Annotated in this window: 58 protein-coding genes and 1 tRNA gene (2 of these 59 cut by a window edge); 30 read left to right on the forward strand and 29 right to left on the reverse strand. The window is 60.8% G+C overall.

Annotated features, from left to right (window positions below):
• The 6 genes from metC to HF257_RS18800 all read right to left on the reverse strand — a co-directional run.
• Window positions 1–826, reverse strand: the 5' portion of a protein-coding gene (gene metC, locus HF257_RS18775) for a cystathionine beta-lyase (RefSeq protein ID WP_185705883.1). It extends 377 nt beyond the left edge of the window; the window shows 826 of its 1,203 coding nt (coding positions 1–826); the start codon lies at window positions 824–826; the stop codon falls past the left edge of the window.
• Window positions 823–1,494 (reverse strand): amino acid ABC transporter permease, encoded by a 672-nt coding sequence (locus HF257_RS18780; RefSeq protein ID WP_185705885.1) that lies wholly within the window; start codon window positions 1,492–1,494, stop codon window positions 823–825. The genes metC and HF257_RS18780 overlap by 4 nt, the downstream gene beginning before the upstream one ends.
• On the reverse strand, window positions 1,484–2,221 hold the full coding sequence (locus HF257_RS18785) for an amino acid ABC transporter permease (protein ID WP_185705887.1): 738 nt from the start codon (window positions 2,219–2,221) through the stop codon (window positions 1,484–1,486). The genes HF257_RS18780 and HF257_RS18785 overlap by 11 nt, the downstream gene beginning before the upstream one ends.
• Window positions 2,214–2,936 (reverse strand): transporter substrate-binding domain-containing protein, encoded by a 723-nt coding sequence (locus HF257_RS18790; protein ID WP_185705889.1) that lies wholly within the window; start codon window positions 2,934–2,936, stop codon window positions 2,214–2,216. The genes HF257_RS18785 and HF257_RS18790 overlap by 8 nt, the downstream gene beginning before the upstream one ends.
• A gap of 617 nt (window positions 2,937–3,553) precedes the next feature.
• Window positions 3,554–4,213: a class II aldolase/adducin family protein gene (locus HF257_RS18795; RefSeq protein ID WP_185705891.1), complete on the reverse strand. Its 660-nt coding sequence runs from the start codon at window positions 4,211–4,213 to the stop codon at window positions 3,554–3,556.
• A 9-nt stretch (window positions 4,214–4,222) separates the two neighbouring features.
• Window positions 4,223–6,916, reverse strand: coding sequence for a TonB-dependent receptor (locus tag HF257_RS18800; protein WP_185705893.1), 2,694 nt, complete (start codon window positions 6,914–6,916; stop codon window positions 4,223–4,225).
• A 400-nt stretch (window positions 6,917–7,316) separates the two neighbouring features.
• Here HF257_RS18800 and HF257_RS18805 point away from each other — a divergent pair, with 400 nt between their 5' ends.
• The 6 genes from HF257_RS18805 (at window position 7,317) to HF257_RS18830 (ending at window position 13,449) form a co-directional block, all read left to right on the forward strand.
• A complete protein-coding gene (locus HF257_RS18805) occupies window positions 7,317–8,327 on the forward strand; it encodes a ScbA/BarX family gamma-butyrolactone biosynthesis protein (protein WP_185705895.1) in 1,011 nt (336 codons plus the stop codon).
• Window positions 8,324–9,001, forward strand: a complete 678-nt coding sequence (locus HF257_RS18810) for an HAD family hydrolase (RefSeq protein ID WP_185705897.1) — start codon at window positions 8,324–8,326, stop codon at window positions 8,999–9,001. The genes HF257_RS18805 and HF257_RS18810 overlap by 4 nt, the downstream gene beginning before the upstream one ends.
• Window positions 9,001–10,218: a cytochrome P450 gene (locus HF257_RS18815; RefSeq protein ID WP_185705899.1), complete on the forward strand. Its 1,218-nt coding sequence runs from the start codon at window positions 9,001–9,003 to the stop codon at window positions 10,216–10,218. The genes HF257_RS18810 and HF257_RS18815 overlap by 1 nt, the downstream gene beginning before the upstream one ends.
• Window positions 10,219–10,232: 14 nt before the next feature.
• A complete protein-coding gene (locus HF257_RS18820; protein WP_185705901.1) occupies window positions 10,233–11,780 on the forward strand; it encodes an MFS transporter in 1,548 nt (515 codons plus the stop codon).
• 227 nt (window positions 11,781–12,007) lie between these two features.
• Window positions 12,008–12,517 (forward strand): sigma-70 family RNA polymerase sigma factor, encoded by a 510-nt coding sequence (locus HF257_RS18825; protein ID WP_105696888.1) that lies wholly within the window; start codon window positions 12,008–12,010, stop codon window positions 12,515–12,517.
• Window positions 12,514–13,449 carry a FecR family protein gene (locus HF257_RS18830; RefSeq protein ID WP_185705903.1) on the forward strand — a complete coding sequence of 312 codons (936 nt, stop codon included), beginning with the start codon at window positions 12,514–12,516 and terminating at the stop codon, window positions 13,447–13,449. Before HF257_RS18825 ends, HF257_RS18830 begins: the two co-directional genes overlap by 4 nt.
• A gap of 162 nt (window positions 13,450–13,611) precedes the next feature.
• On the opposite strand, the gene ppk2 is transcribed toward HF257_RS18830, so the two are convergent.
• Window positions 13,612–14,529, reverse strand: coding sequence for a polyphosphate kinase 2 (gene ppk2 / locus HF257_RS18835; RefSeq protein WP_185705905.1), 918 nt, complete (start codon window positions 14,527–14,529; stop codon window positions 13,612–13,614).
• Window positions 14,530–14,714: 185 nt separating this feature from the next.
• Between ppk2 and pstS the strand changes: the two genes are divergently transcribed.
• From pstS to HF257_RS18870, 7 genes are all read left to right on the forward strand, one after another.
• Complete coding sequence (pstS, locus tag HF257_RS18840) at window positions 14,715–15,743, forward strand: phosphate ABC transporter substrate-binding protein PstS (RefSeq protein WP_185705908.1); 1,029 nt, start codon at window positions 14,715–14,717, stop codon at window positions 15,741–15,743.
• A gap of 74 nt (window positions 15,744–15,817) precedes the next feature.
• Window positions 15,818–16,783: a phosphate ABC transporter permease subunit PstC gene (gene pstC, locus HF257_RS18845; protein ID WP_185705910.1), complete on the forward strand. Its 966-nt coding sequence runs from the start codon at window positions 15,818–15,820 to the stop codon at window positions 16,781–16,783.
• Complete coding sequence (gene pstA, locus HF257_RS18850) at window positions 16,783–17,676, forward strand: phosphate ABC transporter permease PstA (RefSeq protein ID WP_185705912.1); 894 nt, start codon at window positions 16,783–16,785, stop codon at window positions 17,674–17,676. Before pstC ends, pstA begins: the two co-directional genes overlap by 1 nt.
• Window positions 17,677–17,752: 76 nt before the next feature.
• Window positions 17,753–18,514, forward strand: a complete 762-nt coding sequence (gene pstB, locus HF257_RS18855) for a phosphate ABC transporter ATP-binding protein PstB (protein WP_218187290.1) — start codon at window positions 17,753–17,755, stop codon at window positions 18,512–18,514.
• A gap of 31 nt (window positions 18,515–18,545) precedes the next feature.
• A complete protein-coding gene (locus HF257_RS18860; protein WP_185705916.1) occupies window positions 18,546–19,244 on the forward strand; it encodes a hypothetical protein in 699 nt (232 codons plus the stop codon).
• Window positions 19,244–19,837, forward strand: a complete 594-nt coding sequence (locus HF257_RS18865; protein ID WP_185705918.1) for a hypothetical protein — start codon at window positions 19,244–19,246, stop codon at window positions 19,835–19,837. Before HF257_RS18860 ends, HF257_RS18865 begins: the two co-directional genes overlap by 1 nt.
• A 128-nt stretch (window positions 19,838–19,965) precedes the next feature.
• Window positions 19,966–20,358, forward strand: a complete 393-nt coding sequence (locus tag HF257_RS18870) for a tautomerase family protein (RefSeq protein WP_185705920.1) — start codon at window positions 19,966–19,968, stop codon at window positions 20,356–20,358.
• 44 nt (window positions 20,359–20,402) lie between these two features.
• On the opposite strand, the gene HF257_RS18875 is transcribed toward HF257_RS18870, so the two are convergent.
• Entirely contained in the window at window positions 20,403–21,008 is a 606-nt protein-coding gene (locus HF257_RS18875; RefSeq protein ID WP_185705922.1) for a cysteine hydrolase, read from the reverse strand.
• Window positions 21,009–21,197: 189 nt separating this feature from the next.
• On the opposite strand from HF257_RS18875, the gene HF257_RS18880 reads away from it, so the two are divergent.
• A complete protein-coding gene (locus HF257_RS18880) occupies window positions 21,198–21,632 on the forward strand; it encodes a hypothetical protein (RefSeq protein WP_185705924.1) in 435 nt (144 codons plus the stop codon).
• A gap of 67 nt (window positions 21,633–21,699) precedes the next feature.
• Window positions 21,700–22,218, forward strand: coding sequence for a GNAT family N-acetyltransferase (locus HF257_RS18885; protein ID WP_185705926.1), 519 nt, complete (start codon window positions 21,700–21,702; stop codon window positions 22,216–22,218).
• A gap of 89 nt (window positions 22,219–22,307) precedes the next feature.
• Here the strand turns inward: HF257_RS18885 and HF257_RS18890 are convergent, their stop codons facing one another.
• Together HF257_RS18890 and HF257_RS18895 are read right to left on the reverse strand one after the other, a co-directional pair.
• A complete protein-coding gene (locus HF257_RS18890; RefSeq protein ID WP_185705928.1) occupies window positions 22,308–22,718 on the reverse strand; it encodes a VOC family protein in 411 nt (136 codons plus the stop codon).
• Window positions 22,719–22,887: 169 nt separating this feature from the next.
• Window positions 22,888–22,974 (reverse strand) — tRNA-Leu (locus tag HF257_RS18895).
• 348 nt (window positions 22,975–23,322) lie between these two features.
• On the opposite strand from HF257_RS18895, the gene HF257_RS18900 reads away from it, so the two are divergent.
• Entirely contained in the window at window positions 23,323–23,664 is a 342-nt protein-coding gene (locus HF257_RS18900) for a hypothetical protein (protein WP_233100295.1), read from the forward strand.
• Between the two features lie 37 nt (window positions 23,665–23,701).
• Here the strand turns inward: HF257_RS18900 and deoC are convergent, their stop codons facing one another.
• Complete coding sequence (gene deoC / locus HF257_RS18905) at window positions 23,702–24,382, reverse strand: deoxyribose-phosphate aldolase (protein ID WP_185705931.1); 681 nt, start codon at window positions 24,380–24,382, stop codon at window positions 23,702–23,704.
• A gap of 142 nt (window positions 24,383–24,524) precedes the next feature.
• Here deoC and deoR point away from each other — a divergent pair, with 142 nt between their 5' ends.
• The 8 genes from deoR to HF257_RS18945 all read left to right on the forward strand — a co-directional run bounded on the left by deoR (window position 24,525) and on the right by HF257_RS18945 (window position 33,266).
• Window positions 24,525–25,283, forward strand: coding sequence for a DNA-binding transcriptional repressor DeoR (gene deoR, locus HF257_RS18910; RefSeq protein ID WP_185705933.1), 759 nt, complete (start codon window positions 24,525–24,527; stop codon window positions 25,281–25,283).
• A gap of 154 nt (window positions 25,284–25,437) precedes the next feature.
• Entirely contained in the window at window positions 25,438–26,412 is a 975-nt protein-coding gene (locus HF257_RS18915; RefSeq protein ID WP_185705935.1) for a substrate-binding domain-containing protein, read from the forward strand.
• Window positions 26,413–26,457: 45 nt separating this feature from the next.
• Complete coding sequence (locus tag HF257_RS18920) at window positions 26,458–27,474, forward strand: galactitol-1-phosphate 5-dehydrogenase (RefSeq protein ID WP_312494539.1); 1,017 nt, start codon at window positions 26,458–26,460, stop codon at window positions 27,472–27,474.
• Between the two features lie 100 nt (window positions 27,475–27,574).
• The gene (locus HF257_RS18925; protein WP_185705937.1) at window positions 27,575–29,095 is read left to right on the forward strand and encodes an FGGY-family carbohydrate kinase; all 1,521 of its coding nucleotides are present in this window, start codon (window positions 27,575–27,577) and stop codon (window positions 29,093–29,095) included.
• Complete coding sequence (locus HF257_RS18930) at window positions 29,092–30,066, forward strand: sugar-binding transcriptional regulator (protein WP_185705940.1); 975 nt, start codon at window positions 29,092–29,094, stop codon at window positions 30,064–30,066. Before HF257_RS18925 ends, HF257_RS18930 begins: the two co-directional genes overlap by 4 nt.
• On the forward strand, window positions 30,059–31,546 hold the full coding sequence (locus HF257_RS18935) for a sugar ABC transporter ATP-binding protein (RefSeq protein ID WP_185705942.1): 1,488 nt from the start codon (window positions 30,059–30,061) through the stop codon (window positions 31,544–31,546). Before HF257_RS18930 ends, HF257_RS18935 begins: the two co-directional genes overlap by 8 nt.
• A gap of 4 nt (window positions 31,547–31,550) precedes the next feature.
• Window positions 31,551–32,579: an ABC transporter permease gene (locus HF257_RS18940; protein ID WP_185705944.1), complete on the forward strand. Its 1,029-nt coding sequence runs from the start codon at window positions 31,551–31,553 to the stop codon at window positions 32,577–32,579.
• Between the two features lie 12 nt (window positions 32,580–32,591).
• Entirely contained in the window at window positions 32,592–33,266 is a 675-nt protein-coding gene (locus tag HF257_RS18945; protein WP_185705946.1) for an HAD-IA family hydrolase, read from the forward strand.
• Between the two features lie 137 nt (window positions 33,267–33,403).
• Here the strand turns inward: HF257_RS18945 and HF257_RS18950 are convergent, their stop codons facing one another.
• Together HF257_RS18950 and HF257_RS18955 are read right to left on the reverse strand one after the other, a co-directional pair.
• The gene (locus HF257_RS18950; RefSeq protein WP_185705948.1) at window positions 33,404–33,685 is read right to left on the reverse strand and encodes a hypothetical protein; all 282 of its coding nucleotides are present in this window, start codon (window positions 33,683–33,685) and stop codon (window positions 33,404–33,406) included.
• Window positions 33,686–33,795: 110 nt separating this feature from the next.
• Entirely contained in the window at window positions 33,796–34,323 is a 528-nt protein-coding gene (locus HF257_RS18955) for a DinB family protein (protein WP_185706332.1), read from the reverse strand.
• Between the two features lie 124 nt (window positions 34,324–34,447).
• Between HF257_RS18955 and HF257_RS18960 the strand changes: the two genes are divergently transcribed.
• On the forward strand, window positions 34,448–35,134 hold the full coding sequence (locus HF257_RS18960; protein WP_185705950.1) for a tellurite resistance TerB family protein: 687 nt from the start codon (window positions 34,448–34,450) through the stop codon (window positions 35,132–35,134).
• Here HF257_RS18960 and HF257_RS18965 read toward each other — a convergent pair.
• The 7 genes from HF257_RS18965 to HF257_RS18995 form a co-directional block, all read right to left on the reverse strand.
• Complete coding sequence (locus HF257_RS18965) at window positions 35,131–35,952, reverse strand: hypothetical protein (protein WP_185705952.1); 822 nt, start codon at window positions 35,950–35,952, stop codon at window positions 35,131–35,133. The genes HF257_RS18960 and HF257_RS18965 overlap by 4 nt on opposite strands.
• A gap of 18 nt (window positions 35,953–35,970) precedes the next feature.
• Complete coding sequence (locus HF257_RS18970) at window positions 35,971–36,318, reverse strand: DUF2493 domain-containing protein (RefSeq protein ID WP_185705954.1); 348 nt, start codon at window positions 36,316–36,318, stop codon at window positions 35,971–35,973.
• Between the two features lie 63 nt (window positions 36,319–36,381).
• Window positions 36,382–39,099 (reverse strand): magnesium-translocating P-type ATPase, encoded by a 2,718-nt coding sequence (mgtA, locus tag HF257_RS18975; RefSeq protein ID WP_185705956.1) that lies wholly within the window; start codon window positions 39,097–39,099, stop codon window positions 36,382–36,384.
• A gap of 223 nt (window positions 39,100–39,322) precedes the next feature.
• Window positions 39,323–39,616: a hypothetical protein gene (locus HF257_RS18980; protein ID WP_185705958.1), complete on the reverse strand. Its 294-nt coding sequence runs from the start codon at window positions 39,614–39,616 to the stop codon at window positions 39,323–39,325.
• A gap of 318 nt (window positions 39,617–39,934) precedes the next feature.
• A complete protein-coding gene (locus HF257_RS18985) occupies window positions 39,935–40,546 on the reverse strand; it encodes a LysE family transporter (protein ID WP_185705960.1) in 612 nt (203 codons plus the stop codon).
• Window positions 40,547–40,620: 74 nt separating this feature from the next.
• Window positions 40,621–41,412 carry a helix-turn-helix transcriptional regulator gene (locus HF257_RS18990; protein ID WP_185705962.1) on the reverse strand — a complete coding sequence of 264 codons (792 nt, stop codon included), beginning with the start codon at window positions 41,410–41,412 and terminating at the stop codon, window positions 40,621–40,623.
• A 37-nt stretch (window positions 41,413–41,449) separates the two neighbouring features.
• On the reverse strand, window positions 41,450–42,733 hold the full coding sequence (locus HF257_RS18995) for an arsenic transporter (RefSeq protein ID WP_185705964.1): 1,284 nt from the start codon (window positions 42,731–42,733) through the stop codon (window positions 41,450–41,452).
• 139 nt (window positions 42,734–42,872) lie between these two features.
• On the opposite strand from HF257_RS18995, the gene HF257_RS19000 reads away from it, so the two are divergent.
• The 4 genes from HF257_RS19000 to HF257_RS19015 all read left to right on the forward strand — a co-directional run bounded on the left by HF257_RS19000 (window position 42,873) and on the right by HF257_RS19015 (window position 46,570).
• On the forward strand, window positions 42,873–43,088 hold the full coding sequence (locus HF257_RS19000) for a hypothetical protein (protein WP_135290409.1): 216 nt from the start codon (window positions 42,873–42,875) through the stop codon (window positions 43,086–43,088).
• A gap of 123 nt (window positions 43,089–43,211) precedes the next feature.
• Complete coding sequence (locus HF257_RS19005) at window positions 43,212–45,473, forward strand: dermonecrotic toxin domain-containing protein (RefSeq protein ID WP_185705966.1); 2,262 nt, start codon at window positions 43,212–43,214, stop codon at window positions 45,471–45,473.
• Window positions 45,474–45,563: 90 nt separating this feature from the next.
• Window positions 45,564–46,259, forward strand: coding sequence for an AzlC family ABC transporter permease (locus tag HF257_RS19010; protein ID WP_185705968.1), 696 nt, complete (start codon window positions 45,564–45,566; stop codon window positions 46,257–46,259).
• Window positions 46,256–46,570 (forward strand): AzlD domain-containing protein, encoded by a 315-nt coding sequence (locus HF257_RS19015; protein ID WP_185705970.1) that lies wholly within the window; start codon window positions 46,256–46,258, stop codon window positions 46,568–46,570. Before HF257_RS19010 ends, HF257_RS19015 begins: the two co-directional genes overlap by 4 nt.
• A gap of 157 nt (window positions 46,571–46,727) precedes the next feature.
• Here HF257_RS19015 and HF257_RS19020 read toward each other — a convergent pair whose 3' ends face one another.
• Window positions 46,728–46,943, reverse strand: coding sequence for a hypothetical protein (locus HF257_RS19020; protein WP_105697316.1), 216 nt, complete (start codon window positions 46,941–46,943; stop codon window positions 46,728–46,730).
• A gap of 164 nt (window positions 46,944–47,107) precedes the next feature.
• On the opposite strand from HF257_RS19020, the gene HF257_RS19025 reads away from it, so the two are divergent.
• On the forward strand, window positions 47,108–47,461 hold the full coding sequence (locus tag HF257_RS19025; RefSeq protein WP_185705972.1) for a hypothetical protein: 354 nt from the start codon (window positions 47,108–47,110) through the stop codon (window positions 47,459–47,461).
• A gap of 144 nt (window positions 47,462–47,605) precedes the next feature.
• Here the strand turns inward: HF257_RS19025 and HF257_RS19030 are convergent, their stop codons facing one another.
• From HF257_RS19030 to HF257_RS19065, 8 genes are all read right to left on the reverse strand, one after another.
• Window positions 47,606–48,310, reverse strand: a complete 705-nt coding sequence (locus tag HF257_RS19030; protein WP_185705974.1) for a YoaK family protein — start codon at window positions 48,308–48,310, stop codon at window positions 47,606–47,608.
• A 69-nt stretch (window positions 48,311–48,379) separates the two neighbouring features.
• Complete coding sequence (locus tag HF257_RS19035) at window positions 48,380–50,002, reverse strand: ABC-F family ATP-binding cassette domain-containing protein (protein WP_185705975.1); 1,623 nt, start codon at window positions 50,000–50,002, stop codon at window positions 48,380–48,382.
• A gap of 124 nt (window positions 50,003–50,126) precedes the next feature.
• Window positions 50,127–51,164, reverse strand: coding sequence for a DNA topoisomerase IB (locus tag HF257_RS19040; RefSeq protein ID WP_185705977.1), 1,038 nt, complete (start codon window positions 51,162–51,164; stop codon window positions 50,127–50,129).
• A 62-nt stretch (window positions 51,165–51,226) separates the two neighbouring features.
• Complete coding sequence (modC, locus tag HF257_RS19045; protein ID WP_185705979.1) at window positions 51,227–52,306, reverse strand: molybdenum ABC transporter ATP-binding protein; 1,080 nt, start codon at window positions 52,304–52,306, stop codon at window positions 51,227–51,229.
• Between the two features lie 5 nt (window positions 52,307–52,311).
• Window positions 52,312–52,992 carry a molybdate ABC transporter permease subunit gene (gene modB, locus HF257_RS19050; protein ID WP_017734225.1) on the reverse strand — a complete coding sequence of 227 codons (681 nt, stop codon included), beginning with the start codon at window positions 52,990–52,992 and terminating at the stop codon, window positions 52,312–52,314.
• The gene (gene modA, locus HF257_RS19055) at window positions 52,993–53,745 is read right to left on the reverse strand and encodes a molybdate ABC transporter substrate-binding protein (RefSeq protein ID WP_185705981.1); all 753 of its coding nucleotides are present in this window, start codon (window positions 53,743–53,745) and stop codon (window positions 52,993–52,995) included.
• Between the two features lie 113 nt (window positions 53,746–53,858).
• Window positions 53,859–54,923: an NAD(P)H-dependent flavin oxidoreductase gene (locus HF257_RS19060; RefSeq protein ID WP_185705983.1), complete on the reverse strand. Its 1,065-nt coding sequence runs from the start codon at window positions 54,921–54,923 to the stop codon at window positions 53,859–53,861.
• Between the two features lie 108 nt (window positions 54,924–55,031).
• Window positions 55,032–55,784 carry the 3' portion of an alpha/beta fold hydrolase gene (locus tag HF257_RS19065; RefSeq protein WP_185705985.1) on the reverse strand. The gene runs 126 nt beyond the window's last position, so only the last 753 of its 879 coding nucleotides appear in the window; the start codon falls outside the window, past its right edge; the stop codon is at window positions 55,032–55,034.

A 55,784-nucleotide genomic window follows, 5' to 3' on the forward strand; every position in this document is an offset into this window, starting at 1 on the left:
CGGTCAACGCGCTGCTTTCGTGCTGACGCAAACGCACGCCGAGGGTGCGCAGGCCGCGCAAGCCGAGATAGGCGTCATCGGCACTGGCGATGTAGCCCAATTGGCGCACGGTTTCGCGCACACCGGCGTACAACGGCTCAGTGGTCACGATCACGCCAAGCATGGCGTCGCTGTGGCCCACCAGGTACTTGGTGGCGGCGTGGATCGAGATGTCCACGCCGTGTGCGAACGCCTTGAAAAACAGCGGCGTGGCCCAGGTGTTGTCCAGCATCAGCAGCGCACCGTGGGCGTGGGCAGCACGGGCGAGGGCGGGAATGTCCTGCACTTCAAACGTGCTGGAACCGGGGGCTTCGGCATACACCAGGCGGGTATTGGGTTGGATCAATCCGGCGATGTCCTCGCCCAGCATCGGCGCAAAATACGTGGCCTGGATGCCGTAGCGCGGCAGGATCTGGTCGAACACCTGGCGCGCATGCCAGTAGCAATTGTCGGTCACCAGGATGTGGTCGCCGGCCCGTGCCACCGCCAACACCGCGCCGACAATCGCCGCCAGCCCGCTGGGCATGATCAGCCCACGAAAACCTCCCTCCAACTGCGCCACCGCGTCTTCGAACGCGGCGGTGGTGGGGTTGCCGTTGCGCCCGTAGATATGGCCGCGGTAATGCGGGTCATCGGCGTTGTGCAGGTGGTTTGGCAAAGTGCTGGTGTCGGGCCAGATGAAGGTGGAACTGCGATACACCGGCGTGTTCACGCTGCCTTCGTGGCTGGCGGGATCGCGTCCCAGGTGGGTCAGAAGAGTGTCGTCACGCATGCGTTGGGTGCTCATGAGCGCTCCAGCCGTTTGGCCAGGCGGGAGAGGGGGTAGATGTAAAGAAAGAACGCGATGAAGACCAAACCGTAGGCAGGCAACAGCAGGTCGCTGCGCAGTTGGGTGGAGAGGTGCGATTGCACGGTGGTCATCAGCTCTTCCACCCCGAGCAGATTGGCCAGGGAAGTGGACATGGTCACCGCGCAATACAGGTTCACCCACGGCGCGACCAGGTTCGGCAGGGTCTGCGGGATGATCACGTAGCGCAGCGCCTGGCCGTGGCTCAACCCCAAGGCGTGGGCGGCTTCCCACTGGCCTGTGGGCACTGCACGCACAGCGCCGCGCACGATCTCCGAGACATAGCCGATGGCGGGCAACGCCAGTCCCAGGGCGACCTTGAGCCAGTCCGGCAACTGCCACCAACGCCCGGCCCAATGCACTTCATAGGGCAACAAGTAGGCCACGTAGAACATCACCACCAGCCACGGCAGGTTGCGCAGTAGACGGCTCAGGTAGCCGGCGCTGCGGCGCAGGTTTGGCTGGGCGCTGACCTGCAAGCTGCCGAGCAACACACCGGCCAGCGTCGCCACCAGCATCGCCGTGACGCCCATCAAGATATTCAGGCCAAAGCCTTGCAACAGCGCCGGCGCCCACTGCCACAGCAACAGCAACGGTTCAGGCAGCATCGGGCAACTCCTGGCCGGGCAAGCGCAGGTGCGCTTCCAGGCGGCGCAGCAACCAACTGCTGACGCCGATCAACACCAGCCAGACCACCAGCAGCACCTGCATCATCTCGGCGACGTTGAAGTTGTCGGACCAGATCCGGTTGCTCGCATAGAGCAGTTCCGGTACCGCAATCGCGTAGGCAATCGAGGTGGACTTGATGGTCTGCACCACCGTATTGCCCATCGCCGGCAGGCTGTTGCGCAGGGCCAGCGGCAGCACGATATGCACTAACACCGTACGGCCCTGCAGCCCGAGGGCGGCCGCCGCTTGCAGTGTTGAGTGCGGGACGGCGTCGATCCCGGCGCGCAGGTTCTGCGCCTGGAACGCGCCGTTGTGCAGGCCGATCACGATGATCGCCCACTGCGTGCCATTGAGCAGGCGCACGCCGTCCACCAAAGGCAGTAGCGCACCGACGCCGAAGTAGAAAAAGAACAACTGAACCAGCAGTGGCGTATTGCGAAACAACGCGACGTAAGCGCTGCTGATGCCGCGCCACAGCGGGCGACGCGAGCCAAGGCCAGCCGCGCCGAATACCCCGAGGATCAGCGACAGCCCAATGCTTGCCACCGACAACCCCAAGGTCAGGCCCAGGCCCAGCAGGAAGCGCTGACGGTCCATCGGGTCCCACACAATGCTCAGCAGCAAGCCATGCTGCTCCAGCCACAGACGCAGACTGATCTCACTCATGCCGTGCCTGCGAATGCTGCTGCGCCACCCAGGCATTTGGCGCCAGGCCGTAACGCTGTTCCAGTTGGATGATCAACCCGTTGGCGTGCCAGCCTTCGACAATTTCCGACACCGCCGCCAGCAACTCAGGCTGACCCTTGCGCAAGGCAATACCCCACTGTGCGGGATCTTGTCCTGGAAGCTTCACCTCGTAATCGGCCCACTCGGGCTGGCGAGCGAGCGCGCTGTACAACGCATCGTCGCCCATCGCGCCCAGGCATCGGCTGTCGGCCACAGCCTTGCGCACCTCGGCGGTACCGTTGAACGAAGCGAACTGCACCCCGTAGCGGTTTTCGAACGGGCGTACCCACACACTGGTGGCGGGCGCGCAAAGGGTCTTGCCTCTCAGGCTCTCCCAATCGGGTACAGCCGTGGACTTAGGCGCGAAGACCGTGGCCGCCGAGCTGTAGAAACCGGGGCTGGCAAAATCCACTTCGCGGCGGCGTGCGGGGGTGTCGAGCAAGGACGTGACCAGGACTTCGCAGCGGCCTTGGTTGAGGAACAGCAAGCGGTTTAGCGGATTGACCTGCACCAGTGACAGCTTCAGCGGCTGGCCGACACGGGCGGAGAGCTGCTGTTGCAAGTCGACGATCAAATCCATGATCAGGCCGGAGGGTTTGCCTTGGGCGTCCAGCGTTTTGAAGGGTGGGAATTCATCGCTGGTGCAAACGTTCAAGGTGCCGCGCGATTGCGCACGTTCCAGAAGCGGCTCCGCAAAAGCGGGGAGTGTGCTAAAGGCAAACAAAGCAACCAGCGCCAAGGAGGCATGGATATGTCCTTGGGCTGATCCAACAGACGCGGCGGCTTGAAGGCCGTCTTCGCGAGCAAGCCCGCTCCCACAGGTGGATCGCGGGGCGGCAATCAGGTTGCATCCCATCCCTACAACCTGCAAACGCGCACGCTTGAAAACACCGGTCGGCTCTAAGGCCGCCGCGCTTTGCTTTTGATCTAGGCGCCCCGTTAAACCACGCTGGCCGAACGAAGGTTTGAATCCGTGGGTAACCCGGCAGGACGCCGGGTTAGCCGCACTGGGCCATGGATGGCCCATTGCGGCGGCCCACGGATTCAAGCCTTCGTTCGGGCACACCGAGCCTAGGCGAGGTGCCGAGTGGTGGGGCAAGAGCCCTTTGGTTACTTTGGGGCTTTTCCAAAGTGACCCGCCGTAAGGGCGGAACCCATAGTGGCCCTGACCAAAAAAATGGATATGAGCGCGGTCTGATCCAGCAATCCGGCCGGCTCCAAGACCGCCATCGCAGGCAAGCCAGCTCCCACAGTAGGATCGCGGAGCCGCCATCATGGGGCGCTCCAGCCCAGGCGCGAACGCTGTGCTGCGCCTGCGGGAAACGGCTGCGGCGTGCCGAGCTGGGCCGCCAGGAACGTCAGGTACGCGGCTTCTTCCAGATTGATCAGCAGCCGCGTCGCCGCCAACACATCGCGTTCCGACCAGGCAAAGGGTCCGTGGTTTGCCAGCAGCGCCGCCGGCGCACGCGGGTGTTCATGCAAGGCCGCCACAACGGGCTCCGGTGCGTAACGTGGGCCCCATGCGGTCAACGGGATCTCCTGGTCCTCATCAAGCACGCCCAACAGTTGCGAGGCGTGCGCCCGCAATGGCCGCCCGGCAATCGCAAACGCTGTCAGGTACGGCGAGTGCGTATGAATCACCGCATTCACTTGTGGCCGTTCGCGGTAGATCGCTACATGCAGCGCCGCCACTTCCTTGAGGTTGTCGGTCAGGCTGCCCTGGCTGTGCTGCAAGTCGAAATCCACGATCGCCGACACGCCACTGTCCGCACCGCTCAGCGAGGCAATCACCAGCCGCTGCTCGCCGGGAATGCGCAGGCTGATATTCCCCGCCTCATTGGCCGACAACACCTGGTGCTTGATCAATAACTGCTTGGCTTGGGCAAAGTCATGTTCGAACACTTGGATAAAACGCACAGGATCAAAACTCATGGGAAGTCCTCAGAAGCGGTAGTCGGCTTTCACGTAGTAGAAGGCGCCTTCGGCACCCGCCGGGGAGATGCTTTGGTACGCCACGCGCCCGCCGACAAAGCGGTTCGCCACGTCGATCTTGTCCGGGTAGCTGTCAAAGATGTTGTTGCCGCCCAGGGTCAGGGTCAGTGCCTGGTTGATGTCGTAGGACACGCTGGCGTTGCTCACCCATTGCGCGGAAAAGGTCTGGTCGCGGGCTTCGCCGAGGTTGGAGTCAAGGGTGTAGGTGCCGTAGCGAATGGTGTTCCAGCTGGCCTGCCACGCACCTTTGCGCCAGTCGGCTCCGAGGATCAGCTTGCTGTTGGGCGATGCGCTTTCCACATAGCTGAGGGCTTCGCGGTTGATCAGGGTGATGCCGGTACCTGCCAACGGGCCGGGGTTGTCCTTGATATCGGTGACCTGGGTCTTGCTGTAGTTGAAGGCGCCGTTGAGCGTCAGTTGGCTGGCGTCCGCCAGGTCCAGGCGATAGTGGGCGGCCACGTCGACGCCGCTGGTCTTGGTGTCCAGGGCATTGGTGAAAAAGCTCACGCCGGAGTAGTTGCCATAGCCTTCATTGGCCAGGATCTGGCTGACCTGGGTGCCGCTGAGGGTTTCCGACAGGGCGATACGGTCCTTGATGCGAATGTGGTACGCATCCACGCTGACGCTGCCCCGCTCAGTCGGCTGCCACACCACGCCGAGGGACAGGCTGGTGGACTTCTCCGGTTTCAGGTCGCTGGCGCCGAGCGCACGCGCAACGGGTGTGTTCACGCTGACGGTGCCCACTTGATACGCGGTGGGGTCGCCGGCCTTGAACTCGGTCTGGGTCGCCGAGGTGCCGATCTGGCCGAGCGTCGGGGCGCGATAGCCGCTGCTCAGGGTCGAACGCAGACCCCACTGCGGCGTGAAGTCATAGCGTGCGGAAAATTTGCCGGTGGTGGTGGTGCCGAAGTCATCGTAGTGCTCGCTGCGCCCGGCCAGACCCAGTTGCAGTTTCTCGGTGACTTGCTGTTCCAGGCCCAGGTAGCCGCCGAACACATGGCGCGCATACCGGCCTTCGTCACTGTCCTGGGTGCCGGGGAAGCCCTGGGCGCCGCCGGCGCGGGTGGGCAGGGCGGTGCCGTGGGTCCAGGAGGCGAGGTCGCCGGCAATCACTTCATACGATTCGTTGCGCCATGCCAGGCCGCTTGAAAATACCAGCGGGCCCGCCCCCCAACCCACTTTGAATTCCTTTACGTGATCGAGACCGACGTTGGTTTGCTCATTGACCAGCGCACCGGCATTGAAGCTGGTTGGGCTGGTTGGCCCGAGGCTAGCGTTGAGCGAGTCACTGAGGTGATAGTCGATGCGGTTGCGCCCATAGTTGGCGCTGAGGTCGAAGGTGCCGAGGCTGTCATCGCGGATCTTCACGCCGCCGGTAACCGAGGCGTCTCGCGAGCGTACGTCCAGCAGCGGCAGAAAGCCGTTGGGGTACACAGCGGTCAAGTTGTTGGGGTCGATAGGGCGCCGAAAGGTGGCTTGGGATTCGCCGGTACGGTCCTGGTAGGTGGCGAAGCCGTAGAGGTCGACGCTGTCGTTCAATGACAGGCCGGTATTAAGCGCCAGATTCCAATCCTCAAGGCCCGGCGAACCGTAGCGCCAGTGCCGGTCGGCGTCTGCTTCGCGGGCATCGCCAGTGGGGTAGAACTGGCGGCCATCGGTGCCGCCGGTGGACGTGCGTTCGCTGCGCAGGCCTTCGCCGCTGAGGGTGAGGAAGCCATCGCCGGGCAAGGTAAAGCCGGTCCAACCGCCTACCGAACGGCGAAAACCGTCGCCCTTGGTGTACTTGCCAAAGGTGCTTTGCACTGCGCCGCCGTGGTCCTCCTCCTTGAGCACGATGTTGATCACCCCGGCAATCGCGTCCGAGCCGTATTGGGCCGAGGCGCCATCGCGCAACACTTCGATATGGTCAACGGCGCTCACGGGAATGGTCGACAGGTCAACCGACTGCGAGCCACGGCCGATGGTGGCCTTGGTATTGACGAAGGCCGAGGCATGCCGACGCTTGCCGTTGACCAGCACCAGTACCTGATCGGCCGCCAACCCGCGCAACGACACCGGCCGCTGCGATGACACGCCGTCGGTGCCGTTGACCTGCGGGTAGTTCACCGAAGGCACCAGGGTTTCCAGGGCCTTGGCCAGGTTGTCGGTGCCGGCGCGTTCCAGCTGTTCGCTGCTGATCACATCCACCGGGGCCGAGCTTTGCAGGGCGGTCACGTCACTGCGCCGGGTACCGATGACCTCGACAGATTTAAGCCTTGGCGCCTGGGGCTCGCTGCTGATTGCCGCCGCCGGTGCGGTGCTGTTGGCCAGCCGGTGAATCAACACTGCGCCGCTGGCAGTCTGGCTGAAACCCAACTGCGAGCCGCTCAAGGCAATCCCCAATGCCTGTTCCTGGCTCAAGCGCCCCTGGATCGAACGACTCGCGTGGCCTTCTACCAAGGGTGGGTCGAACGCAATCGGATGGCCGCTTTGTTGCGAAATGCTCAGCAGCACTTCGTCCAGAGGGCCTGCGGGGATATTGAAGTCGATGACGCTTTGCACCGACGCCGCATCCGTCTGGGCCAACGCCAGTGTCGGCAGCGCCAGGCCGCCCAAGGCCAAAGCGCAGGCCAGCGGCGCCAGGGTGAATCCTGTTTTCAACATGCAAATCTGCTCCGGGTCGTGATGTTCTTTACGACCTTGAGCAACTTCGCCGGCAGATTTTCAGTACTAAGTTAGAACACTTAGTTCGGTGGCTAGATGATTTTGTTGCGCGCATAAGCTTCGATCAAACTGATCTAAGTGCGCAGTGAAAATATAAGGGACTATCTGCACAAGGGTACTGACAGCCAGCACCGGTTGTCCGCGCAAAGCCTGCAAAGTTCGAAGCATCGAACTTGTTGAGCGGTCTGCACGCTTACGGAAAAGCTCATCAGGAGACAGATACCCATGTCTATAGTGCCAGTTCGACGGGGTCATGCCCGCTTACCTAGCCGTTCGGTCAGTAGCGGAAAAAGGAAACCTCTGCGTAGTCTTTATTCCCTGGTCATTGTTGGAGACTGCTATGTCTGAAGCCTTGGCTATTCGTTGTGAAAACACCGTACCCCGCAGCATGGTGCACCGTGCTGCGGTCAGCGAGGTGTTCCTGACCGCTGCTGAATTTGTGAAAGAAGGACACTTTCGCTGCACTGCACAACTACCACGAACCCACAGTTACTTCAGTGAACATACTCACCGTGCCGCGCACTACGACATGTTGTTGTTGCTCGAAGTATTCCGCCAAGCGTCGATCTATATTTCCCATGCGTTCCTGGATGTCAGTGCCCAAGACAAGTTCATCTACTTGGACAGCGTCACCCGCGTTATCGAGCGTCGTCTGCTGGTAGTGGGTGACCGTCCGGCGTCGGCGGAAATCGATGTGTATGTGGTCGATGAGTACTTGCGCCACGGCGAACGGAGTGGCGTCACGCTGAACATGTCGCTGAGCATCAATGGCGAAGTCGCGGCACGCCATGAGCGCATGAGCATCCGCTGGATGAGTACGGCTGCGTGGAACAAGATGCGCGCCCGTGGCCTGGCGGCCATACCGGCCGACGCCGACCCGTTGGCACAGCTGCCAGCGCCGTTGAGTCCCGCTGCCGTGGGCCGTCACTGGTTGAACAATGTGGTGCTGGGCCACGACTTGGAGCAGGGCGCCGAAAGCCTGGTGGCCCCGCTGATTGTCGACCTGAACAACCCGGCGATCTTCGACCACCCGCTGGACCATATCCCCGGCATGTTGCTGCTCGAAGGCTTCCGCCAGGTCGCCCTGGTGGTGGCTGACCGGCAGCTGCAGACCGGCCCCGAGCAATTGCTGTTGTCCAGTTGCCACGTGGTATTCACCCGGTTTGGCGAGTTTGGTTTGCCGACGCGCGTGCGCGCCGATCTCAACCGCCTGGCCCGTGACGAACACGGTCGTATCACCCTGGCATTGGATGTGGAGCAGGGCGGGGCCGTGATCGCCACCGCCGAGCTGGAGTTGCTGCCCGTGGTTGCCAACCCGCCATTGGCGCTGGTAGCAGGGGGTGTGCGATGAGTGACTTGCAGTTTGTCTGGTTTGATTTTGGCGGCGTGCTGTCGCCACCGATTCCGGCGTTGTTTGAGCAGTACCAGGTCAAGACCGGTCTTGCGCCACGGGTGTTGCAACAGGCCATGAGCGATGTGGCCGATGACCTTGGCGTGCCGATGCTGGCGCCGGTGGAGAGTGCCTTGCTGACCGAGCAGGACTGGGGGCAGCGGCTGGAGCTGGCGCTGCGGCGCCGTGATCCAAACATCGACCTGAGCCGCGCCCGCTTGCAGTCTTTCGGCGAACAATGGTTTGCAGGCGTGCCACCCAATGCGCCCCTGATTGCCGCCGTACGGGCACTCAAACGCGCCGGTTTTCGTGTCGGCATCCTCACCAATAACGTGGTGGAGTGGGAGCAGCACTGGCGTGCCATGGTGGGCCTGGACGCGGTGGTCGACCTGATTGTCGACTCCAGCAGGGAACGCACCCGCAAGCCGGAGGCGGCATTCTTCCAGGTGGCCATCGAACGCTCCGGCGTCGCCGCCAGGCACAGCCTGTTGATCGACGACGTGGCCGAGAACATCGAAGCCGCCGCCGCTTTGGGTTGGCAAGTATTGCACTTCACCGACAACCACCAGGCCCTTTCCCAGTTGCAGCGCCTCACCGGCGTCAGCCTGTTGCAACCCGCCGTGGAGACTGCTTGATGAATATTGCCGTGAGTGCCGAACCCCAGGTCACCGTTGCGCGCATTCCCAACCTGGATGCGCCGCCGGCTTATCAACTCGCCAGCCCGGCCAATGGCTTGCCGAGGATACTGCTGCCCAGCGGTCACCTGGCCTTTCACTTGACCCGCTACGAACATGTGCAGGCCTTGTTGCTGGACAACCGCGCGATCCGCGCCCCGTGCAACGAAGAGGACGGCGCGAGTTTCCTGCCCACCATCACGCCACCGGAATTGCTGCTGAACAACGACATTCCCGATCACGGTCGCCTGCGTAAGGTAGTCGCCCGGGATTTCAGCCCCAGTGGCGTCGCGGTGCTGCGGGAAAAAACTGAGCAAGCCACGCACGAGCGCCTCGACGTACTGCAACGCCAGGCCCCTGGCGCGGACCTGTTTGCGCAGGTACTCGACCATATCCCGGCGACCGTCGACTGCCAGTTGCTTGGCATTCCCTTGAGTGACCGCGAGTACTACCGGCCCTTGAGCCACACCGTGCAGGTGGCGTCGGATGCCGATGTGCCGGAGCTGTTGAACCAGTTCTGGGGCGTATACAACTACCTGACCGACCTGGTCACTGGCGCACGGCCCACGGACCCGGATGGCCTTATCCAGCGGTTTGTTGCCACCCGTGCCGACAGCGAACCGCCGCTCGATGACAAGGAACTGGTGGGCATTCTGCTCGGGGTGTTGATCGGCGGTGACCAGAACATCCTCACCGTGCTGACCAAGGCGGTGTACACCCTGTTGGCCGCGCCGCAGTTGTGGCAGCAATTGGTCGACGATCCGGCGCTGATACCCAGCGCGGTGGAAGAACTGCTGCGGGTAATCCCGTTGGGCACCATCTCGACCTTCCCGCGCCTGGCCAGCGTCGACCTGGAAGGGCCGTGGGGGCTGATCCCCGAGGGCAGTATCATCTATGCCGATGCATTTGCCGCCAACCGTGACCCGTCGGTATTCCCGGACCCTTTGGTGATACGCCTGGACCGCAACGATGCGCGGCATTTGCAGTTCGGCTACGGCATGCACAACTGCATGGGCGCGGCGCTGGCTCGGCTGGAAATCACCACGGTGTTGCAGATTTTGCTGCAGCGCTTTCCCAACCTGCGCCTGGCGGTGCCGGCGGACCAGGTGCCCTGGGTCGACGGCATCATCTTGCGCCGTCCTGCCCGTTTGCCGGTGCACGGCTTCACCTCAACTTGACCCTGGAAGGACCCATGAAAAACTCGTTTGCCGATACGGCTCTACTCAGCATCATCCTGCTGGCGATCTTCGTCGTGCCCAGTTCCATCTCCGGCACGGCCCTGGCGCTGCCGGCGATTGGCGCGGATATCCAGGCGCCGCTGACCAGCCTGCAATGGGTGGTCAACGCCTTCAACCTGGCGTTTGCCTGCTTCACCCTGGCGTGGGGTGCGCTGGCGGATCGGCTCGGGCGCAAGCGCTGCTTCGTGGCCGGCGCGTCGCTGTATGTGGTGGCGTCGGTGCTGTCGGCAGTGGCCGAGAACGCCTGGTTGCTGGACGTGGCGCGGGGGCTGGCGGGCATTGGGGCGGCGGCGATTTTCTCGTGCGGCATCGCCATTTTGTCCACCCACTTTGACGGCCCGGCGCGGCTGCGGGCGTTCGCGTTGTTCGGCACGGTGGCAGGGCTGGGGGTGAGCCTGGGCCCGACCTTGTCCGGGCTGCTGCTCGACAGCGTCGGTTGGCGCGCGATTTTCTGGGCGCATGCGGTAACCCTGGTGATTGTGTTGCTGGGTAGCCCATTGATCACCCGAGACGGGCAACTGGCTGAGCGCACCGCACGGTTCGACGTGCCGGGCGCGACGCTGTTTGTACTGGCGTTGTTGGCGTTGATGGTCGCTATCGTGCAGGGCTCGCAATGGGGTTGGACCAGCCCGGGCGTGCTCGGCCTAGTGGCTGTGTCGGCGGTGTTGCTGGCGGTGTTCACCTGGCAGGAGCGGCGTCACTTGCAGCCAATGCTCGACCTGTCGCTGCTGTCGAGTGGCCCGTTCGTGGGGCTGGCGCTGGTCACCGTGGCGGCGTCGTTTGGCTTTGTGACGTTGCTGACGTACCTGCCGAGCTACATGTTCGGTGTACTGCAATTGAGCGCGACCCATGCGGGCCTGGCGATGCTGCTGCTGACGGTGCCGATGCTGTTTTGCCCGATCCTGGCGGGCAAGTGGGCGGCGCGTGGGGTGTCGGCGATCGGCATTCTCAAGGCCAGCCTGATTGCGTTGCTGGTGGGCGTGGTGGCGTTGGCGTTGGTCAGCCAGGTCGGCGTGACCCTGTGGCAATTGGCGTTGCCATTGTTGCTGGTGGGCATCGGCATGGGGCTGTCGGCGGGGCTGGTGGATGGCCTGGCGTTGAAGACGGTGCCGGAGCAGAAGGCCGGGATGGCCGCCGGTTTGCTCAACACCTTCCGTCTGGGCAGTGAGGCGATTGCGGTGGCGTTGTATGGCTCGTTGTTGGCGACCTTGCTCGATAGCCAACTGCGCGGCACGTTGAGCCGCCTGGCACCGGATCCAACCACCTTGCAACGCTGGATCGATGAAGTGGCTGCCGGCAATCTCACCGGTTCGTTGCAAGCCTTGGGCACTGAACAGGCCGGCACTGTGCACAGCCTGTTTATCGGCGGCTACGACAGCGCCTTCCACGGCGTGCTGTGGGCGTTGGCATTGATCCTGCTGGTGCTGACCGCGGTGGTGACCTGGTTGGTGCGACCGCTGCGCCAGCAGGAACGCGTCGAGGCGCAATTGGCCACACGCTGACCGCGTTTCGTCACCGCCTGCGACGGCTGCAGGCGGTGCTTCGTCGTGCCCGTAAGCCCGATGAAGGTTATGCAAAAAATGCAGTTTGTTAACTTTTTTATTCTTTTATCTGGTGATGCCCACTGGGGCAAACTGGATTCACCTGCCTGGATGCAGGTCTACCTCAACCCGACAGGCCCACCACCACTTGTCCGCTGGCGTGTGCAGTCCATGAAGATTATGGACCTATGGACCCGAATGCCTTGCTCAAGACCCGACTTATCGGGCAGATCTTCCAGCAGCACTACAGCTGGCTGTGCGCGCGCTTGTCCTACCGCACCGGTTGCAGCCACAGCGCAGAAGACATCGCCGCCGAGACCTTCCTCAAGGTCTGGATGCTGCCCGACCCGACGGCTATCCGCGAACCGCGCGCGCTGTTGACCACCATCGCCCAGCGCCTGATGTACGAGAGTTGGCGTCGGCGTGATTTGGAGCGGGCCTACTTGCAGATTCTTGCCGAAGTGCCCGAGCACGTGCATCCGTCACCCCAGGAACAGTTGATCCTGATCGAGAGCCTGCTGGCCATCGACCGCCTGTTGGATGGGTTGTCGGGGCAGGCCAAGGCCGTGTTCGTGCACAGCCAGTTGGATGGCATGACGTACACGCAGATCAGCGAACGTTTGGGCCTGTCGCTGGGGCGTATCCACCAGTTGATGACCCAGGCGTTGCGCGCCTGTTACCTGGGGTTGAGCGAGTGAGCAAACACCCGTTGAACGACCCGGTGGCCGAGGAGGCCATCGGCTGGCTGGTGCAGATCCAATCCGGCGAGTTCACGCCCGCGCAGCAGGAGGCGCTGGATGAATGGCGCAGCACCTCGGCCCATCACCGCCAGGTGTACCAGCAGCTTATTGCCGGCCTTGACCAGTTGAAGGCCTCGCCATGGCGCGGGCGTTCCAGCGCGCAGTTGTTGCGCAGCCTGGAGCAACCCAGCAGCCGGCGTGCGTTCTTGCGCACCAGCCTGTGTGCGGTGGGGTTGGCGGCGGGAGTGGGTTGGGTGTCACGCTTTGAAGAGGCGGGGCAGACCTACGCCACGGGCACCGCCGAACGCCGCACCTGGCAACTGGCGGACGGCAGCACGCTCAAGCTCAATGCCCGTAGCCAGGTAGTTTCCAAACTCTCAGCCGACCCACGCAGCCTTGAGTTGCGTGCAGGTGAAATGCTGGTGGACGTGCTGCGCCCGTTGCAGGTCAACACCCGCGCCGGTCGCGTCAGTGCTACCAGCGGCCGGCTGATGCTGAGCGAGCAGGGCAGTGCTATGCGCCTGGTTACCCTCGACGCCGACGCGGTGCTGCACTTTGAGGGTGGCGCCCAGCAACGGATCGGCATGCACCAGAGCACGTTGTTCGACCACCAACGAGTCCTTACCCAAGTGCCCATGGCGGCAACGGAGACCGCTTGGCTGGACGGCTGGCTGGTGGTGCGCAACCAGACGTTGGCCACGGTGGTGGACGCGATCCGGCCGTATCGCAGTGGCATCGTGCGGCTGGATGCCAAGGTGGCGGGCTTGCGGGTGACGGGGCGGTTTCCGTTGGATGATGCGCGCCAGACCCTGGAGGCGCTGGAGCAAAGCCTGCCGATCCGAGTGACGCAATGGGGCGGGGTGCTGGTGCTGATCGGTGCGCGCGCCTGACCGAGTTTCTCCCCTGAAATGCAATCAACTGTGGGAGCGGGCTTGCTCGCGAAAGCGTTGGATCAGTCACCTCATGCGGTGGCTGACACTCCGTATTCGCGAGCAAGCCCGCTCCCACAGGGATTAGCGGTGTGTTCCCCTCAGTCCCACAGCGTGTTCGGATCAGTACAGCTGCGGCACGATCAGTTCAGGCGGTGTGGGGCTGCGCGAATATTCCTCATGCCGCACGCGTTGCGGCAGCTCAATCACTGGCAGTTCCACTTCTTCGTAGGGCATCTGGTTCAACAGGTGGTTGATGCAGTTGAGCCGGGCCTTCTTCTTGTCATCGGCCTGCACCACCCACCACGGTGCTTCGGCGATATGGGTACGTTCCAGCATGACTTCCTTGGCCTTGGTATAGGCCTCCCAGCGTCGACGGGACTCAAGGTCCATGGGGCTGAGTTTCCACTGCTTGAGCGGGTCGTGAATGCGGCTTAGAAAGCGCAGGTGCTGTTCCTGGTCGGAGATGGAGAACCAGTACTTGATCAGTTGGATACCGGAGCGGGCCAGCATGCGCTCGAATTCCGGCACGGTGCGGAAGAATTCCTCGTACTGGTCGTCGTTGCAAAAGCCCATCACCTGCTCGACACCGGCGCGGTTGTACCAACTGCGGTCGAACAGCACGATTTCGCCGGCGGCCGGCAGGTGCGAGACGTAGCGCTGGAAGTACCACTGGGTCTGTTCACGGTCATTCGGCGCGGGCAGGGCGGCCACGCGGCACACTCGGGGGTTGAGGCGTTGGGTAATACGCTTGATCACGCCGCCTTTACCGGCGGCATCGCGGCCTTCGAACAAAATCACGACTTTGTGGCCGGTCTTGACCACCCAACTCTGCAATTTCACCAGTTCGCCCTGCAGGCGGAACAGTTCGCTGAAATAAATCCTGCGGGCGGCTTTTTCGCTGCTTTCACCGACGTGTTCATCGAACAGCGCGTTGAGGTCATGCCCGTCTTCGGACAGTTCCAGTTCCAGCTCTTCGTCGCTGTGATCCAGCAATTCGCGGTGGATGCGCTGCATCAAGGCGTCTTCTACTGAGGACATGGGCGTAGCTCACGTGGGGGGAGATGGCAAAGTCTTAGTCGCATTCTGTTACCAACCAATGACATCAAAATGCCTTTTTGCGGGGGTAGAAGGGGACAAGACGGCGTTTTGCCATTCCACGTTCATAAAAGCGTAACAAGAATGTTGCAGAGTGCCCGAGCCCGAAATCACAAGGATTTTCCTGAATGAAACGTCTGATGAAGTCTGCTGCACTCGCCGTCGCGGTTTCTCTTAGTGCCTCCTCGGTGTTTGCTGCCGAAAGCATCCGCCTGACCGGCTCTGGCGCAAGTTTTCCTGCCCCGATCTACCTCACCTGGTTCAAGGATTTCAGCAAGAAGACCCCAGGTGTGACCGTTGACTACCAATCCAAGGGTAGTGGCGCGGGTGTGCAGGACTTCCTGAACAAGACCGTTGATTTCGCGGCCAGCGACTCGGCCATGAAAGACGAAGACATCGCCAAGGTTGCTGAAGGCGCGCAGTTGCTGCCGATGACCGCCGGTGAAATCGTATTGGCCTACAACCTGCCGGGTAACCCTAAAGGTCTGAAGCTGCCGCGCGATGTGTACTCCAACATCTTCCTGGGCAAGATCACCAAGTGGAACGATCCGCAGATCGTCGCCGCCAACCCAGGCATCAAGCTGACTGACACGCCGATCACCGTTGTCGTACGTGCTGACTCCAGCGGTACCACTGCGGTATTCACCAAGCACTTGGCAGCCATCAACGCCGAGTTCAAGACTGAATTGGGCGAAGGCAACACCGTCAACTGGCCTGCCACTGACAAATTCATTAAATCGCCGAAAAACGACGGCGTCACCGCCACCGTTCGCCAGACCCCAGGCGCCATCGGTTACATCGAGTACGGTTTTGCCAAGCTGGCCAAGGTCGACTTCGCCGAACTGCAGAACAAGGCTGGCCACTACGTAGTGCCTAACGCTGAAAGCGGTGCCGAAGCACTGGCTGCAGTGACCATGCCGGAAAACTTGATCGCCTGGCTGCCGGACCCGGCCGGTGCCAAGTCCTACCCGATCACCACCTACACCTGGATGATCTTCCGCAAGGACAATGGCAACCCAGCCAAAGCCAAGGCCATGCGTGAAATGGTCGAGTACAGCCTGACCGAAGGTCAGAAGATCGCTGACTCGATGGGCTACATCCCGCTGCCACAGTCGGTAGTCGATCAGGTTCGCAAAGCGTCAGCCAACATCAAGTAAGGCTCGCGAGACCTCCATCGGCGTGTGCTGACCGCCACGCCGATGGAGTTTCCCCCCTGTTTCGGAACTAGCCAATGAACACACCTTTTGTCGTACCGGTTAACCCGGACTCTGCTTGCCAGCCACCGTCTACCAAAGACTTCCTGGTTGATCGCACCTTCCGTGCGCTTGCACGCATAGGCGTAGTGCTGGTGTTGGCACTGGTCTTCGCACTGGTGTTCGAAGTAGGTCGCAAGGCGCTTCCAGGTATGGAAAAGCACGGCCTGGACGTTATTTTCGGTAGCGTTTGGGACGTTAACCAAGGCAAGTACGGCATTTTGCCGGCCATTTGGGGCACGCTGTACAGTGCCTTTATCGCGTTGTTGATCGCGGGTTTCTTCGGCGTCAGCATGGCGATTTTTCTCACCCAGGATTTCCTGCCGGCAAAACTGGCGGCGGTGTTTCGCACCATCGTCGAACTGCTTGCAGCCATCCCCAGCGTCGTCTACGGCCTGTGGGGTATTTACGTAGTGATCCCGGCCATCCGCCCGCTGACCGCGTGGCTGAACTCCGAACTCGGCTGGATCCCCTTTTTCGGCACGTCCCTGAGCGGGCCCGGTTTGCTGCCGGCCGCGCTGGTACTGGCCATCATGATTTTGCCGACCATCGCTGCCGTTTCCCAGGACGCCCTCACGGCGGTCCCGATGAAAACCAAGCAAGCGGCCTACGGCATGGGCACCACCCACTGGGAAGCGATTCTCAAAGTGATGGTGCCGTCTGCGGCCACCGGCATCTTTGGTTCCCTGGTACTCGGCCTCGGGCGCGCATTGGGCGAAACCATGGCCCTGGCGATGCTGGTGGGCAACGCGAACAACATCTCCTTGTCGCTGTTTGCACCGGCCAACACCCTGGCAGCCTTGCTCGCGCTGAACTTCCCTGAAGCCGGCCCGAACGAGGTCGAGGTGTTGATGTACGCCGCTCTGGTGCTGATGTTTATCACGCTGTTGGTGAACATCCTCGGTTCGATGATCATGCTCTACGCACAACGGGGTCAAAAATAATGACGAACCTGACTTCCCCCATCAAGGCCATGCCGAGCTTGCAGCGCAAGTTCGAAGGCCGAGCCCTGCGCAGCCTGGTTTTGACCACGTTGGTATGGGCTGGCGCATTGCTGGCCAGCGTGCCGTTGATTTCCGTGCTGTACATGCTGATCACCCGGGGCGGCGCACGCCTGAGCCTGGAAGTGTTCACTGAACTGCCGCCCACCGGTTTCGAGACGGGCGGCGGTTTTGGTAACGCAATGGCCGGTACGTTTGTGATGGTCGGCATCGCCGCCGCCATCGCCGTGCCCGTCGGCATCATGGCCGCGATCTTCCTGGCCGAACTGGGCCCGGACAGCAAGCTGGCCAACGCCGCGCGGTTTGCCGCGAAGATGCTCACGGGCCTGCCGTCCATTCTGGCCGGTGTATTCGCCTACGCCCTGGTGGTGATGACCACTGGTACCTATTCGGCCCCGGCAGGCGGTGTGGCGCTGGCCGTGCTGATGCTGCCGATCGTGGTGCTGACGGCGGAAGAGTCGATGCGCATGGTGCCCAAGATCATGAAGGACGCTGCCTACGGCATGGGCTGCACCCGCTCGCAGGTGATCTGGAAGATCGTCTTGCCTACCGGCATGCCGGCGATCCTCACCGGTGTGATGCTGGCCGTGGCACGTGCCGCCGGCGAAACCGCACCGTTGCTGTTTACCGCGTTGTTCAGCAACTACTGGATCTACCACGACGGCAGCCTGGCGGTGATGAATCCGACGGCGTCACTGGCGGTCCTGATTTACAACTTCTCCGGCATGCCGTTCGACAACCAATTGGAGCTCGCCTGGGCGGCCTCGTTGGTGCTGGTAATGATCGTACTGGTCGTGAATATCGTGAGCCGTATCTTCGGCAAGCCAAAGTATTAAGAAAGGGAGCATCCGTATCTTGAACGCCTCTACTGCGCAAATAGCCGCTCCGTTTATCACCGAATCGCCTGTGGTCATGGACTGCAAGCTGGACAAGATTTTCTACGGCAACTTCATGGCAGTGCGTGACAGCCATGTGCCGATTGAAAAGAACAAGATCACCGGCTTTATCGGCCCGTCGGGTTGCGGCAAGTCCACGGTGCTGCGCAGCCTCAACCGCATGAACGACCTGGTCAAGGGCTTCCGTTTCGAGGGCCATGTGCATTTCCTCGGGCAGGACGTGTACGGCAAGGGCGTTGACCCGGTAGTGGTGCGCCGCTATATCGGCATGGTGTTCCAGCAGCCCAACCCGTTCTCGATGAGCATTTTCGACAACGTGGCCTTTGGCCTGCGGTTGAACCGCTACAAGGGCGACCTGGGCGACCGCGTCAAGCACGCCCTGCAAGGCGCCGCGCTGTGGGATGAGGTCAAGGACAAGCTCAAGGTCAGCGGCCTGTCGTTGTCTGGCGGTCAGCAGCAACGTCTGTGCATCGCCCGCGCCATCGCCACCGAGCCGGAAGTGTTGCTGTTGGACGAACCCTGCTCGGCACTCGACCCCATCGCCACCCGCCGTGTCGAGGAGCTTATGGTCGAGTTGAAGAAGGACTACACCATCGCCCTGGTGACCCACAACATGCAGCAGGCGATCCGTGTGGCCGATACCACGGCGTTCTTCTCGGTGGATATTTCCCAGGGCACGCGTACCGGTTATCTGGTGGAAATGGGCCCAACGACCCAGATCTTCGAGAACCCACGTGAGCAAATGACCGGGGATTACATCAGCGGCAAGTTCAGCTGATCCAACCATTCATCGTTTTTCAGGAATGCCAATGACTGCAACACGTCGTCTTGATCTGGCCGCGATTGAACGCGCACTGCGTGAGGTGCAGGGTCGTTTTGCCGCGCTCAGCCGGGACTTTACCGAGCCCCGCGACCCCTTGACCGACGAGGTGTTGCAGAATGTACTTGAAGGCTATGCCCTGATTGACGACTATGTCGCGCGGGGTGTCGACCTGTTCGATCTGCAGCAGTTGAACCTGCTGCTGGAGATCAACGCCACCGTGCTGTGCGGCAAGGATCCGGTGCGTCGGCTGGAATACGCCCCGCACCTGGCTGCAACCGAGGAACGCTTTTTCAACAACGTGGAAGGCGGCATCAAGGACTTGCACAGCTGGTACTGCAAGCACCACAACGAGTCGGTGTGGAAGCGCGCCGCCGGTGTGTATGTGCGGGTACTCAGCAAGCCGCAATTGTTTATCGAAGGCAATCACCGCAGCGGATCGCTGATCGTCAGCTATTTGCTGATGCGTGAGGGGCTGCCGCCGTTTGTACTGACGCTGGACAACGCCGAGGGCTACTTCAATCCGTCCTCGGTGATACGCAACTCAGCCAAGCATGGTGTGAAAGCTTTGTACGAATTGCCCAAGATCAAGAAAAAATACGCGGCATTCCTGGAAGATAACGCCCCAGACCCGGCGGAATTTTTCCTGGCAGATGCAAAGGTTACCGCGTACCAGGGTGGCCATTGATGGGAAGCAATCCAGTGCTCGACACCATGAACACCGTTTTCAAGGGACAGCGCGTGCGTATTTCGTTTGATATCGATGACACCCTGGCCTGCCAGCCGCACCACAGTGCGGCTGAAGACAGCAAATTGCCGGAGTGCGTGCATCGCTGGTTGGGCGAGCCGTTGCGCAATGGCACCCGCGCCTTGATCCGCGAACTGCGCCGCCAGAATTGCAGTATCTGGGTCTACACCTCGTCGGGCCGCACACCGGCCTACATCCGCCGTTGGCTGTTGCTGTACGGCATCCACGTTGACGGCGTGGTCAACAGCGTGCGCCACGGCCACGCCCTCACGGCACGCGGGCTGTCGAACGCGCCCTCGAAACTGCCGACGGCCTTTGATATCGACCTGCATGTAGATGACTCCGAAGGCGTACAGATCGAGGGTTACGACCACGGTTTCCGCGTGGTTGTCGTACGCCCCGACGATGAGCTGTGGGCACAGAAAGTGCTGGAGGCTGTCGCCCGTGTCCAAGCGCAGCTCGCCTGGCAGCAGCAACCGCGTCGGCACAAGGTGCCTGCACCCACCTATTCGGGCATCACGCTTAACGGCTGAACGGATTGTATGCGTAAAATTCATTATATATTTGTGAATTATGCGCTTGATGAATGTCCCGTGCAGGATTAGCTTAATGATCAGGGCCACCGATGTGGCCTGGCCACTAACCTGCCCAGGATTTTCCCATGCCTCTCGTTCGAATCGACCTCGCCGCCGACACCAGTGCTGAAACCGCCGCCGCCATCGGCGATGTGGTGTATGCCGCCATGACCACTGTGGCCAACGTGCCTGAGCACGACAAATTCCAGATCATCAACCGCCATGCCCAGGATGAACTGGTGTACCCGGCTGCGGGTTACCTGGGCGTCACCTACACACCTCGGATTGTGTTTATCCAGGTCACCTGGAATACCGGTCGCACGGTTGAGGTGAAAAAGGCCTTCTATCAATTCATCGCCGACGGCATTCACGCCAAGACCGGGCTGCGCAAGGAGGATGTGTGGATAAGCCTGGTGGACGTGAAACGCGAGGATTGGTCGTTCGGCAACGGTGAAATGCAGTACGCGCCGACTGAATGAGCCAGGCAGGAAGGGGCGACTATTTCGAGTAGTCGCCCTTTTTTTTATTGGGTTTTCAACGCTTCCAGGAACTGGTTGTGTTTCAGTGTCTGGGAAAACATCGGCAGCGTGAAGTTCTCTGCCGCGTGTTGCTGCTCGTCAGTGAAGGTCGCCGTGCAGTCGGTCAGGCTTACCACGTTGTAGCCTTTCTCATACCCCGAGCGAACGGTACCTTCGACACAGCAATTGGTGAGAAACCCCGCGACCACCAGGTTCTGGATTCCGTTGTTACGCAACACCAGGTCCAACCCCGTGGTGGCAAACCCATCCAGTCCGCGTTTGCCTTCAACCAGGATATCGCCCGCTTCACGGCCCACGGCCTCCGTGATCTCGGCGCCCCAACTGCCGGCGCGGAAGGCGCTGCCATCGGCGACGCCCTTGAGAATCCCATAATCGCGCGTGGTCAACTCCGGGTAGCCCTCGGCAAACTGGATCGGCAGGTGGATGATCTTCACCCCCAGCTTGCGCGCCTGCTGCACCGTGGCTGCGGTGTTGGCCAGCATGTCAGAGGTGCGCATGACGTCTTTGACGGCGTCGTGGAACACGCCACCGGGCGTGGTGAAGTCGTTCTGGAATTCGATCAGGACAAGCGCGGTGCTGTGCGGGTTCATGGTGGACCTCCGTTCAGTGGGTTGGCGCAGGCTGGTCTTACGGGGCAGGCTGCACCGGCTTAGCATAGACCGCTTCGGTGCCACTCAACTGGCCCTTTATGGCGCTTGCTCTGCCGAGACGGTGCCATCAAAGACAAATTCAGTTATGTTCCGCCGCTGGAAAACGACTTACCTAAAAGGCGAAACGGAATGCCGCTTGAACTCTCGACAAAACCTGCAGCACTGGCAGCGTTATTCATGAGCATGCTGTTGGCAGGATGCTCAACTCAACAAAGCTCACCCTCTTCAACTCACCTAACCGGCGCACAACATACGTTGAAACTCGCTGAGCAAGCCGTTTCGGCGTACCAGCGAGGCGACAAGGCGCGGTGGCAATCATTGTTATGCCTCAAGTCAGTGGATGATCCGCTTGTTGGGTGGAACCAGGTTCGGTCTCTGGTGGGTGATATTTCAAACGTCAAATTGGTCAAGATAGCCGAGGCTTCAACGGCGGGGAATGGCTCTGACGCGGACAGTTCTACTACCGTTGCCTACGAGGTGCACTCGCAGAAGTACCCGCTTAAAACGCTGCTCCTGAAGTTTTTCCCGGTTGAAAACGATCAATGTGTCGGCTTGGTTTATTAATCTGAAACAGAGTGTGTGTCAGGCTGACGTTCCACTGGACAGCAGCGTTTGAAGAAGGACCACCCCCATGATTCGCAAGGCGTTACCCTCCGACGCACAGGCGATTGCCCAGGTGCACATCAGCAGCTGGCAAGCGGCGTACCGCGACCTGATGCCGGCCGAGTACCTGGATGCGTTGCAAGCAACCCTGGCCCAGCGTGAATCATTCTGGGTTCGCTCAATTGAGTCGAGCGATGCCGGCGTTTGGGTTGCAGAGCGGAACAATCAGGTTGTCGGTTGGATATCCGTTGGCGCCAGCCGTGACGACGATGCGGCTGGGCAAAACATCGGCGAGGTCATGGCCATTTACGTGTTGGCGGGACATTGGCAAACGGGCGTGGGGTTGGCCCTGTGGCAAGCCGGCGTGCAGCACTTGTTGGAACAAGGGTATGACCGACTGACGCTTTGGGTCTTGGCTCGGAATGAGCGGGCTATCCAGTTTTACCGCAGGGCAGGATGTGTTGAGGAGGCGGGCAGTGAGCGCAACCTTGAACGGGGCGGCGTAGCACTGGTCGAGGTGAGGTATGGCATTCAATTAAGCGCCTGACAATAGAGCCACCCACAAAATGTGGGTGGCTGTCAGTCTGAGAGAATGTTGTCGATGGGCGCGGGGTCAGTGCGGACGGCGAGCGGCGGTTACCCCGCCAAGTACAAATCTCCACGATGGGCGATATGCACCTTGTTGCCATCTGGATCACGCAGGTACGCACCGTAGTAACCGTCACCATAGTGGGAGCGTTGGCCCGGCTCACCTTCATCAGTTCCACCCGCAAGAAGCCCAGCGGCATAGGCGGTATCTACCGCATTTGGAGAGGGGGCGCTGAAAGCCACCATGCTGCCATTCCCTGCTCTGGCTTCACTGCGGTCATAGGGGCTGTAGACATAAAAGCGAGGCAAAACGCTATCTGGCTTGATCCAGCAGGCCGAAGGTGGCCCGCCATCAGGGGTGACAGGCCTACGAGCGAGCCCCAGCGGGATCAGCACCGCGTCATAGAAGGTCGAGGCCTTATCAAGATCGTTTGTCCCAACGGTGACGTGACTGAACATCCTGTATTCCTACTTACAAAGGCGGAGCGTTATCGTGTCATTGTGAAGGTGGGCGTGTATAGCGGTCGGCAGGACGCCGGAGATGGGAATTGCGGAGCAAGCTTGGAAATTGCGGAGCGGAAAAGATAAGGGCCTGCATGAAGTTCATCACGCAAGCCCTTGATATCTATGGTGCCCGAACCCGGAATCGAACCGGGACGCCCTTACGAGCGGGGGATTTTAAGTCCCATGCGTCTACCAGTTTCGCCATTCGGGCGGTAGCGCGTTGTTGCAGGGTTGGGAATATATAGGCCCAGACGCTTCGGTGCAAGGCCGAAGGGCAGCTTTCTTATACAAACATGCAGGCGAAAAAGCTCGATAGATCAGTGATCTACGTAGGCTTTTAGAGAAAGGGCTGAGGCTTGCTACTGCGCGGGAACAAGATTCATAAATGACAGTCATAGCGATATGCCATCCCGGCAGTCTGGAAAGGAATCAGTTGATGCTCAGTGTTCGCAAGCGTTCTTGGATGATTGCTGCAAGCGTTGTGGGGTTGTTGGCCGGTACGGCTCAGGCGAGAGAGACGGTGCAATGGGGGGATTTTAGTCCGTCAGGCAGTGACAGGTTGACCGGCGCCTCGCTGGAGGCGGGGAACCTGTACGTATTGAAGACCACCAGTATCACGGTGAATGATATCGACGGCTTGAAGTCCAGCCAGAAGCGAAACGACACCGAGCTGCAAAGCCTGAAAAGCAAACTGGACGCTCAGGATCGGGCGTTCGATGAGCTCAAGCGCAACAACGGTTCCAGCTCCAGCGCTAGCGACAGTCAACTGTCAGACCTCAAGCGCACGGTAGCTGATCAGAAAAGCACCATTGAACGCCAGAAAAGCGATATAGACGGTTTGAAACGCAGCCTGGACGACCTCAAACGCAGCGTTGATAGCCTGAGCAGCAAGGTGAAGTAAACCGTGCGGGAGCGAGCGTGCTCGCTCCACGCCAGCCCTAGTAGGCACCCGCCACCGCAGCAGCACCGCTGACAATTGCAATGCCGGAACTGCTGCCCAACCGTGTGGCACCGGCCTCAATCATCGCCAGGGCAGTCGCTACGTCTCGAACGCCGCCAGAGGCTTTCACGCCGATCACCGGGCCGACCACTTCACGCATCAAACGCACATCGGCCAGGGTTGCGCCGCCATGACCGAAGCCCGTTGAAGTCTTGACGAAGGCGACGTCCAACTCCCGACAAATCACGCAGGCCTGGGTCTTCTGTTCATTATTGAGCAGGCCGGTCTCGAGGATCACTTTCAGCGGCACCGCGCCGCAGGCCTTGAGTACTTGGGCGATGTCGTTGCGGACCAAGTCCAGCAAGCCGTCGTTTAGCCACCCAATGTTCAGCACCATGTCGATTTCCCTTGCGCCGGCCTGGATTGCCAGTTCGGCCTCATGGGCCTTGGCGGCGCTGAGGCCTGCGCCCAAGGGGAAGCCGACCACGGCGCACACCAGTGATGGCGCTCCCGCCAGGCACTCGACCGCTAGCGGTACATTGGCGCTGTTCACACAGACCGACTTGAAGCCATACGTACGGGCCTCATCGCACAATTGGCGGATGCTTGCCTGGGAGGCATCGGCCGCCAAAAGCGTGTGGTCGATATAGGCGGCGAGGGACGAGGTGTCTTGGGGCATGGCAGAAGTCCTGTGGGAGAGGGTGCTGGCAAAAGCCGGTTTGTGTTAAGTTGGATGCATTAAATGTGAAATAAATAACATTGTAAATGGATTTTGTGAGCCGTTCTGTCACTCGGCCGCATTCAATCAGGGTGAAAGCGCAGTGGATTCAAAGAAAACCGAACGAATCAAAGCCATGCACCGGGCCTTACAAGGCGAGGCGGCGGTGCATCTGCGGAACATGGCGGCGTTGCTTGGGGTGTCGGAAATGACCCTGCGCCGCGACCTGGTGGACAACGCCCAGGGCCTGCGCCTGCTGGGCGGGCATGTCACCCGCAGCGGCGCACCAGAGCCGGACTATCAAGTGGCTGAGCAAGACCTGCGTAACATTGCCGAGAAGCGCCTGATCGGCCAGCGTGCCGCCAGCCTTGTGCGTCCCGGCGATACGATCTTTATCGATTGTGGGACGACCACGCCGTTTATTGTCGATGCGCTGCCCGACGATCTGGAGTTCACCGCGCTGTGCAACTCCCTCAACGTGCTGCTCAAACTCCAGCAAAAGCCGCTGTGCACGGTGATTCTGTGTGGCGGCATGCTCGACCGTCGCAACCTCGTGTTCGAAAGCCGCGCCGAGGCTGGGATTATCGATGGCATCCGCGTCGCCTGGGCGTTCATCTCCGCCGCAGGGGTCAGCGCCGCCCATGGCGTGACCTGCTACAACCTCAACGAAGTGGACGTGAAACGGCGCGTCATGGCGCGAGCGCAGACCTGCGTGCTGGTGGCCGACCACAGCAAATTCGAGCAAGTGCGCGCCGCGCATTTTGCCGAGCTGGCGGATTTCCAGCGGGTGATCAGTGATCCAGCCCTGTCCAAGGCCCAGCAGCACATGATCGAGGAGGGCGGCGCTATACTGATGTTGTGATTTTTATATCGTATGTTTGGATTTTAACAAAATAGCCTTGACACCCTCGGGAACAAGGCATAGTTTTTCAAATGTGATCGCGGTTCACATTTGTGAGCACGGCCTCCCTGAAGGTCGCGCCCGAATCCAGACAACAATAAAAATAGGAATCACCATGCTACAGATAGCCCGTAAACCTGTTCATGTGCTGTCCCTTGCTCTGGCTGTCGCGGCCTCGGTTCTGGCACTGAACGCCCAGGCCAAGGACCTGAAGATCGGTTTCAGCCAGGTCACCCTCCAATCCCCCTTCTATGTGCAGCTGCGTGACGGCGCCAAGGCCGCTGCGGCCAAGGACGGCGACGAGTTGATTTTCCTTGATGCCAACGGCGACATCAGCAAGCAGAACAACGATATCCAGGACCTGCTGACCCGCAAGGTTGACGTGCTGATCATCAATGCCGTCAACCCGGATGCGGTCGGCGCCTCCCTCGATGCTGCCAAGCGCGCCAAGGTCCCGGTGATTGCCGTGGACCGCGCCATCAATGCCCCGGTGGCGGCGACCATCGGCCGTAACAACGCCAAGATGGGCGAGTTGTCCGGCCAGGCGCTGGTGGCAGCGCTCAAGCAAAAAGGCGTGGTCACCGGCAAGATCATCGAGATCCAGGGCGACGCCGGCGGCACCGTGATGCAAGAGCGGCGAAAAGGCTTCCACACGGCGCTGGCCGGTACCGACTTCAAGATCATCGAAGGCCCCTACAGCGAATACATGCGCGCCAATGCGGTGACGGCGATGCAAGACCTGCTGCAAGCCCACCCCGACCTCAAGGCCGTGATCGCCCACAACGACGACATGGCCATGGGCGCCCTCCAAGTGCTTAACGAAAGTGGCAAGAAAAACGTACTGGTTGCCGGTGTGGATGGGCTGTCCGAAGCCATCAACGCTATCCAGAACGGTGACCAGTATGTTGCCACCGCCCTCAACGACCCGCGCTACCTCGGCGAAGTCGCGATTGAAGCGGCGCGCGGCCTGGTGAGCGGCAAGACCATCCCGGCGTTTGTCGATGCCGGCACCAAGGTCGTGACCAAGGCCGATGCGGCCGAGATCAAGCACGACGCCACCTTCGGCGAATACCGTCCAGGCGCGCTCTGATACGCGCTGAACACTTGCATTGCCTATCCAACAGGGGATTTCACTGTGAAAGCTGCCGTCATGTACAAACCGGGTGATATCCGGGTCGAAGACGTTCCAAAGCCTGCTGTAAAACCTGGCCATGCGTTGGTACGCGTTGCCGCGTGCGGGGTGTGCGGTTCGGATATTCCACGGATGCTGAGCAAGGGCGCCCACGTGATGCCGTTGATCTGCGGCCATGAGTTCGCCGGGTTTATCGAAGAAATCGGCAGCGGCGTCGAAGGTTATTCCATTGGTGAACTGGTCACCGTGCCGCCGATGATCCCGGACGTCACCAGCGACCAATACGCCCGTGGTTTTCCGTCGCGCTCCGAGCAATACGACTACTTTGGCAGCCGCCGCGATGGCGCCTACGCCGAGTTCGTCAATGTGCCGCTGAGCAACCTGATCAAGGTGCCGGCGGGCATGGACCCGATTGCCGCGTCCCTGGTGGACCCTGCGGCGATTGCCCTGCACGCCATCTGGAAGGCCGAATTCAAGGCCGGGCAGAGCGGGGCGGTGGTGGGCTGTGGGCCGATTGGCCTGTTTGTGATCCAGTGGCTGCGCATCATGGGCGCCAAGGACATCGTGGCCATCGACATCGCCGAAGAAAAGCTCGCCATGGCGCGCCAGGCCGGTGCCACCCATACCTTGCTCAGCGGCGCCTCGGATGCCGACTTGCCGCGTTGCCAATTGGTGATCGAAGCGGCGGGCCACCCAAGCTCGATCAACCAGGCCGTGCAGTTGACCAAGGCCGGCGGGCATGTGGTGTTCATCGGCATCCCGACCGGCGAAGTGCCGATCAGCACCGCCACGTTCTCGCACTTCCTGCGTCAGGAGATCTCCCTGCACGGCGCTTGGAACTCATTCTCCGCGCCGTTCCCGGGAGATGAATGGACGGCTTCCATCGACAAACTGGCCTCGGGTGAATTGCAGTGGAAATTCATGATCACCCACGACCTGCCGCTGGATGAATTGCCTTCGATGTTCCAGCGCTACGCGGACCGCAGTGAAGTGGCCGCCAAGGTCATTTTCCGTCCGTGATCCAACGCCTTAGGCTGTGATTCGCCCAGCCCTGCAATGCACGCCGTTGCAGGGCTAAAAACAAAAAGCGTCGGCAACCCAAGACGCAGGAGGACTACCGATGACCTTGTTGTTGGGACTGGATTTCGGAACAGGTGGGGTGCGGGCGGGGTTATACGACCTGCACAGCCACAAACTGGTGCAGGTAGCCGAGGCGCCCTACACCACGCATTACCCGCAGTTGGGCTGGGCCGAGCAAGCGCCTGCTGACTGGTGGGCGGCACTGGGCAAGGCGTGCCGGCAGTTGATGAGCCAGGCCGGGCACCCGGCCGTGGCGGCTGTGAGTGTTGCAACCACGGCCTCCACGGTGGTGGCGGCCCAGGCCGACGGCCAACCCCTGGCCCCGGCGTTGTTATGGATGGACTGCCGCGCCGCTGTCGAGTCGGCGCGCACCGCGCCTATCAGCCACCCGATGATGAACCAGGGCGGCGACGCAGTGGAGTGGTTGGTGCCCAAGGCCATGTGGCTGGCCGAGCACGAGCCAGAGGTGTACCGACGCGCCGCACGTATTTGCGAAGCGGTGGACTGGATCAACTTCCAGCTCACTGGGCGCTGGGTTGCATCCCAGCTCAACGCCAGTTGCAAATGGAACTACGACACCCTGCAACAACGTTTCCCCGTGGAGTTGTATGCCGAGCTTGGCATCCCGGAATTGGCGGAAAAACTGCCGCCGGACGTGATCAAGGTAGGCGGGCGCATCGGGCCGCTGACTGCCGAGGCTGCCAGTCACCTGGGCCTGAGCCGCGACACGCTGGTGGCGCAGGGCGGCATCGACGCCCACATGGCGATGCTCAGCGCCGGCACCACGGGCGCTGGCGAACTGCTGTTTATCGGCGGTACGTCGGTGGTGCAGCTGATGCACACCCCCAAGCGTATCGACGTGCCGGGCATCTGGGGCCCTTACCCCGATGCATTGCTCGACGGCCAGTGGTTGATGGAGGGCGGGCAGGTCTCGGCCGGTTCGATCCTCAACTGGCTGGCGCAGAAGATGTTTGGCTTGGACGATGCCGGCCACCAGCAACTGATTCGCAAGGCCGCTGCGCTGCAACCGGGTTCCACCGGCTTGTTGGTGCTGGATTACTGGATGGGCAACCGCACACCGTATCGTTCGCCGGATATGCGCGGTGCAATCATGGGCCTGTCGCTCAACCATGACCGGCACGACCTCTACCGCGCCTCGGTGGAAGCCATTGCACTGGGCTCGGCGAATATCTTTCATACCTGGCGCAGTGAAGGCATCGAGATCACCCGCGTGGTCGCTGCCGGCGGGTTCCAGAAAAACCCACTGTGGTTGCAGGCCACCGTTGACGCCACCGGCGTACCCTTTGAAATGGTGCCCCACGACAACCTCACCCTGATCGGCACCGCCGCCGCTGCCGCCTGTGCCCTCGGCGAGTTCAGCGATTTGCAGCAAGCCGCCACCGACTTCACCACGGTCGGCCGCCTGATCGAACCCGACCCCTACGCCCACGAGCAATACATCGAGCTGCTCGGCCGTTACCGTGCTGCCACCGACAGTGTCGCGCCTATCAGTTGCAAGCCGCCGGCGAACCGTGTGCTCGGCGTAAGGCCGGCAGCATGAGCGCCGAATCGCTGTCACCCAAACTCACCGGGGACGCCCAGCGTGATGACCTGATGGTGCAGGTTGCCAAGCTGTACTTCGACCTGGAAAAGACCCAAAGCGAAATCTCCAAGGAAACCGGCCTGACCCGCTGGCAAGTCAGCCGTTTGCTGCGAGAGGCGCGCGATTGCGGGGTGGTGCGCATCGACATCGTCGCCCATTCTGCCCGCGTGCCCGCGCTGGAAGTTGCCCTGCAACGCCGTTTCGGCCTGCGTGAAGCGCTGGTGCTGGACGTCGAAGACGAAGACGCCCTTAACGTGGTGACCCAAGCCGCAGCGCGCTACCTGTGCAACCTGCAACCGATGCCTGCGCTGATCGGTGTGTCCTGGGGCCGCACCTTGACCAAGATGGCCCAATGGCTGACGCCGCGTTGGAACGAAGGGGTCAATGTGGTGCTGCTCAATGGCGCGATCAATACGCGCTCGACCGGCGAACCCAACCACAACGTTGCCGAACGTTTTGCCCAGGCGGCCCGTGGCCAGGCCACCTTGCTGCCGGTACCGGCCATTTTGGGGCACGCCCATACGCGTGAAGCGCTGGAGCAAGACCCGGTGATCGCCCAGGTCATGCAGCTTGGGGAGCAGGCGCCGGTCGCGTGTTTCAGCTTGGGAGAGCTGTCTGATCATTCGGTGCTGATGGAGTCCGGCTATATCGACCGTCCCCTGCTGGCCGAGCTGGAACGTCTCGGCGCAGTGGGCGACATCATGGGCCGATTTATCGGCATGGACGGCGAGCCAGTGCTGCCGGAGCTGGATGCGCGCACCCTCGGCCTGCGCCTGTCGGCCCTGCGTGAAAAAACCTGGTCGATTGCCGTGTGCGTCGGCACCCACAAGCACCGCATCGTGCACGCCAGCGTCAAGGCCGGTTACGTGAATGTGCTGGCCACCGACGCGGCGACCGCCCGCTACTTGCTGGAGCAGGATCATGAATGAGTTGGCCCTGGAAATTCGCCACGTCAGCAAGCGCTTTCCGCCGAATGTGATTGCACTCACCGACGCCTCCCTCGACGTACGGCCCGGCGAAGTGCATTGCCTGCTGGGCGCCAATGGCGCTGGCAAAAGTACGCTGTTGAAAATCGTCGCCGGTGCCCATCGCCCGGATGGCGGTGACATGTCGATTGCCGGCAATCCGGTGGAGTTGAAAAACCCGCAACAGGCGCGCCAGGCCGGGATCGCCATGATCTACCAGGAGCTGGACCTGATCCCGCAGATGACGGTCGAAGAGAACCTGATGCTCGGCTATGCGCCACGGCGTTTTGGCATGATCGACCGGCGCAAGCGCAGCGCCATGGCCAAGGCTGCCTTATTGCGCGTAGGTGCAAACTTCGCCAGTACCGACCGCGTTGGCAGCCTGTCGATTGCCAACCAACAATTGGCGGCGATTGCCCGTGCCTTGACTTGCGAGGCCAAGGTGGTGGTGATGGATGAGCCCTCCGCCGCGTTGAATGAAACCGAGCTCAAGCAGGTGTTCCAAGTGATTCGCGAGATCACCGCTGCAGGCGTTGCGGTGTTGTATGTGAGCCACCGGCTCAATGAAATTCGCGAGATCGGCGACCGCGTCACCGTGCTGCGCGCCGGGCGCACCTTGCAAACCCACGAACTGGCGCAGATCGATGACCAGGCGTTGATCGCGGCGGTGGTCGGCGAGCACCGCGATTTGCTGGAACGCAGCCCGCGCCAAGCGCCGCGCGATGAGTTGGCCTTGAATGTGCGCCGCCTGCAAGGCGCCCAGGGCCTGGACGTGCGTGAGTTGCAAGTGCGCCAGGGTGAAATCGTCGGCCTGGCCGGGCTCAATGGCGCAGGCCGCAGCACCTTGCTCAAGGCGTTGTTCGGCGTGGGACGCAACGACAGCGATGTAGAGTTGTTCGGCGAACCTTATCGCCCGCTGACCTCACGCCAGGCGATCCGCCAGGGCGTCGGCCTGGTCCCGGAAAACCGCAAGACCGAAGGCCTGCTGCTGGACGCGCCGATTTATCGCAATGCGTGCCTGGTGCATGCGCGGCACCTGCGCTGGTTCTCTCATCGCCAGGCCAAGGACCGCGCTGGCCCGGTGCTGCAACGCTTGCAAACCAAGCTCGACAACCTGGAGCAACCGGTGCGCCAGCTCTCGGGTGGCAACCAGCAGAAAGTGGTGATGGCCAAGTGGGTGATCGACGGTGCGCGCTTGTTGTTGCTCGACGAGCCCAGCCGTGGTCTCGATGTGGGCGCCAAGGCTGACCTTTATGCCCTGGCGCGTAGCCTGGCGCAGGAAGGCGCGGGCGTGCTGGTGGCCAGCAGTGAGCTGGATGAGTTGTACGTCAATTGTGACCGCATCTGGGTCATGCACGAGGGGCGCAACGCCGTGTGTTTCGACCCATTGAGTGCCAGTCGCGACCAGATCGACCAGGCCATCCTTATTGGTAAAAGAGTGTAGAACCATGACTATCGCCAGTAACCCGACACCCGTGTTCGACAAGCCCGTCGCCCTTGCCGCCAGCCGCCGTAGCGCGGTGCTGGAGTGGGTGATGCGCTACAACTTCGTGTTTATCTTCCTGTTCGCCGTCGTCGTGGCGACGTTCCTGTCGGATGACTTCCTGACCTTTGGCAATATCGCCAACCTGTTCCAGCAAGGGGCTATCGTCGGGATTGTCGCCATCGGCATGACCTTTGTGATTCTTACCGCCAACATCGATCTGTCGGTCGGCAGCTTATGCGCGTTCGGCGGCATCCTGGTGGCCGTGCTGTTGCAAAACCAGGTCAGCGGCTGGCTGGCAGTACCGGCGACCTTGCTGGTGGGGTTGGCGATTGGCACGCTGATGGGCAGCCTCACGGTATTCGGCAAGGTGCCGAGTTTTATCATCACCCTCGCTGGGTTGGTGTCGCTGCGCGGGGCGACGTTCCTCGCCTCCGACGGCGCACCGATTGGTGGTTTGCCCGCGAGCTTTACCGGTTTCGGTTCGTCGATGATCGATATCCTGCCGAGTGCCGGTATTGCGTTCCCGGTGCTGGGGCTGATCTTTATCCTGATCACCGTGGTTGCCTGGCTGGTGCTGCGCTACACCGTGTTTGGCGAGTACGTGCTGGCCACCGGCGGCAACCTGGAGGCCGCCCGTTTGTCCGGTGTACCGGTCCGTGCGGTGACCATCGGGGTGTTTGCGATCTGCGGCGGGCTGGCGGCGTTTGCCGGGCTGTTGATGACCTCGCGCTTGCACGTTGGCCAACCCACCGCTGCCCAAGGCCTTGAACTGGACGCGATCGCTGCCGTAGTACTCGGTGGCACCAGCCTGTTCGGCGGGCGCGGCAGCGTGGTGGGCACCGCAGTGGCGGTGATGCTGCTGCAGGTGCTGCGCAATATCTTCAATTTGCTGGGGCTGGGTTCGTTTTATCAGATGGCAATTACTGGCGTGATCATTGTGTTGGCGATTTTGCTCAACCGTTTGATCGACCATTACGCTGGCCGTACCTGAGGATAAAAGCGGATGAATGCACCACAGATCAAGGCCGTGATCTTCGATATGGATGGCCTGTTGCTGGACACCGAGGGCGTTTATACCGAGGTCACTCAAATCATCTCCGACCGTTATGGAGGCCGGGCATTTGACTGGCAGTTCAAGCAGAACACCATTGGCCTGGGCGCGTATGACCTGGCCAGCTACATCGTGGGCGCGCTGGAATTGCCGATCAGCCCCGAGACGTTTCTGGAACTGCGTACGCCGCTGATGAACGAACGTTTTCCTCACGCCAGCGCCATGGCCGGGGCGGAGCGGTTGGTGCGGCACCTCTCGGCCAAAGGCGTGCCGATTGCGGTAGGCACCAGTTCTTCGCGGCATTACTTTGACCTGAAGATAAGCCGCCACCGGGAGTGGTTTGCGCTGTTTGATGCGATTGTCACGGCGGATGACCCGCAGGTGGGCGCAGCCAAGCCAGCACCGGATATTTTCCTGGTGGCGGCTGCGCGTTTAGGTATCGCCCCGGTGGACTGCCTGGTGTTTGAAGATTCACCGTTCGGTGTTACGGCGGCGAAGGCGGCGGGGATGTTTGCGGTGGCTGTTCCTGATCCGGCGATGCCGGATGCGAAGTTCACGCATGCTGATTGTCGCCTGCCGAGCCTCGAAGCCTTCGAGCCGCAAGCCTGGGGCTTGCCTAGATATTAAAAACTCAGCAAATCCAATGTGGGAGTGGGCTTGCTCGCGAATGCGGTGGTTCAGTCGCCCTGTACATCAACTGACACACCGCATTCGCGAGCAAGCCCGCTCCCACACAAGCCCGCTCTCACTGGAATTGGGGGCCTTCAGACAAACGGCTGCCCACTGAACCCACGCGGCAAACGCTGCAGCCCTGGCAGGTCGGTGAGGCGTTGCGTCCAGGCGCTGCGCCAATCGACGGCGGTAGAGGTCTTGGCTTTGCGGTTGGCTCGGCGTGCGGCATTACGCTGTACGCGGCGCGCTTCCTTATAGGCATCGGTGTTGCGGCAGGTGCGGCACTTGACCCGGTTCAGCTCGGTGCTGGAGGGGAGGTTGGTGCCGTGGTGACCACAGGCCAAGTGGCCGGCGACCTTGAAGTGAATGACCATCTGAGCATCTCCTTCTTATGGGGGAGGGCGGAACGGTTTTTTCCGACACCTCACGTTTTGTGACCCCATCGGCTCAGCCGCGTTCGCTTTTGTTCATTGCCCTGCCGCGTTCAGTCGATAAGCGCCAACAGGTCGGTGTCACCCACATCCACACCCGCCTGGGTCAGCAGGGTTGTCGCCTGGCCGCGGTGGTGGGTCTGGTGGTTGAAGAAATGCACCAGCAGGCTGAAAAAGGGCTTGTCCGCCGCCATGCCGCGCATGTTGTGGTAGTGCAGGCGGTGATCCAGGTCGGCCTCCTGCACGGTCGGCACCCAAGCGATGATCAGTTGATCCAGCCAGGCGCGGCGGACGCCGAGTTCACGGATGTCGGCAAAGGCCAGTTGCTTCAAGTCAGTCGGGGTGGCGATGGCATCCAGCGGCGCCAGTACCGAATAGCCTGCAGGATGCAGGGCAAAGCGCTTGAGCCAGACGGTATCGCCCAACGCCAGATGATTCAGGGTGCCGAGGATCGAACCGAAAAACGCGTTACGGTCCATGCCTAGCTCTGCATCGCTCAGCGTGCCAGCCGCGTCGTAGAGCTTGCGGTTCATCCATTGGTTGTAGCTCGCCATCAGGGCGATATGCTCGATCCGATTCACCTGGTCCTTCCTCGAAGACGCGACGCCTGCATGATAGGCCGTGCCCGCCCGGCGGTCATGGTGTTCCGGCAGGCGCGGGCTATGGTTGTTAGACGCCAACATTGCGCCCTCGGAGGGTGACACCATGAACACCAGTGATCTACTCGAACAACTGCTGCGCGCCGGGCAACCGGGCGGTGCGGCCTCAGGTGGTGGCCTGGGCGGGCTGCTTGGCGGGTTATTGAAAGGCACCAGCAATGCCCAGGCCGGCGGTGGCCTGGGCGGTTTGTTAGGTGGCCTGGGCGGATTGCTGGGCGGTGGGGCGGCGGCACGCCCTGCGCAAGGGCGTTCCGGTGGTATGAATTACGCGGCGCTGGCCTCCTTGGGAATGATGGCCTTTCAGGCGTATCAAGCCTGGCAAAGCCAACAGGCAACTCAGCCGCAGGGCGCCTTCCAGACCGCCGACCAGCTCGACGGCCCGGAAGCCGAGGCCCATAGCCACGCGGTGTTGCGCGCGTTGATCGCCGCCGCCAAGTCGGATGGGCGCATCGATGAAAAAGAACAGCATATGATCTCGGACGAGCTGGCCAAGCACACTGACGACCCGCAGTTGCAACAGTGGCTCGACGCCGAAGTCGCCAGGCCATTGAATGCTGCGGATTTTGCCGAGTACGCCCACGACCCGGCCCTGGCGTCGGAGATCTACCTGGCCAGCGTCCTGTTGGTCGACGATCAACAGGACGCGGAACGCAACTACCTGGATGAGCTGGCAGCGCAATTGCAAATCGACCCGCAGCTGCAACTGCACCTGGAGCAACAGGCCAAGGGCTAGAACCGCAGGGTGGCGCCCGTGGTCAGCCATTGCTTGCGATCTCCATTCAGGCTTTGCCCGACCACAAGGTCCACGTCGACAAATTTACCGACATGCAAACGCGGCCCGGCTTGCCAAGCCTGGTCGCCACCTTCCTGGCCGTAGCGTTCACCGATCAGCGTGAGCGCATCGATCAGTTGGTATTCGAACCCCGTGCCCCAGGTCAGACGATGATTCTGCTCACCGCCGTTGTAGGCGTGGGTCCAGCCGCCATTGAAGTTCAGGCGCAGCGCTTCAACGGGTTGCCAGGTCAGTGGCACGTTGAAGTCGGCGCCATCAAACGCATGCTCGCGGTCCAGCGCAAAGTGGCTCGTAGCGGAAACCGCCAGTTGCAATCCCACGTCTTGCTGCGACCACACTTGCGCTTTGATTTGCGGGCTGACCTGCGTCTCGGCATCCCCGGCATTGCTGGCGCGGGACAGCGCCGCACTCCACTGCACCGACGGCAATGCGCTAAAAGTGCAGGCCGGGTTCAGGGTTTGGTTGTTGATGTTGCCTTGGTGCCGGTTGGCGGTGTACCAGGCGTCGACATTGCACTCTCCTGGATCGTTGACCGCACCATCGTCCACGACATAAGCGCCGCCGGCGGCGTACGCCTTGGACAGCACCGCCGTGACCAATACAAGGGCCAGGGTCAACCCGATGAAAATCAGGTTACGCCGCAGTGCTCGACGTTTTGCCGGTGGTAGTAGCAACAGGGTGTGGTGTGCGCCGCGATAGTGACGCGCACGGTATTTGGCAAACCCATCTATAGGTTTCTGGGTATGTTTTTTGTGCATGATGCACCTCGCTTGAATTCAGCTTTCTACGGTCAGCACGGAAATGCCGCTGGCTTTGGCCTGACACACCAGCTCCGAAGTGTCGTCACCACCCGGCAGGGCGATGACCACGTCGGGGCAGCTGTCGGTCAGCATGAAATGGTTGCGCTGGCGTTCGGCTTGCTTGCCGTGGCGTTGCCAGTTCGGCGGGTAGCGCACCACATCAATGCCCAATTCCCGTGCCCAGTCCTCGACATCGCTGCCCAGGAACTGGTTGCCGCCATGGATCAATACCTGCACCGGGCGCAGGCGGTGGTAAGCGTCCAGCACTTGGCGGGACTTTTTGGTGTCGGCGTAATGACGACCTGCACAGATCAAGACGCGCATATTCGAATCCTTGTGATGCACGGTGACGGCCGGGCGACCGCCACCGTTTGAACGGCGGGAAAATCAGTACCACTGCTTGAAGCGGCGGATGTAGATCGTCTTCATCAGTTGGGCGACGCAGCAGTAAGCGAGCAAGGTGCCCACCAGCCATGGGAAGTACGCCAGCGGCAACGGCTCCAGGCCAACCAGGGTGCCCAGCGGCGAGAACGGTACGTAGATCCCCAGCACAATCACCACGGCTGTCATCATCAACACCGGCCATGCCGCCGTGCTCTGGAAGAACGGGATCTTGCGGGTGCGCAGCATGTGCACGACCAGGGTTTGCGAGAGCAGCCCTTCGATAAACCAGCCGGACTGGAACAGGGTCTGCATTTCCACGCTGTTGGCGGAGAACACGTACCACATCAGCGCAAAGGTGGTGATGTCGAAGATCGACGAGGTCGGTCCGATCCAGATCATGAAGCGGCCGATGTTTTTCGCATCCCACTTGCGTGGCTTGGCCAGGTATTCCTTGTCCATCTTGTCCCACGGCAAGGCCAGCTGGGAGATGTCGTACATCAGGTTTTGCAGCAGCAGGTGGATCGACAGCATCGGCAGGAACGGGATAAACGCACTGGCCACCAGCACCGAGAACACGTTGCCGAAGTTGGAACTGGCGGTCATGTTCAGGTACTTCATGATATTGCCGAAGGTTTCGCGGCCCTTGAGCACACCTTCTTCCAGCACCATCAGGCTCTTTTCCAGCAGGATGATGTCGGCCGATTCCTTGGCAATGTCAGTGCCGCTGTCCACCGAGATGCCCACGTCGGCGTCGCGCAGCGCCGGAGCATCGTTGATACCATCACCGAGGAACCCAACGGTATGTCCGTTGGCTTGCAGGGCCTTGAGCACGCGAGATTTCTGCAGCGGCGTGAGTTTGGCGAACACCGTGCGTTCTTCGACGCGGCGCAGCAGGGTGGCGTCGTCCATCGCTTCAATTTCCACACCCAGCAGCGGCTGGCCTGGGTCCAGGCCGACCTGGCGGCAGATCTTGCTGGTGACCACGGCGTTGTCACCGGTGAGTACCTTTACCGCCACGCCAATCTGTTGCAGCGCGGCAATTGCCGGGCCGGCGGTTTCCTTCGGCGGATCGAGGAACGTCAGGAAGCCCTGGATCACCAGGTTGCGCTCATCGACGGTGGTGTACTGCTGGCGGGCCAGCGCCTTGGGAATGTTGCGGGTGGCCACCACGAGTACGCGGAAACCGTCTTCGTTGTAGTCGTTGGCCAGTGCCAGCAACTCATTGCGGCGACGTTCATCCAGCGGCACGGCTTCGCCATTTTCCATGACATGGGTGGAAATGCTCAGCATCTCTTCCACGGCGCCCTTGCACACCAGCAACTGGTCGTCGGCAGCATCCTTGACCACGATCGACAGGCGACGGCGTACAAAGTCGAAAGGCAATTCATCGACCTTGCTGTAGGCAAACGGCACCTTGAACTTGGGGTTTTGCTCCGAGAACTGCACCACGGCCTGGTCCATCAGGTTCTTCATGCCGCTTTGGTGAAAGCTGTTCAGCCAGGCCAGGGACAGCACCGCGTCATCTCGCTGGCCGAAGGCGTTGACGTGATGCTCAAGGATGATCTTGTCCTGGGTCAGGGTGCCGGTCTTGTCAGTGCACAGCACGTCCATCGAACCGAAGTTCTGGATTGCGTTGAGGCGCTTGACCACCACCTTGCGCTTGGCCATGGCCGTGGCGCCCTTGGCCAGGTTGGCGCTGACGATCATCGGCAGCATTTCCGGAGTGAGGCCTACGGCAACCGCCAGGGCAAACAGGAAAGCATCGCCCCAGTCACCCTTGGAGAAGCCGTTGAGGAAGAACACGATCGGCACCATCACCAGCATGAAGCGAATCAGCAACCAGCTGACGCTGTTCACGCCACGGTCAAACGCGGTTTGCACCCGTGAACCGACAATCGCCTTGGCCAGCGAGCCAAAGTAGGTACGCGGGCCGGTGGCGACGACCACGGCTTTGGCACGCCCGCTGACGACGTTGGTGCCCATGAAGCAGATGTTGGGCAAGTCCAGCAAGTTGCCTTGATCGGCAGCAAAGGCAGGAGTGGCGGACTTTTGCGTGACGTCGCCCAGGGTGTCGTACTTTTCTACCGGCAAGGCTTCGCCAGTCAGCACCGCCTGGCTGATAAACAGGTCACGGGACTCGATCAGGCGAATATCTGCCGGGATCATGTCGCCGGCGGACAGCTGCACGATGTCGCCGGCCACCAGGTCGCGCATCGGCACTTCGCGCAGAGTGGGCTGGGTGCCGACTTGCTCACGACGCAAGACGGTCGCGGTGGTGCGCACCATGGCTTTCAAGGCTTCGGCGGATTTGGCCGAACGGTGTTCCTGCCAAAAACGCAGCAGGCTGCTGAGCAGCACCATGGTCATGATGATGATGACTTTGGTGGGGTCGGCTTCTTCGCCGGCACGCATCGGCAGCCAGCAATCGGTGACGAAGCTGATACCGCCCAAGGTCAACAACACGTAGATGAACGGGTTGTTCAGTGCTTGCAGGAACTGGACGATGGCGTGTGGCGGCTTGTCGTGGGCCACTTCGTTGTAGCCTTCGCGTTGCAGGCGGGCGGCGGCGTCCAGTTCGGTCAAGCCGTCCTGGGTGGCACGTACGTTGGCCAGGGTGGCCGAAAGGCCGTTCTGGGCTTCCCGGGCGGCACGCATCGACAGCTTGGTATCGGCGTCGGTTGCGGTTTTCTTGTGCAGTGGCGTGTTTTTTACGGCGCTCATTGTGTGTACTCCTGTCGCCAATTTTCGACAAAACATACCCGGTACTTACCTGTTTTCAGGCGAGCGAAAGCATGCCGAGCCGCTAACTTCGCGATCGGTTTAAATAAGGTGCTGATATAACTTTTGCGGGCGCGCTAGTTAACTTGCGCGCAGCACGCTACAACTGGAAGTGTTCATAGGGAACTCCAGGGTGTTTAACGGAAAGTTGCTGTTTCCAGCAGGATTAAGAGGCGCGCGCGCTCAGGTAAAGACCGAGCAGCAAGCCGGCTTGCACCAGGCTGGAAACCTTCGGTCTCTGTGGGTCCTGAGGGTCGGCGTGATCCCATTGCTGGACCAGTTGGCCGCTTTCGGGGCAGACACGCCAGTGCGCCAGCGGGGGCGCCGGACGCACTTGGTGGGAGGATGTGGCAAAGGCCGAGCGGGTAGGGGAAAAGCCTACGGGCTCGCGGCACAGCTTGGCGCGCAGGGCTGCGGCTAGCTGGCGAACATCTGTTAAAACAAAGGTTTGGAAGGTCATAACACACCTCGGGACCGGACGAGCGACCGGCGAGGCAGTTACGGTGGAGCATCGAGCTCTAGCGCAGCTTACCGGACCTGGAAGGCGAGTCCTGTCATATTCTGGGTTTGGCGCCCGATGCCCGCAAACGCGGTGCTCGGACAGCGACTAGATACTGTGTCCATTGGCTTCTTTTGTGAGGTTTAAAAAAGGCCCCAGTTGCGGGCACGGGCAATCTACTCAGCCAGTTACAAAATGTCAACGCATGATTGATTAAAGTGCCTGGCGTTCAGAGTTCATTCAGACAAGCAGCATCGGAAAGTTATGGGATATATAACTTCATATACCGTTGGCGGCGAGCACGGCGAGATAGATCAATACCAGCCCGCAAGTACCGTAACTGATGCGTTGCCAGAACGGCGATGCGTTCTTGCGCAGCAGATTCACCAGCGCTGCGATCAGGAAGCACGACAACACGGAGGCCAACATGAAACCTGCGAAAAACATCAGGGTTTGCCCGTGGCTCGGCGTAGCGCCGACGATACCCGACAGCGCGCTGCCCAACGCCCCCCAGTAAACAATGTTCTTAGGGTTGGCCAGGGAAATCGCGGCGCCCACCGCGAGTGCGTTTTTCCCGGAGCTGGCCGGCGCGTCCTCGGTTTGGGGCAAACGCCAGGCATCGCGCAGGCTTTGCACACCAAGCCAGGCCAGGTAGAGCGCGCAAACGATGGTCAGCGGTACGCGCACGGCGTCGTGCTGGATCAACAGGGCGATGCCGGTAAGGCCAATCACCGCCCATACCGCATCGCCCACCAGCGAGCCGATTTGCACCAACAGTGCCGGGGTGAAGCCGTGGAGCAAGCCACGCCGCAGAGTCTCCGCCAGCACGGCGCCAGGGGAGAGGCAAAACACAAAACCGAATACCAGTGCATAAAAGAAGATCGTCAGCATGCCCGCGTTCCTTCAGGAGATGGCGGGCATTGTGATGATCCAAGGGCCCTGCGTCTTGAACCAGATTGCGCTGTTCAGCGCTTCACCACGCTTTGATAGCGCCCCGGGGTGATGCCGTAGGCGGCGCGAAAGTGTCGGTTGAGGTGGCTTTGGTCGGCAAAACCGAGGTCGTGGGCCACTTCGCCAGCCGCCCTGCCTTGGCGCAACAGGCCTTTGGCGCGCCGTGTACGCAACTGCATGGCCCACTGTCGGGGGCTCAGCCCGGTTTCTTTCTGGAAGGCCCGCAGCAAATGGAATTTGGACAACCCCAGTTCATCGCCCAACTGATCCAGCGGCAAGGACTGATGCAACTGTTGGGCAAGTAACTCCTGGGCGCGGCTGATCAGGCTTTTACCGACCGCGGCGCTACCCGGCAAACGCACGCCGCTAAGGCTGACGACTTCGCCCAGCAGCACGACCAACGCATCTTCATTCAATTCACGGATCCGAGCGTCAGCGCTCAATGAGCCAGTCACTGCAGCGGCCAGGCGTTGGGCGAGGTCGGGCTGAAAACAGAGCGAGCAATCGAACTCCAGGTGCGCCAAGCCCAGGTCGGCGGCCAGTTGGTCTGCCGTCACGTACAGGCTGACAAACTGCCATGGTGCACCGTCTGCCGCGCCGCCGCCCTGAATCTGCCCAGGGTTGTACAAAGTGATCGATCCCGGGCCTGCCTGGAACTCTCGTCGGTCCAGCCACACCTTTTCCTCGCCCAGCAGGTTGACCCCAATCACGCATTCGTCATGGCTATGGCGCGCAAAATTGAGGCCGGTGCAGGTGGTGCTGCTCAGCTCGTAGTTGCCCAGCCAGGCGTGTTGCATGGCGCTCATCGAATTGGCTCATGGCAAAGGAGAGCGCCGAGCATAACTAAATACTCAGGCGCAAGGCGAGGGCGGCCAGGGTGACTAACAGCACCGGCAGCGTCAGCACAATCCCGACCTTGAAGTAGTAACCCCACGTAATCGTGATGCCCTTGCGCGCCAGGATATGCAACCACAACAACGTTGCCAGGCTGCCAATCGGCGTGATTTTCGGGCCCAGGTCACTGCCGATCACGTTGGCGTAGATCATCGCGTCCTTGATCACGCCCACTGCATGGCTGGACTCGATGGAAAGCGCGCCGATCAACACCGTCGGCAGGTTGTTCATCACCGATGACAACAGCGCTGTCAGCACACCGGTGCCCATGGCCGCGCCCCACACGCCGTAAGTGGCGAAGGTGTCGAGCCAGGTGGCCAGGTACGTGGTGAGCCCGGCATTGCGCAAACCGTAAACCACCAGGTACATGCCCAGGGAGAAAATCACGATCTGCCACGGCGCTTCCTTCAATACCTTGCGCGTGGAAATCTTGTGGCCCTTGGCGGCGATGACCAGCAGGAGTAGGGCGCACGCCGCAGAAATCGCGCTGATGGGGATGCCCAATGGCTCCAGGGCGAAGCAACCGACCAGCAGGATGCCCAACACCCACCAGCCAGCGCGAAAAGTGGCCCGATCGTGGATTGCACTGGCGGGGTCGTCTAGGTCGGCCGGATCGTACGTTTGTGGAATGTCACGGCGAAAAAACCACATCAGCACCGCGAGCGTGGCTGCGATGCTGACAAAATTGACCGGCACCATGACGGCGGCGTATTCGTTGAAACCGATCTTGAAGTAGTCGGCCGAGACGATGTTCACCAGGTTCGACACCACCAGCGGCAGGCTGGCGGTATCGGCGATGAACCCTGCACCCATCACGAAGGCCAGGGTGGCCGCCGGCGAAAAGCGCAGGGCCAGCAGCATCGACATCACGATCGGCGTAAGAATCAGCGCCGCGCCGTCATTGGCAAACAGCGCCGACACCAACGCGCCAAGCAGCACCATATAGGCAAACAACCTACGGCCGCGCCCGCGCCCCCAGCGCGCCACATGCAGTGCGGCCCACGCGAAGAACCCGGCTTCATCCAGCAGCAGGCTGATGATGATCAACGCGACAAAGGTGCCGGTGGCATTCCAGATGATGTGCCACACCACTGGGATGTCCGCCAGGCTGATTACGCCACAGGCCAGGGCCAGGATCGCCCCCAGCGTGGCGCTCCAACCCACACCCAGCCCCTTGGGCTGCCAAATGACGAGAACGATAGTGAGCAGAAAAATGCCAGCGGCAATAAGCATGAATGTCCCCGGTAAGGCAAAAAGAGCCTAAAGATTGACCTGCAGCAACGTCTATTAATTCAGCCACAAGTGACTGAAATTAAAATGAAACACGAGTGTCCTAAAGTGCCCGACCATTGGTGATAAAGGAAGTAACCGCGTGACCCGTGCCACTCGCAACCTGCGCAAGACCCTCGATTCCGTCGCGGACAATAACGAAACCGCTGCGTTTGATCTGATGCGCGCCGTCGAAAAGCTCGGCGATGAAGTGCTGCGCCAGCGTTTGCTCAATACCATTCACCGGCTGAACCAGGATGCCTACGAGTTGCGCGAGGCGCGCGACGCGGTGGAGCGGGTGTCGGTCAAACTGGCCTGAGTAGGTCAATCGCATGAAGAAACGGTTTCCCGGGAACGGCTGAAAGGGCCAACGCAACTCAGTGTCAGGATGCTTATCAAATTCCTGACCGACTGAGGTGCCAGCATGTTTCCAACGAGAGTAATGGGGTCGTATTTTGATGCAACAGCGCGCCGCATTGAAGCCAATTTGCCCGAACCCCAGCCCCCGGTCCGCACACCTGAACAAACACCGACCGGGATAGAGGGCACTCCAAAAACCATCAGTTTGCTGCCGCCTACCGTCACGCCTGCACTTGGCGACTATATCAATACGATCACCCCAAGCTTTCTTACCCCCGCACAAAACACCGCAAACATCGTCAAGGCAGCGATCAAAAGCACTTGGAAAGTCGATATCGATCCAGGCAAGGCGCGCATCGCGACGTTCAACTATCAAATCGGCGAAGCCAAACCGGCTGACGGTAAATTACTGAATAGCATCACGTTGACGGATGCCGCGCTTAACAATATGCGTGAAAAAAATCCGGAAGATGAATCACTCAACGCGCAACAGCCGTGGTGGCGCAAGATGCTTGGCGTAGTAGAAAAAGGCTCGCCGTTGGCTGGCGCCATCATGCACACCCAAGGGATTATTAATGACGCGCATACCCATGAGTACATTATTCCGGCGTTTAGTCCCGATCCAAAGCATGCCTATCAAAACGATGAAAAACTGCACCACACGCCCCAGTCTTTCAGGGATTTGATGAGGCAGACTGAACTCAGTGCACCCTACAAGGCGCATCTGGATAAGTTCTGGCCGGCCAACGAAGCGCATTACCTGCAACTCAGCAAGCTTTCCTTTGCGACCGCTGCGCAGGCTCAGCACAAAGAGGGCAGCCTGAACGATCATGAGGTTGACATGGTTATGCGGGCTATAGGGGTCGGCAGTGGCAAGCGTTTGTCGAACTTGACGGTGGAGGAACTCAAGGCACCCTTCAGCAAGGATCCCCTTATCGAAACCGGGTTTTTGTCGGTCAATGGGACAGCGTCCACCGATCTTGTCTATGTGACCGACAAGCAGGTCTCGCGCGATACCAACAACAAAGAAGTCAACGCTACATTGCTATACATCCCCGGTAACTCCTCGCCGATCCACCGGTTTGACAGCGTCGCTCAAATGAAAACATGGCTCGCTGATCAGGCGGCAGATCCCGTCAAGCGCGCACAGTTATGCACGCACTTCAGTGAAAATGCCCAGGACGACAAGGTTTTTTCCGATGGGGTCAAACAGTCCCTGATTGGTCTTGGCGGTTGGACTGAGGCGCAAAAGCCCAATAAGTTGGGGTTCACGTCAATCAATGAGTGGAACCCGCAGACCTATATAACAGCTGACGCTGTGAACGCAGATCCGTTCGCGGCCATGACTCAGCGGCATAAGGCCCGCTCCTATATGGATGCGGCCCATGAAATCATCACAGATCGCGATGTCGTGAAGTCACGGCTCATCACCCTTGCCGAAGCGGCAACAGTCGCGGCGCTGATGCTGACACCGTTGGCGTTGGTGGTGCCCGAGGTAGCAATGGGTGTGGACGCCGTCTATGTGGCTGCTGGAGTCGCTCAGGCAAGTATCGGCATTGACGATGTCAGGCATGACAAGTCAGCGGGTACCGATCGGATTGTATTTGGTGCGTTGAACGCCGCCCCGGGGATCGCGCAGGGAGCTTCCAAGCTTGTCGCCGGCCAGTTGGAAGAGGCGACTAGCACGGCCATCGAGCTTGACGGCATGAGCGACTCAAAGAGTGTCGACTTGAACCTTGAGGAAGTGTTCAGCGACGAAGCGAAGCAAGAGGGTGTTCAGCGTGTCACCTTGGATACCAGTGTCCGAGACCTGCAGTATGTGGACGAAACGTTCTTCACCTTTGTTGATACCTACAAAGGTGCCGATCGATTGAATATTGTTGTGCATGGGCGGGAACTGGGTTTTCTGGAGAAAAAATACCAGTTGCCCACCGATGCCATGCTCAACGGCTTTGCTTCCACGCCCGAGGAGTTGCAGGGGCGGCTATGGGGAGATGGAATTGAAACGGACGATTACGACAACGTAAGGCTGATCATGTGCTATTCGGGCAGTGGCGGCGACGAGTCCTTCGCCGCAAAGTTTCATCAACTGATTGGTAAGCCTGTGAAGGCCTACGTTGGGCCTGTCGACGCCCTGTTCAATTCGAAAGAAATTGAGCGCCTCTATAAAAAAGCACTCAAGAGCAAGTCGGGGGTGGAAGGCCTGGAGCGACGGCTGACTGCGGAAAACCAGCCCGTCATCATTAAAGACAACCCCTTCTCTTCGGACCCGACTTCCCCCGAGTATCAGCAATATTTGGGTTTCAAATATCGCCCTGTGCATTTCCCGGCGAGAATCGGTTGAACCGATAGCTTTGCTGCTTGCAAGATCGTTCAAGACAACGCTGGTGGCGTGCTGGCATGCTTATCGACTGTCTGTCGATGAGCCGTGTCCATGTCTATTGCCCTACCTCATTACGCGTTCGCTCGCGGCGCAATCGCCGTGATTCCCTTATCCCTGGCGTGTGCGCCGTGGGGCCTGCTGGCAGGTTCCATGGCCATCGACGCGCAATTCACGCCGCTGCAAGCCCAGGGCTTGTCCGCCATTGTGTTTGCCGGTGCGGCGCAGTTGGTTGCGATTGGCATGGTCAAGAGTGGCGCCAGCCTGATCTCCATCGTATTGACCACCTTGCTGCTGACTTCCCAGCACTTGCTCTACGGCATGCACATGCGTCCAACGCTGTCAGCGCTGAATGCCCGTTGGCGCATGAGCTTGGGCTTTCTGTTGACCGACGAATTCTTTGCCCTGGTCAGCCACTACGACCGCGAGACGTTTAACCGCTGGTACGCCCTGGGCGTTGGGTTGACGTTCTATATCGCCTGGAACCTGTTCACCCTGGCTGGCATCGTGCTGGGTAAAAGTATTCCGGGGCTGGACCAGCTGGGCTTGGAGTTTTCCATCGCGGCGACCTTCATTGCGCTGATCACACCCGTGGTGCGTGATATCCCGACGGTGGTGTGCGTGGCCGTGTCGCTGCTGTTTTCGGTGTGGCTGAGCTTCCTGCATTGGGAGTCGGCGGTGGTGGTGTCCGGCGTGCTGGGCATGAGCGCAGGGTATGCCTGCAAACGACTGGGGGTAGGGCAGCAATGATCTACATCATGATTGTGGTGATGGGCTTGGCGGTGTTTCTCAACCGTTACCTGTTTATCGAGCCGCGCCTGCCGGTGCGCCTCAATCGTGGCGCGCGAGAGTTTCTCGGGTTTGCAGTGCCGGGGATGCTCACCGCGATTTGCGGGCCGATCATTTTTCTGGCTGACCACCAGCACCTTAACCTCAGCCCGGCCAACCCGTACTTGCTGGCCGGAATCAGCGCTGTGGCCTTGATGTACTGGACGCGCAACGTATTGCTCACCGTGTTGTTGAGCATGGCGGTGTTTTATCTGTTCCGTTGGCTGCTGTGAACGCCAGGCAAAAAAAAGCCCGCGGGAGGGCGGGCATCAAGGGAGACTTCATTAAAAATGAGCCTGCCCACTATAGGCGGCGCATTCTCCCTTTACAGTGAAACTAAATTCATCCAACGCAGAGCAAGGCAGCCCCAATAGAGGCTGCCTTGTCGCATCAGCTTTTCGCGTTGAGCTTGCGCAGTTCTTCGTAGGTGGCCGACTGGACGAACCAGAAACCGGAAATGATGCACCACGTCAACGTACCGCCCACCAGCACCGCCAGGCCCGACAGGAAGCTGGCGCTGAACATCGAGACCAGGCCGATCAGCCATACGAAGGCCAGGGCGATGTAGAGCACGGAGTTATTGACGCTGATGACGAAATCTTTCATGACGCTTCCTTGTAGAGAATATCCCGTGGCCTCCTCAGTGAGACCAGCGGCGCCATCATAATGCCATGTCTGCCGCCCGCGCCACCCTGAATGCTCCTTGTGTATTGCGCGATGGCCAGGGCCGGCAAATGGTAAAGTCGCGTTTTTTCCAACGGAGCAATGGCATGCACAAGGTGGTAATTGGCGCATTGGTACTGGCCGCACTGGCCGGTTGCGCAGGTTCGAAGATGAAAGACGCGCGGGCAGGCACGCCTTACAAAACCCTGGCTTCGGACAAGGCCACCCTGGTGGTTGCCCAATGCATCCAGTTTGGTTGGCAGGACGAAACCGTGTTTGGCGTAGACGCCGGCGGCTTCAAGGAGCCTACCGAGGCGGGTGGTTTTACGGTGTACACCACGGGCGGTGATTACTTTGTCGATGTGCAAAGCACCGGTGCGGGTTCGACCGTCAAGTACTACGCCGCCGAAGACAATATGCCGGCCAAACGCCGTTTGGCGGCGCTGGCAACCTGTCTGTAATCCAATGCCTTAGTGCTTTTAGGAAATGCCCGGCACGACAGGCGCTGGACATTCGCTTATGATTCACATCGCTCGCCCGACATGATGGCTCTTTACCAGTACACGGATGTCGAGGCTGGACAGTCGGGCGAGCATCCTTTTCCCTTAGCGGGGCATGAATCCCAAATGCCAGCGCCTTGGAATACTCAGTGACACCACACCCAACACTCCCGCCAATACGCCGCTGACCGCCAGCGCCTTGAGGCCCATGTGCTGCTCAAGCAGCGCGCCCATCACTGCGCCCACGAACATTCCTGCCCACGGCACCAGTTGCACCCGCCAGCCGTTGCGGCGTTCTCCCAAGACCCAGCGTCCCAGGCCTCGGCCAAAGCGTGATAACGCACCCGTGACATAGGTAAGCCCCACCGGCAAACCGTTGACCTCTTCCACGGCCGCATTGAGCATGCCCATTGCAATGATCGCGGCGAGCAACGCCGGCAAGGCATCGGTTACGGGCAATAACGCGCCGCCACACAGCAAGGCTGCAATGCACAGCAGCAAGGGCAGGGCATGCCGTCGACCGAGCCGGCTGATCACCACGCCCAATGCATTGCCGACGACAAACGTGGCGACCAGCAACGACAACCGCCCCGTCAGCCCCACATCGCCCGCGCTGATGGCCACCGCGAGCCGTGTGGTGTTGCCGCTCATAAAAGACACAAAATCGCCACTGGCCATAAAGCCGATAGCGTCGGTCATGCCCGCCAACACCGAAAGGCTGGCCACCAGCATCATGCCCACTCGGCCACGCCAGCGCTGGCGGTGGGCGAGTACGGCGTTGGCAAACGGTTTGCGGGGCAAAGGCAGCATGGGGCCGGTGTCCTCGATGAGATTATCCGGCCACTACCGTAGGACGCTTTGCTGGCCTGCGCAATGACCTCAGGCACCCTCCAAGTGCCACTGCGCGTTTTCCCAGCTCAACACATGCGTCGGTTTGACCGCCCGGATGAACGCTTCATCGTGGGACACGAGCATCATCGCCCCGGTAAAGCCTTGCAGTGCGTGTTCAAACGCGATCACCGACTCCAGGTCCAGGTGGTTGGTGGGTTCGTCCAGTAGCAGCAATTGCGCAGGGGTTTGGCGCCATAGGGCAACGGCCATCGCCGCTTTAAGGCGCTCGCCGCCGCTGAGTTGCCCCGCAGGCTGGGTCACCCGCAAAGCGTCCAGTTGCAGCAAGGCCAGGCGCGTACGCAGTTCGGCTTCGGCCAGCGGCGTGTCGAGCAGGTTGAGCTGTTCGACGATGGAACGCTGATTGTCGAGCAAGCCGAGGTGTTGATCGATATAGGCGCAGGGCACATGGACACAGCAGTCGCCACTTACCGGCTGCGATTGGCCTGCCAGCAACTTGAGCAGTGTGGATTTGCCGCAACCGTTAGGTCCACGCACCGCGATGCGCACGGGGCCAGCAAGGTGCAGGTTAAGGCGGGACGCGGGCAGCCACGGTAATTGCACATCCATCAACGTGAGCACTTGGCGCCCGTTGGGCACTGCCGAGGCTGGCAAGGCCAACAAGGTTGGGGTTTCATCCTGTATGCGCTCGTAGGCTTGGCGAACCTGGGTGTCGAGGGTGTGTTTGTGCTCCCGGTGTGCACTGCGCACGGTGCTGACGATTTCGGTGGCGGCGCCTTTCCAGCGTGCCTTGGTAAAGCGATCGACGTTCGCGGTTTGAGCATGTTTACGTGAGCGGGCGGCATTGCGTTGCAGGCTGTCATGGTCTTTCTGCAGGCGCCGATGTTCGCGGCTGCGCTCCAGGCGCGCGTGCTCCAAGGCGTTGACTGCTGCCTGTTGTTCGGCGTCACGATGGATGCGGTAGGTATCGTAGTTGCCGCCGTAGACCTGAGCGCCCTGGGGGGTGAGTTCAATGATGCGGCCGAGGGTGTTGAGCAGTTGCCGGTCGTGGCTCACCACCAGCAGGCCGCCCTGCCAATTCGCCAGCACCTGCAACAGCCAAGCACGACCGCTGCTGTCGAGGTGGTTGGTGGGCTCATCCAGCACCAGCAACTGAGGCGCGGCCAACAGGGCGCCGATCACTGTGACGCGAGCCAGTTGGCCGCCGCTGAGTTGGTCGGCCGGGGTGTCAGTTTTCAGGTGATCCAGCCCAGCGCTATCCAGGGCATTGCGCAAGCGCTCGGCCAGGTCCCAGCGGTCGTCAATCAGTTCAAAGTCGTCCTGTTGTGCGGTGCCGTTGGCCATGCGTTCAAGCGCGGCCAGGGTCGGGGCTGTCCCGGTGATGTCGGCGACGGTGTCTTCCGGCATCACCTCCACACGTTGCGCGACGTAAGCCACGGTGCCTGTTCGCGTCAGTGACCCCGAAGAGGGTAAAAGCAAGCCCGTGATCAATTGGGCGAGGATCGTTTTACCGCGACCATTGCGGCCCACAATGCCGGTGGGGGTGTGGTCGATGGACAAGGTGAGGTTGTCCAGCAGGGTTTCGCCATTGGCGAACTGGAAACACATGTGTTGCAGGGAAACGAGTACGGGCAGCCGGTTGACGTCAGTCATCAGCACCTCCAAAAAAATGTCGAACAGGCCAACAAGCGCGCCAGGCGGCTCGTTGCAGATACATTTTGGAAGGCTTAGTTGTTCACGTCGGCGGTCGTCCCGAAAGTCAGAAGGGGCGCAAAGCCTAACGCGCCTTGGCTTTCTTCGGCAAGCCTGTTGCCAATTGTTCCAGAAACATCGCCAGCGCCACCTCTTCCGCCTTGAGCCCCTTGCGTACCCTTGGCTTGGGCAGTTTCGACAGCTCCCCCAGGCTGAAATGCTCCAGCACGGCGGGGTGGATGTAGCACTTGCGGCACACCGCTGGGGTATTGCCCAGTTGCCGGGCGACGTCCTTGACCATCGCCACCACATGCCGCTTGGCATCGGATTCGGGCTGCCATTCCAATTCACGCAATACCGCAAGTGCCAGGGCGGTACCCGCCCAAGTGCGGTAGTCCTTGGCGGTGAAGTCGGCGCCCGTGAGGCTGTGCAAGTAGGCGTTCACATCGTGAGAGCTGACGGTATGCCGCTCGCCGTCCTCGTCCAGGTACTGGAACAGGTTCTGTCCCGGCAACTCCAGGCAGCGCCTCACCACCGTGGCCAGGCGTCGGTCCTTGACGCTGACCTGGTGCTCGACGCCGCTCTTGCCGCGAAACTGGAACTGGATCTCGCTGCCCTTGATATCCACGTGGCGGTTGCGCAGCGTCGTCAGCCCATAGGATTTATTATCCCGTGCGTACTGCGTGTTGCCGACACGGATCAGCGTGGCGTCTAGCAGCATCACCACGGTCGCCAACACTTTTTCTCGGGTAAACCCAGGTTCGGCGATTTGCGCTTCCAGTTGCCTGCGCAGCTTTGGCAGGGCGTCGCCGAAGGCCTGCAGACGCGAGTACTTGTCGCTGTCGCGCACTTCACGCCAGCGTGCGTGATAGCGGTATTGCTTGCGCCCCCGTGCGTCACGGCCAGTGGCCTGTAGATGGCCACGTGGGTCGGCGCAGATCCACACATCGGTGTAGGCGGGCGGCACGGCCAGGGCGTTAAGACGCTGGACTTCCTCGGGGTCCTGGATGCGCTCGCCCTTGGCATCGAAGTACTGGAACTTGCCACGCAGCGTCTTGCGGCGGATGCCGGGCTGGGTGTCGTCTACGTAATGCAGGTCACGAGGCAGATCGGCGTCGGGCATGGCACAAGCTCCTTGGGCATATCTGATTGACCGCAGCGCTGTGCGGTCGTGCCAAAAGGTTTTTACGCCAGTACTGCTACCGCCTTGATCTGCGCCCACAGCGTTTGGCCGGGGTGCAGTTGCAACTGATCGCGTGAGAAACGAGTGATGCGCGCCAACAGCGGCGTACCCCCGGCATCCAGGCGTACCAGCACGTGTGCGTTGTTGTCTGCGCAAATGTCCTGGGTGACGGTCACCGGCAGGCGGTTGAGTATGCTGCTGTGTTCCTCGGCCTGCAGGCTAAGGCTGACGTCCCGTGCCTGCACCTTGATGCGCAACGCCTTGCCCACTGCCAGCGGTGCATGGGCCACGCGCATGTGCAGGGCACTGTCGGGCAATTGCAACGTCAGCAACTGGTAATGCTCGTCGTAGGCGCTGACGCTGCCGTTGATCACCACGCCGGCATCGTCGCCCAACGCCATAGGCAGGTCGAGCCGCGCCAGGGTTTCGCCGATAGGGCCGCTGGCCAGGGCCTTGCCGTCGCTGAGCAGCACGATGTGATCGGCCAGTCGCGCCACTTCATCCTGGGCATGGCTGACGTACAGCACCGGGATGTCCAACTCGTCGTGCAGGCGTTCCAGGTAGGGCAAGATCTCGCTTTTGCGCTTGCTGTCCAGGGCGGCGAGGGGCTCATCCATCAGCAACAGCCTAGGGCTGGTGAGCAGGGCACGGGCGATACCAATACGTTGGCGCTCACCACCGGAAAGGTGTTGTGGATGGCGGTCGAGCAGATGGCCGATACCCAGCAGTTCGGTGGCCTGCGCCATGTCGACCCGGCGTTGTTCACGGGGGATGCGTTTGAGGCCGAATTCCAGGTTGGCGCGCACCGACAAGTGCGGGAATAGGCTGGCTTCCTGGAACACATACCCCAACGCGCGTTTATGCGGCGGTACGAACAGCCCTTTGCGGCTGTCTTGCCAGACCTCATCGTTGATCTGGATAAACCCATGCTCGGCGCGCTCAAGCCCGGCAATGCAGCGCAGGCAAGTGGTCTTGCCAGAGCCGGAATGCCCATACAGCGCGGTGACGCCACGGCCGGGCAAATGCAGGTCTACATCCAGTTCGAACCCAGAATATTTGAGTTGCAGGCGTACATCGATCATCGACATCAGCTCCAGCCCATCTTGGTTTTACGGCTGGAGTACAGCGCCAGCAACACGAGGAACGCGAACACCACCATGGAGCCTGCCAGCCAGTGGGCCTGGGCGTATTCCATGGCTTCTACGTGGTCGTATATCTGCACCGAGACCACGCGGGTCTTGTCTGGGATGTTGCCGCCGATCATCAGCACCACGCCAAACTCACCGACGGTGTGGGCGAAGCCGAGAATCGACGCGGTGATAAAACCTGGGCGCGCCAGGGGAAGGATCACTGTGAAAAACGTGTCCCAAGGATTAGCGCGCAAGGTGGCAGCCACTTCCAGGGGGCGCGTGCCGATGGCGGAGAAGGCGTTTTGCAACGGCTGCACCACAAATGGCATGGAATAGATCACCGAGCCGATGACCAGCCCGGCGAAACTGAAGGTGAGGGTGCCCAGGCCCAGCCATTGGGTGAACTGGCCGAAGTAGCCGTTAGGGCCCATGGTCAACAGCAAGTAGAAGCCGATTACCGTGGGTGGCAGCACCAACGGCAAGGCGACGACGGCGCCAATGGGGCCGCGCCACCACGAACGGGTGCGCGACAGCCACAGGGCAATCGGAGTGCCGATGACCAGCAGGATCACGGTGGTCAGTGACGCCAGTTTGATGGTCAACCAGATAGCGGAAAAATCGGCACTCGATAGCGGCATTTAGAGCTCGTAACCGTAGGACTTGATAACGGCAGCGGCTTTTGGCCCCTTTAGGTACTCAACCAGTGCCTTGGCAGCCGCGCTGTCCTTGCCTTTGTTGAGGATCACTGCGTCCTGTTTGATCGGGTCGTGCATCGACGACGGTACGATCCATGCCGAACCGCTGGTGACTTTGCCGTCTTTGTAGATCTGCGACAAGGCGACGAAGCCCAGCTCGGCATTGCCGGTGGACACAAATTGATAGGCCTGGGTGATGTTCTGGCCTTCGACAATCTTGTCCTTGACCTTGTCGGTCAGGCCTTCTTTGGCCAGCACTTGGGTCGCGGCCAGGCCGTAAGGCGCGGCTTTCGGGTTGGCGATGGAGAGGTGCTTGAACTCGTTTTTCTTCAACACGTCGCCCTTGGCATCCACGTAGCCTTCTTTGGCCGACCACAGCGCCAGGGTGCCCACGGCGTAGGTGAAGCGCGAGCCTTTGACGGTGTCGCCTTCGCTCTCGAGTTTTTGCGGGGTGGTGTCGTCGGCGCTGAGGAACACTTCGAACGGCGCGCCGTTCTTGATCTGGGTGTAGAACTGCCCGGTGGCGCCATAGGCCGCGACCAGCTTGTGGCCGGTGTCTTTTTCGAAGTCAGCGGCAATTGCCTGGATCGGCGCGGTGAAGTTGGCAGCCACCGCTACCTGGACTTCATCGGCGTGGGCCGAACCAAAAGCGAGGGCGGCGACCAGCGCGGCCAGGCGTGAGACACGAATCATCATGAAGCAGCTCCTTAGGGGGTGTACGGCTTGTTATAGGTAGAAGGCTTAACCGCTATCTACGGGAATATATAGCGGTTGGCCATTGCCGGTACAGTGCAAAGTTGCCCCAGGTGTCAGTTCTTGTGCAGCTTGGCTAACGCCTGCTCGGCCAAATGGCGGGTCAGGTCATACGTGGACAGCTCTTTACCCAGGCGCAGCGCCTGGCCCGACCATAGGTTGCTGAACCCCGCTTCATCTTTAGCCTTGAGTGGCATTAACGCGCCGCCGGAGGTGGGAAATGCCGGAGCCGCCGGGTTGATTGGGCCTAGCTCACGCATGACCCGGTTGACGATGCCCCGTGCCGGACGGCCTGTGAACAGGTTGGTCAGCGCGGTTTGGCTGGCTTGGGCGTGGCGCAGTGCGTGGTGGTGAGAGGGGGTCACATTGGCCTCGGGAGTGAACAGATACGCCGTGCCAATCTGCACCGCCGAAGCCCCCAAGGCAAAGGCTGCGACGATCCCGCGCGCGTCGCCAATACCGCCGGCGGCAATGACCGGCACGCTGACTGCATCGACAATTTGCGGTACCAACGCGAACAAACCGATTTGTGTGTTCAGGTCGTCGCTCAAAAACAACCCACGATGCCCACCCGCCTCAATGCCCATGGCGATAATTGCGTCGCAGCCATGCTGCTCCAGCCAGATGGCTTCTTCCACCGTCGTTGCCGACGACAACACTTTCGCGCCCGTCGCCTTTACTCGGTCGAGCAAGGCCTTTTCGGGCAAGCCAAAGTGGAAGCTGACCACCTCTGGGTGAAACTCTTCAATCACCTGGCACGCGGCTTCATTGAACGGTTCGCGGTTGGAAACGGGCGTCGGTGCATCATAGTCAGCACCCAGTTCACGGTAGTAGGGTTGCAGGAGCTCCTTCCAGTGGCGGTCGCGTGCCGCGTCGGGTGCAGGGGGTTGATGGCAGAAGAAGTTGACGTTGACAGGACGCGAGCTGGCCTGGCGAATGGTGGTCAACGCCTCGCGCAATTGATCGATGCTCAACGCTGCCGCCGGCAGCGAGCCCAATGCGCCGGCCTTATTGGCCGCAATGACCATGGCGGTGGTGGTGCCCACTGCCATGGGCGCTTGAATGATGGGAACTTCGATGTTCAGCAGATCAAGCAGACGGGTGTCTGGCCAGGTGCTCATAGCATGCGTCTCCAGCGTTAGTCAGTCTTTTCGCTGTTTTAGCAGGGCCGTTGGCACCCGGCCAGTCTGTTTTATTCACTGGACGGGACGATTGATTCGTGCACGTTTTCAGTCAATCGTCTGTCCCAGCACCTCGTGAATACGCTGGGCGATATGGGCCGCATGGGTTTCCAGGGCGAAGTGACCGGTGTCCAGCAACTCCACCACGGCGTTGGCGTTGTCGGTCTTGTAGGCGTGTGCGCCCGGCGGAATGAAGAACGGATCGTTTTGGCCCCAGATCACCAGTGTTGGCACTTGCGTGGCCTTGAAGAACGCCTGGAACGCTGGGTACTGCGTGAGGTTGTTGCGGTAGTCGAGGAACAAGTCCAACTGGATCTCTTCGTTGCCCGGCCGTTGCATCAACAACACGTCGAGCATGTAGGACTCCGGTGCTACCAAGTCCGGCTGGTTCACGCCATGCAGGTATTGGTAACGCGTGCCTTCGAGGCCAAGTACGCCGCGCCGAACCACGTCGCGATTGGCGGCGCTAGGGTCGGCCCAGTAGGTACGGATCGGCGCCCAGGAATCCCCAAGCCCTTCCAGGTAGGCGTTGCCGTTCTGCGAGACCAGCGCGCTGACTCGTTCTGGATGGGCGACGGCCAGGCGCAGGCCCACCGGCGCACCGTAATCGAAGACATACAGCGCATAACGGCTCAATTCCAGCGCATCGACAAAATGCCCCACGGTGATCGCCAGGTTATCGAAGCTGTAGTGGTAATCGCGTTCTGCAGGTACCTCGGTGAAACCGAAGCCTGGCAGGTCCGGTGCGATCACACGAAAGCGGGTCGCGAGCAGAGGGATGAGGTCGCGGTACATATGGGA

It is taken from the genome of Pseudomonas cremoris (genome assembly GCF_014230465.1).

Excerpts from the sequence above, each read along its gene's own strand:
- HF257_RS18785 (WP_185705887.1), bottom strand. The coding sequence starts at position 2,221 with ATGAGTGAGATCAGTCTGCGTCTGTGGCTGGAGCAGCATGGCTTGCTG.
- pstB (WP_218187290.1), top strand. The coding sequence starts at position 17,753 with ATGGACTGCAAGCTGGACAAGATTTTCTACGGCAACTTCATGGCAGTG.
- deoC (WP_185705931.1), bottom strand. The coding sequence starts at position 24,382 with ATGCCCCAAGACACCTCGTCCCTCGCCGCCTATATCGACCACACGCTT.
- HF257_RS18990 (WP_185705962.1), bottom strand. The coding sequence starts at position 41,412 with ATGAGCGCCATGCAACACGCCTGGCTGGGCAACTACGAGCTGAGCAGC.
- HF257_RS18860 (WP_185705916.1), top strand. The coding sequence starts at position 18,546 with ATGACTGCAACACGTCGTCTTGATCTGGCCGCGATTGAACGCGCACTG.
- HF257_RS18885 (WP_185705926.1), top strand. The coding sequence starts at position 21,700 with ATGATTCGCAAGGCGTTACCCTCCGACGCACAGGCGATTGCCCAGGTG.
- HF257_RS18925 (WP_185705937.1), top strand. The coding sequence starts at position 27,575 with ATGACCTTGTTGTTGGGACTGGATTTCGGAACAGGTGGGGTGCGGGCG.
- HF257_RS18995 (WP_185705964.1), bottom strand. The coding sequence starts at position 42,733 with ATGCTTATTGCCGCTGGCATTTTTCTGCTCACTATCGTTCTCGTCATT.
- HF257_RS18875 (WP_185705922.1), bottom strand. The coding sequence starts at position 21,008 with ATGAACCCGCACAGCACCGCGCTTGTCCTGATCGAATTCCAGAACGAC.
- HF257_RS18800 (WP_185705893.1), bottom strand. The coding sequence starts at position 6,916 with ATGTTGAAAACAGGATTCACCCTGGCGCCGCTGGCCTGCGCTTTGGCC.
- HF257_RS18935 (WP_185705942.1), top strand. The coding sequence starts at position 30,059 with ATGAATGAGTTGGCCCTGGAAATTCGCCACGTCAGCAAGCGCTTTCCG.
- HF257_RS18940 (WP_185705944.1), top strand. The coding sequence starts at position 31,551 with ATGACTATCGCCAGTAACCCGACACCCGTGTTCGACAAGCCCGTCGCC.
- HF257_RS18960 (WP_185705950.1), top strand. The coding sequence starts at position 34,448 with ATGAACACCAGTGATCTACTCGAACAACTGCTGCGCGCCGGGCAACCG.
- HF257_RS18880 (WP_185705924.1), top strand. The coding sequence starts at position 21,198 with ATGCCGCTTGAACTCTCGACAAAACCTGCAGCACTGGCAGCGTTATTC.
- HF257_RS18780 (WP_185705885.1), bottom strand. The coding sequence starts at position 1,494 with ATGCTGCCTGAACCGTTGCTGTTGCTGTGGCAGTGGGCGCCGGCGCTG.
- HF257_RS18985 (WP_185705960.1), bottom strand. The coding sequence starts at position 40,546 with ATGCTGACGATCTTCTTTTATGCACTGGTATTCGGTTTTGTGTTTTGC.
- HF257_RS18930 (WP_185705940.1), top strand. The coding sequence starts at position 29,092 with ATGAGCGCCGAATCGCTGTCACCCAAACTCACCGGGGACGCCCAGCGT.
- HF257_RS19040 (WP_185705977.1), bottom strand. The coding sequence starts at position 51,164 with ATGCCCGACGCCGATCTGCCTCGTGACCTGCATTACGTAGACGACACC.
- HF257_RS18795 (WP_185705891.1), bottom strand. The coding sequence starts at position 4,213 with ATGAGTTTTGATCCTGTGCGTTTTATCCAAGTGTTCGAACATGACTTT.
- HF257_RS19030 (WP_185705974.1), bottom strand. The coding sequence starts at position 48,310 with ATGCTGCCTTTGCCCCGCAAACCGTTTGCCAACGCCGTACTCGCCCAC.
- HF257_RS18865 (WP_185705918.1), top strand. The coding sequence starts at position 19,244 with ATGGGAAGCAATCCAGTGCTCGACACCATGAACACCGTTTTCAAGGGA.
- HF257_RS19035 (WP_185705975.1), bottom strand. The coding sequence starts at position 50,002 with ATGACTGACGTCAACCGGCTGCCCGTACTCGTTTCCCTGCAACACATG.
- HF257_RS18915 (WP_185705935.1), top strand. The coding sequence starts at position 25,438 with ATGCTACAGATAGCCCGTAAACCTGTTCATGTGCTGTCCCTTGCTCTG.
- HF257_RS19005 (WP_185705966.1), top strand. The coding sequence starts at position 43,212 with ATGGGGTCGTATTTTGATGCAACAGCGCGCCGCATTGAAGCCAATTTG.
- HF257_RS18965 (WP_185705952.1), bottom strand. The coding sequence starts at position 35,952 with ATGCACAAAAAACATACCCAGAAACCTATAGATGGGTTTGCCAAATAC.
- HF257_RS18970 (WP_185705954.1), bottom strand. The coding sequence starts at position 36,318 with ATGCGCGTCTTGATCTGTGCAGGTCGTCATTACGCCGACACCAAAAAG.
- HF257_RS18945 (WP_185705946.1), top strand. The coding sequence starts at position 32,592 with ATGAATGCACCACAGATCAAGGCCGTGATCTTCGATATGGATGGCCTG.
- HF257_RS19020 (WP_105697316.1), bottom strand. The coding sequence starts at position 46,943 with ATGAAAGATTTCGTCATCAGCGTCAATAACTCCGTGCTCTACATCGCC.
- modA (WP_185705981.1), bottom strand. The coding sequence starts at position 53,745 with ATGATGATTCGTGTCTCACGCCTGGCCGCGCTGGTCGCCGCCCTCGCT.
- modC (WP_185705979.1), bottom strand. The coding sequence starts at position 52,306 with ATGATCGATGTACGCCTGCAACTCAAATATTCTGGGTTCGAACTGGAT.
- mgtA (WP_185705956.1), bottom strand. The coding sequence starts at position 39,099 with ATGAGCGCCGTAAAAAACACGCCACTGCACAAGAAAACCGCAACCGAC.
- HF257_RS19010 (WP_185705968.1), top strand. The coding sequence starts at position 45,564 with ATGTCTATTGCCCTACCTCATTACGCGTTCGCTCGCGGCGCAATCGCC.
- HF257_RS18820 (WP_185705901.1), top strand. The coding sequence starts at position 10,233 with ATGAAAAACTCGTTTGCCGATACGGCTCTACTCAGCATCATCCTGCTG.
- HF257_RS18825 (WP_105696888.1), top strand. The coding sequence starts at position 12,008 with ATGGACCCGAATGCCTTGCTCAAGACCCGACTTATCGGGCAGATCTTC.
- pstA (WP_185705912.1), top strand. The coding sequence starts at position 16,783 with ATGACGAACCTGACTTCCCCCATCAAGGCCATGCCGAGCTTGCAGCGC.
- pstC (WP_185705910.1), top strand. The coding sequence starts at position 15,818 with ATGAACACACCTTTTGTCGTACCGGTTAACCCGGACTCTGCTTGCCAG.
- HF257_RS19060 (WP_185705983.1), bottom strand. The coding sequence starts at position 54,923 with ATGAGCACCTGGCCAGACACCCGTCTGCTTGATCTGCTGAACATCGAA.
- HF257_RS18950 (WP_185705948.1), bottom strand. The coding sequence starts at position 33,685 with ATGGTCATTCACTTCAAGGTCGCCGGCCACTTGGCCTGTGGTCACCAC.
- modB (WP_017734225.1), bottom strand. The coding sequence starts at position 52,992 with ATGCCGCTATCGAGTGCCGATTTTTCCGCTATCTGGTTGACCATCAAA.
- ppk2 (WP_185705905.1), bottom strand. The coding sequence starts at position 14,529 with ATGTCCTCAGTAGAAGACGCCTTGATGCAGCGCATCCACCGCGAATTG.
- pstS (WP_185705908.1), top strand. The coding sequence starts at position 14,715 with ATGAAACGTCTGATGAAGTCTGCTGCACTCGCCGTCGCGGTTTCTCTT.
- HF257_RS18870 (WP_185705920.1), top strand. The coding sequence starts at position 19,966 with ATGCCTCTCGTTCGAATCGACCTCGCCGCCGACACCAGTGCTGAAACC.
- HF257_RS18810 (WP_185705897.1), top strand. The coding sequence starts at position 8,324 with ATGAGTGACTTGCAGTTTGTCTGGTTTGATTTTGGCGGCGTGCTGTCG.
- HF257_RS18815 (WP_185705899.1), top strand. The coding sequence starts at position 9,001 with ATGAATATTGCCGTGAGTGCCGAACCCCAGGTCACCGTTGCGCGCATT.
- HF257_RS18805 (WP_185705895.1), top strand. The coding sequence starts at position 7,317 with ATGTCTGAAGCCTTGGCTATTCGTTGTGAAAACACCGTACCCCGCAGC.
- HF257_RS19015 (WP_185705970.1), top strand. The coding sequence starts at position 46,256 with ATGATCTACATCATGATTGTGGTGATGGGCTTGGCGGTGTTTCTCAAC.
- HF257_RS18890 (WP_185705928.1), bottom strand. The coding sequence starts at position 22,718 with ATGTTCAGTCACGTCACCGTTGGGACAAACGATCTTGATAAGGCCTCG.
- HF257_RS19025 (WP_185705972.1), top strand. The coding sequence starts at position 47,108 with ATGCACAAGGTGGTAATTGGCGCATTGGTACTGGCCGCACTGGCCGGT.
- HF257_RS18980 (WP_185705958.1), bottom strand. The coding sequence starts at position 39,616 with ATGACCTTCCAAACCTTTGTTTTAACAGATGTTCGCCAGCTAGCCGCA.